This is a genomic window from Kitasatospora sp. NPDC041988, assembly GCF_055588525.1.
On sequence record NZ_JBVJCO010000013.1, the window covers coordinates 65,464 to 121,955 of the forward strand.

Sequence of the window (56,492 nt, forward strand, 5' to 3'; positions counted from 1 at the left end):
TTTTCTCTGTGTGCCCCCCCCCCCCCCCCCCCCCCCCCCCCCCCCCCCCTTTCCCCCCCCCCCCCCCCCCCCCCTCCCCCCTTCCCCCCCCCCCCCCCCCCACGCCCTTTGCAGGGAGAACAAGTTGGGATACGCCGAGAACCTCGGCAGCTACTGGCGCGGCCGGTACAAGGCCGCGCCCGGCAAGTACGCCACGGTGCGCGACGATAGCGGCGACGCCATCCGCTTCCGCACCAAGGCCGCCGCAAAGAAGGCCGCGGATGCCGAGGAGGCGAAGCTGCTGGCGGGGCTGAAGGCAGCGGCGCTGGGGACGGAACCGGAACGGATCACCTTCGGGGCCTACGCGAGCCGCTGGTACGAAGCGCAGGATCTGGCTGCCTCGACCATGCAAAACTACCGGCGGCACATCGAGGAGCACCTGCTCCCCGCCTTCGAGGACTTCGCCATCGCGGACATCCTGAAGACGGACATCGCGGCGTGGGAGAAGCGCGAACGCGCGGTCCCGTATGCGGCATCCAGCGTCAAGACGTGGCGGGCGACGCTGCACCTGATCCTTGCCGATGCCGTCGAGGAGGGGTTGCGCGACTCCAACCCGGCGACTAAGCGGCGCGGACGGGGAAAGCGAGCCGGCCGCTCCCGCAACCGCGGGCCGGAGAAGGCGGTCACCACAGCGCTCGGGATCCTGCTACTCGCAGAGCGGGCCGCCCTGTTGTCCGGCCGGGACGACGAGTTCGTCTCCCTCGTTCTCAAGGGCTACACGGGCATGCGCTGGGGTGAGATCGTCGGCTTGGAGACCGAGTTCGTCAGGGCCAAGAGCGTCCGGATCGAGTGGCAGCTGTACGAGCTCGACTCGGGGGAGCTGCATCGCTGCCCGCCCAAGGACGACTCCTACCGGGACATCGACAGCCCGGGGTTCCTCGGCGCACTGGTCGCAGGGCACATCACCCGCACCCGACCGAAGCCCTGCGAGTGCCACGGCCTGACCTACGTCTTCTGCGGCCACGGCGCCGCCAACGGGTCCGCCAGTCGCCCGGGGGCGAAGCTGGTCGACGTGGCCCGTCGTGCCGGTGTCTCCACCGGTACGGTCTCCAACGTGCTGAACCGCCCGCACGCCGTGGCGGACCCGACCCGGCTCAAGGTGCTGGCGGCCATCTCCGAACTCGGCTACATCCGCAACGCGGCGTCGGGGGAGCTGGCAGCTCACTGGCGGCGATCGGGCTTCGCCACGTGGTTGTTCCAGCCGGCGGCCACGGGCATGTACCCCAAGCGCGGCCAGCATGATGCCCACCCGGTGCCGCTGGTCTCCGACCCGTGGCCGGGCATTCCGGCCCGCGGGCGCGGAGCGGCCAGGCGCTCGGAGATGTGCTGGCTGCCGATCGCACCGGGGCTGACCCCGCACGGGCTGCGGCACACCCACAAGACCCTGATGCGCGAAGCGGGGACGCCGCCCAAGCTCATGGACGAGCGCATGGGACATGAGGACGGTTCGGTGCAGGCCCGCTACGACCACATCACTCCGGGGATGCGGAAGTCGCTCATGGCCGCGCTCACCGAGATGTGGGAGGAGGCGTTGGAGAAGCGCCAGGCGATGGGGTCCGGCTCGCCGGTGGCTGCCCTGGACACTCTGCTGAAGGCCCGCCAGTAGGGGCCGCCCTGGAGACGGATTCCAAGATCTTCTCCAGGATTTCTCCAGAGAGGGTCCTGAAAACCAGTCAGGGCCGGTGACCCTTGCGGGTCACCGGCCCTGAGCTGGTGTTACTGGGTCGGGGTGGCGGGATTTGAACCCACGGCCTCTTCGTCCCGAACGAAGCGCGCTACCAAGCTGCGCCACACCCCGGTCTTTCTGTTTGTCGCTCCGTCTCCTTCGCGACGAGTAGAACTCTACCGGACGCTCGCCGAGAGACGAAATCCGATTCCCGGCGGGCGTCCGGTGCAGGTCAGGGGGCGGGGGTGAGGGTGAGGAGGGTGGCCTCGGGGGGGCAGGCGAAGCGGACCGGGGTGTAGCGGTTGGTGCCGCAGCCGGCGGAGACGTGGAGGTAGGAGCGGCGGCCGCCGGCCTGGTGGGTGGAGAGGCCCTTGACGCGCTTGGCGTCGAGGTCGCAGTTGGTGACCAGGGCGCCGTAGAAGGGGACGCAGAGCTGGCCGCCGTGGGTGTGGCCGGCGAGGATCAGCGGGTAGCGGTCGGCGGTGAAGGCGTCGAGGACGCGGAGGTAGGGCGCGTGCACGACGGCGAGGGAGAGGTCGGCGTCGGGGGAGGGGCCGCCGGTGACGTCGCTGTAGCGGTCGCGGCGGATGTGCGGGTCGTCGAGGCCGGTGAATTCGAGGTCGAGGCCGCCGATGTTGAGCCGGCCCCGGGCGTTGGTGAGGTCGAGCCAGCCGGCCGCGTCGAAGCCGTCGCGCAGCTTCTCCCACGGGTTGTGGACGGCGCCGGTGATGCCACGCCGCGCGGTGCCGTCGGCGTTGTTCATGCCGTGGGTGCCGCTGCGCATCGCCTGGAGGTAGCGGGCGGGGTTCTTGCGGGCCGGTCCGTAGTAGTCGTTGGACCCGAAGACGTAGACGCCGGGGAACTCCATCAGCGGTCCGAGCGCGTCGAGCGTGGCGGGGACGCCGAGCGGGTCGGAGAGGTTGTCGCCGGTGTTGACCACCAGGTCGGGGCGCAGGCCGGCGAGGCTCTGCAGCCAGCGCTGCTTCTTGCCCTGTCCGCTCACCATGTGGATGTCGGAGACCTGCAGGACCCGGATGGGGCGGGCGCCCCGGGGCAGGACGGGGATGTCGACGCGGCGGAGCCGGAAGGAACGGACCTCGTACCCGACGGAGTAGGCGAGGCAGGCGGCGCCGGTGGCGGCGATTCCGAGGGGAACGGAGTACAGCGGTCGCATCGCTCCATGCTCTCAGACGGCGGATCAGCCGGTGAACGTCCGGGCGGTGCGGGGGGACACGCCGGCTTACTCCGTACGCCCTCGGTGCGGCGCCAGCTCGACGGCGACGGCGTCCAGCACGGCGCGCCAGTGTTCGCGCTGCCGGGCGCGTTCGGCGGGGTCGTCGAGTCTTTCCTGGTGGAACCGGAGTACGGTGCGCTCGCCGCTGGGGGTGACGGTCGCCTGCACGGTGGTGGCCGCGGCGCGGCCGGCGGGCTGCCAGGTGAGCCGGATCCGGGAGCCGGGGTGCAGGCTGCGCAGTTCGCCGCGGGAGCCGTCGGCGGCGGTGACCGGCCCGCCGACCTGTTGGGTGAGGCGGGCGCCGGGGCCGAGCCAGAGCGCGGCGCCCTCGGGCGAGGTCAGCAGGGACCAGACGGCCTGCGGGGGGTGCGGCAAGGTCCGGGAGACGCCGATCTGGAAGCCGGCGTCGCGGGTGAGCCCAACCGGGCGTTCCACGGTCATGCGGATCACTCCTCTGTCCGGTCTGTCCGCTCCGCGGCTGTCCGGTCCGCGCCTGTCCTGTAGTCGGCCGTCCGGTCGGCGGCGGTCCCGTCGTCGGCCCGGTCGCGTCGGGCCCGCAGTGCCCGGACCTTGTGGCGGTTGCCGCAGCGTTCCATCGAGCACCAGCGCCGTCGTCCGGGGCGCGAGGTGTCGACGAAGATCAGGTAGCAGTTGTCGGCGCCGCACTCGCGGACCCGGTCCGCGTAAGGGCCGGTGAACAGGGCGATCGCGTCGCGTGCGACGGTCGAGGCCAGCTGGTCCCCGTCGGCCGGCAGTGGTGGTGCCGCGGTGCCGTCCGGGCCGATCTGCGGGACCAGCGGCGGGTGGGCGGCGGCGCGGTTGAGCTCGGCGTAGTCCGCGGCCGCCCCCGTCTCGCCGTGTGCGCTCGCCACCGCGAGCCGCCAGAGTGCGTCCCGCAGGGTCCGTACGGCGGCCAGCTGCTCCGGGCTGATGCCGACGCCTGTGCCGGTGGGAAGCCGCAGCCGGGACTGCCCGAGCCATTCGGCGAGGTCCTGAGGCCGGTGCAGCACCTCGTACCGTGCGTACGCGCCGGGGCCGCCGGTGGTGAGCAGCTCCAGGCAGAGCGCCCCGGGGTCGAAGAGGTACCGCGTCCCTTCGGGGGAGTGCAGGACCAGCCCGGTGGTCGGCTCCTCGGCAGCAGTCATGTAACCACTATAAGTAGTTACGTACAGGTGGAGAAGTCCCGGTCCGGAAAAATGCCCCCTTGCGTTAATGCCGGGCAGCCGAACCCCGCAGGTGGGAGACTCGGGGCCATGACCACGCTCAAGGAGCAGCTGCAGGAGGACCTCACGGCTGCCATCAGGGACCGGGACGAGCTGCGCTCGTCCACCATTCGGCTCACGCTTTCCGCTGTCACCAGCGAGGAGGTGGCGGGCAAGGCGAAGCGGGAGCTCTCGGACGCCGAGGTGCTGAAGGTCCTCGCCCGTGAGGCGAAGAAGCGCCGGGAGGCCGCCGAGGCGTTCGACGGCGCCGGTCGGACCGCCCAGGCCGCCCGGGAGCGGGCCGAGGGCGAGGTGCTGGCCGGCTACCTGCCCAAGCAGCTCTCCGACGAGGAGCTGACGGCGATCGTGGCCGCCGCCGTCGCCGAGAGTGGCGCGACCGGGCCGCAGGGCATGGGCGCCGTGATGAAGCTGGTCAAGCCGAAGGTGGACGGCCTGGCCGAGGGCGGCCGGGTGGCCGCCGCCGTGAAGGCCGCGCTCACCGGCTGACGCCTGCACACCCGCACCCACGCGCACCCCGCACTCACGCGCACTGGACGCACCACCCGCACCGGCTGACGCCCGCACACCCGCCCGGCAGCGCGCACAGCAGCAGACACAGGGGCGCCCCCCGAGCAAATCGCTCGGAGGGCGCCCCTGTCACGCGTCGGCCTCGGCTAGTGCCGGCCGCCGTTGCCGTTCCCGTTGCCGTTTCCGTTCCCGCCGATGATCCCCGGCGGGAGGGTGAACCCGCCGCCGATCATCCCGCCGGGGTTGCCCCCCGGGGTCCCGCCCGGGTTGCCGCCCGCCGCGGCCGCGTCGCCGCTCGGCGGCGTGGCCGCGGCGGGCGGGGTGGCGTTCGGGTCCGGCTTGGGCGCCGGGTCCGGGATGTCGAGGGTGGGCAGCTTCTCCATGGGGGCGCCGCGCAGGGCCTGGTTCATCGCCAGCTGCCAGATCGGGCCCGGGCCGGTGGCGCCGAAGACGCCGTCGCTGCCGTAGTAGGTGTCACCGATCTTGATGTTCTTCATCTTCACGCCGCCGGCCGGGCCGCCGAGCCAGACGGAGGTGGCGACCTGCGGGGTGTAGCCGCTGAACCAGGCGGCCTTCTTCTCGTCGGTGGTACCGGTCTTGCCGGCGATCTGCCGACCGCCCTCCAGGCCGAGGGAGGCACCGGTGCCCTTCTCGGTCACGTTGAGCAGGACGGTGTTGAGGTTGTCCGCGGTGGTCTCGGAGTAGGCCTGGTTGCAGGTCGACTGCGGGACCTTGACGTCCTTGCCGTCCACGGTGGTGATCTTGTTGATGGCGATCGGGGTGCAGTACTTGCCGCGGGCGGCGAAGGTCGCGTAGACGTTCGCCATGGTCAGCGGGGACAGCTCCAGGGTGCCCAGGACCATCGAGGGCACCTCGACGAACGGGTCGCCCTTGGCCGTCTGGCTGATGCCGAGCTTGTTGGCCATCTGCTTCATCGCGCAGAGGCCGACCTGCTGCTCCATCTGCACGAAGTAGGTGTTGACCGAGAGCGCCATCGCCTGCTTCAGCTCGTACGGGCCGATCTCGTTGGGCGACTCGTTGCCGACGCTGCGGTCCTTGCCCTTGGCGGTGTTCTTCCACGTGCCCGAGCAGGTGGACATCGTGGGGTAGTCGATCCTGTTCTCGGACGGGAACGGCTGGGTGGGCGACATGCCCGACTCCAGCGCGGCCGCGGCCAGGACCGGCTTGAACGTCGAACCGGTCTGGAAGCCGTTGCCGCCGCCCATCGCCGCGTCGACGTTCAGGTTGACGACGGTCTGGTTCTTGTTCGGGTCCAGGCCGTACGGGCGGGTCTGGGCCATCGCCAGGATCTTGCCGCTGCCGGGCTCCATCATGGTGGCGGCGGCCGACACCGGGTCGGTGACCTTCACCTTGGAGGTCACCGCGTTCTGCGCGGCGGCCTGCTTGTCCGGGTCGAGGGTGGTGTAGATGTTCAGGCCGCCCTGGTCCCAGAACTTCTTCCGGTCGGCGGCGTTCTTGCCGAAGATCGGGTCCTGCTTGACCACGTGGCGGACGTAGTCGCAGAAGAAGCCCATGCCCGCCTGGGCGGTGATGCAGCCGTTCTGCGGGTCCTTGTACTTCAGGCCCAGCGGGGCGGCCTTGGCCTCCTTGGCCTGGTCCGCGGTGATGTGCTTGTTCTCGACCATCTTGTCGATCACGATGTTGCGGCGCTTGACCGTGTTCTCCGGGTAGCGCACCGGGTCGAACGACGAGGGATTCTGCACCATGCCGGCCAGGGTGGCGGCCTCGGCGACGGTGAGGTCCTTGTTGTTCTTGCTGAAGTACCGCTGGGAGGCGGCCTCGACCCCGTAGGCCTGGTGACCGTAGAAGGTGATGTTCAGGTAGTTGGTGAGGATCTGGTCCTTCGTCAGGTCCTCCTCCAGCTTGATCGCGACCTTCAGCTCCTGGATCTTGCGGCCCAGGGTCTTGCGCTGGGCCTCCAGGACGGCGGCCTGGTCGTCGCCGGCCTTCTCGACGTTGACGTTCTTCACGTACTGCTGGGTCAGCGTCGAGGCGCCCTGCGAGGCGGTGCCGCTCTCCGCGTTCTTGCCGACCGCGCGGAGGACGCCCTTGAGGTCGACGGCGCCGTGCTCGTAGAAGCGGGCGTCCTCGATGTCGACCTGCGCCTGCCGCATGAACGGCGACATCTGGTCGGCGGCGAGAACGGTACGGTCGCGCTCGTAGACCTTGGCGATCAGGCCGCCCTTGGCGTCGAAGATCTGGGTGGCCTGGGTCAGCGGCGGGGTCTTGAAGTCGTCCGGGATGTTCTCGAAGCTCTCCGCCGTGCTCTTGGCGGTCAGTCCGAGCGCGCCGACAGCGGGCAGGGCCATGCCGGCCAGCAGGACTCCTGAGAGCACGCTGACGCCCAGGAACTTCACTCCGTGTCCCGCGAAGTCGAGCGGTGACCCGCGGCGCCGGCCGCGCGGAGCTCCGGTGTTGCCTGGGGGCTGGGGTGCCTGGGGGCGCTTCGGTGCCATGGGGAGAACCCTACGTCGCCGATTCCCCTCCATCGGGGCAGGTGTTCGCCTAGGCTTGTCACAAGCTTGCGACAGCTTCGGTACGTCAACATCATTCACTCTTGTGAGTGATGAGCTTTGCCCGAATTGCCCCTCTGTGTAGTGGTTTTGAGGTAGCTGTCGCGCGTTGTACCCCCGTTTTTGGTGGCTCTCCGTGACCGCGCGCGTGGCGAGAGTGGCCCCGGTATTGCTGGCAAGGCTTGCGACCTGCAGTCACTCCAACGAGTGAGCTGACCGATACCCATAGTCCAATCGGGTCATGCGAGATTGAGCCCGAAGGGGCTGTTGCAAGCTGTCGTTCTTCCGTAACGTCCTCAACTGGCAACGGTGAATATGCCGTTGCCGCCGTGGGGGAGCCTCGATTCGGGAGAGGACGGCGCCGGCATGGGCTGGGTAGACGACTGGAGTGCGCAGGCCGCCTGCCGCACTAGTGATCCGGACGAACTGTTCGTCCAGGGGGCGGCGCAGAATCGCGCCAAGGCGGTGTGCAGTGGGTGCCCCGTTCGCACGGAGTGCCTGGCGGATGCGCTGGACAACCGGGTGGAGTTCGGGGTCTGGGGCGGTATGACGGAGCGCGAGCGCCGGGCGCTGCTGCGCCGTCGGCCGACGGTGATGTCGTGGCGGCGGCTGCTGGAGACGGCCCGTACCGAGTACGAGGAGTCCCTCGCCACCGGCGTGATACTGACGGACTACGCCCAGGCGGGCTGAGCACCGGGCCAGGCGGGCCGAGCGTCCGAGCGCCGAGTCAGGCGGGCTGAGCGCCCGAGCACGGGAAAGCCGGGCCAGGCGGGCCGAGCCACCACCCGCCCGGTGCGGCGGAACTACACGACACCGCTCAGGCGGTCGCCGATGGCCCGCAGCCCGTCCAGGTCGTGGACGTCCCCGGGCAGCGCGGCGACCTCGACGATCGGCACGTCCGGGTAGACCGAGACGAAGCGGTCGCGGGTGCGGCGCTCCCGCACCATGATGTGCATCCGCTCGGCGTGCAGCCGCAGCAGTCCGGCCGCGAGCAGCTCGGCCTCGGGGGAGGCGTGCTCCGCGCCGTTCTCCTCCAGTGCCTCGGCCGCCGCGAGCGCGCGTTCCGCGGTGAGCTGCGGGGCGCCCGTCTTGTGCACCCGGTTGAGCACCAGCCCGGCCAGTGGCATCCGGTCGGCGGCCAGCCGGTCGACGAAGTACGCCGCCTCGCGCAGTGCGTCCCGCTCCGGCGCGGCCACCACCAGGAACGCCGTGCCCGGCGCCTTGAGCAGCTGGTACGTCCGGTCGGCGCGTTCGCGGAAGCCGCCGAACATCGAGTCCATCGCACTGACGAAGGTCTGCACGTCGGTCAGCAGCTGGGCGCCGAAGATCTTGCCGAGGGTGCCGGTGAGCAGGCCCATCCCCACGTTGAGGAACTTCATCGCGCTGCGCCCGCCGACCTTGGCCGGCGCGGTCAGAATGCGGATCACCTTGCCGTCCAGGAAGGACCCGAGCCGGTTCGGCGCGTCCAGGAAGTCCAGCGCGGAGCGGGACGGCGGGGTGTCGACGACGATGAGGTCCCACTCCTCGGCCGCGCGGAGCTGGCCGAGCTTCTCCATCGCCATGTACTCCTGGGTGCCCGCGAAGCCGGCCGAGAGCGACTGGTAGAACGGGTTCTCCATGATCGCCTTGGCCCGTTCGGGCTCGGCGTGGGCCAGCACGACCTCGTCGAAGGTCCGCTTCATGTCGAGCATCATGGCCTGGAGCTCGCCGTCGCCGGTGACGCCCTTGACCACCCGCGGGGTGTTGTCCAGCTCGGTCAGGCCCATCGACTGGGCGAGCCGGCGGGCCGGGTCGATGGTGAGCACGACCACCTTGCGCCCGCGCTCGGCGGCCCGCAGCCCGAGCGCCGCCGCGGTGGTGGTCTTGCCGACGCCGCCTGAGCCGCAGCAGACGATGATCCTGGTCTTCGGATCGTCGATCAGCTCGTCCACGCCGAGCCGGCTGCCGCTCCCGCGGACCCCGTTGCTGCCGTCGCTCATACCGCCCCCGCTCACGCCGCCCCCTGACGTTTCAGTTCGGCCGCCAGCCGGTACAGCCCGCCGAGGTCCACACCCTCGCCCAGCAGCGGAAGTTCGTAGGTGGGGAGCTTCAGCTGCTGGAGGTCGGCGCGCTGTTCGCGCTCCAGCTCCACCCGCTCGGCGTGCTCCCGGGCCTGCTCCAGCAGCGGGTCGAGCAGCGGGTCCACGGCCGCCCGGACGGTGTCCGGCTTGCGGGAGCGGCCCCCGAGGCCCGCCTCGCCGAGGGCCAGCGCGACCTCCTCGCGGTGGTTCCCGTCCACCGCGGCCACCGCGGCCGCGTCCAGGACCGGCGGCCGGACCATGTTCACCATCACCCCGCCCACCGGGAGGGCGGCCTCGCGCAGCTCGGCGAAGCCGTCGACCGTCTCCTGCACCGGCATCTCCTCCAACAGGGTGACCAGGTGCACCGCGGTCTCCGGAGACTTCAGCACCCGCATCACGGCCTGGGCCTGAGTGTGGATCGGGCCTATCCGGGCCAGCCCGGCCACCTCCGAGTTCACGTTCAGGAAGCGGGTGAGCCGGCCGGTCGGCGGCGCGTCCATCACCACCGCGTCGTACGAGCGCCGCCCGTCCGGGCCCTTGCGCCGGGCCGCCTCGCAGGCCTTGCCGGTGAGCAGCACGTCCCGGACGCCGGGTGCGACGGTGGTGGCGAAGTCGACGAAGCCGACCTTCTGCAGGGCCTTGCCGGCGCGGCCGAGCTTGTAGAACATGTCGAGGTATTCGAGCAGTGCCTGCTCGGTGTCGATGGCCAGCGCGAAGACCTCGCCGCTGGTGGCCTCACCGCCCGCCCCGCCGGCGGGCAGGCCCAGCTGCGCGCGCGAGACCGAGGCGATCCGCCGCTCCTCGTAGGGCAGCGCGGCGATCCCGAACAGCTCGGCGATGCCCTGGCGGCCCTCCACCTCGATCAGCAGGGTCCGCTTGCCCTCGGCGGCGAGGGCCAGCGCCAGCGCCGCCGCCAGGGTGGTCTTCCCGGTGCCGCCCTTGCCGCTGACCACGTGCAGCCGGACGCCCTCCCAGTCGGGATCGCGCCGGGCCGCCTGGCCGGGGGTGCGTGCCACGCTCCGTCTCCGTCCGTCTCCGAGGGCCGGGGGCCTCCGCGGGCCGCCCACCGCTCGGGTGCCGTCCCACAGGTGCTCTCCCACAGGGGCCCTCCCACAGGGGCCCTCCCGCGAGAGTAACCAGGGACCGCGCCGGATGCCGGGAGCATCAGGGGGGCCAGGCCTGAATCATGCCCGGTTTGTGGGCCACCTCACACGCGCGCCCGCGGGCCGCGCGGCTCGCCGGGGCCGCTCGTCTAGAGTCTGGCCATGACCAAGTGGGAATACATGACGGCGCCCCTGCTCGTGCACGCGACCAAGCAGATTCTGGACAACTTCGGCGAGGACGGCTGGGAGCTCGTCCAGGTCGTGCCCGGCCCGAACCCGGAGCAGCTGGTGGCCTACTTCAAGCGGGAGAAGAACGCATGAGCAAGGTCGAGGAGAAGCTTGCCGAGCTGGGCCTGACCCTGCCGCCGGTGGCCGCACCGGTCGCCGCCTACGTGCCGGCCCTGCGTTCGGGCGAGTTCGTGTTCACCTCCGGCCAGCTGCCGATGGTGGGCGGCAAGCTGCCGAGCACCGGCAAGGTCGGCGCCGAGGTCACCCCGGAGGAGGCCAAGCAGCTCGCGCAGACCTGTGCGCTGAACGCGCTGGCCGCCATCAAGTCGGTGATCGGCGATCTGGACCAGATCGAGCGGGTCGTGAAGGTGGTGGGCTTCGTCGCCTCCGCCCCGGACTTCACCGGCCAGCCCGGCGTCATCAACGGCGCCAGCGAGCTGCTCGGCCAGGTGCTGGGCGAGGCGGGCGTGCACGCGCGCAGCGCGGTCGGCGTCACGGTGCTGCCGCTGGACGCGCCGGTCGAGGTCGAGCTGCAGGTCCGGGTCAAGGCCGGGGTCTGACGTACTGATCGGAAGAGGCGGGGTTGGGCCTGTCCAACCCCGCCTTCGTGCGCTTAGCATCCGGGCATGGACCATCGAGCAACGACGCTCCCGATGCCGCCCGGTTGGCCTGCCCGGATCCGGGCGGTCGAGTCCGGCGAGCTGACCCCGCCGGCGCCCAGGCCCGCCGCCACCGTGGTGCTGCTGCGGGACGCGGCCGCCGGGCCGGAGGCCTACCTGCTGCGCCGTCGCACCTCGATGGCCTTCGCCGGGGGCATGTACGCCTACCCGGGCGGCGGGGTGGACCCGCGCGACGCTGAGGCCGAGCTCGGCTGGGCCGGCCCGGGCCCGCAGGAGTGGGCGGAGCGGCTCGGCGTGGACGCCCGGACGGCGCAGGCGGTGGTCTGCGCCGCCGTCCGCGAGACCTTCGAGGAGGCCGGGGTCCTGCTGGCCGGCCCGGATGCCGACAGCGTCGCCGAGCCCCGGGACTGGAGCGCCGAGCGCGCCGCCCTGGAGGCCCACGAACTCTCCTTCGCCGACTTCCTCCGCAAGCAGGGCCTGCTGCTCCGCAGCGACCTGCTGGCCGGCTGGGCCCGCTGGGTCACCCCGGAGTTCGAGGAGCGCCGGTACGACACCTGGTTCTTCGTCGCCGTCCTGCCGTCGGGCCAGCGCGCCGCGCTGGAGGTCGGCGAGGCGGACAAGGTCACCTGGCTGACCCCGGCCGAGGCGGTCCGCGGCCACGAGGAGGGCCGCTTCGGCATGCTGCCGCCCACCGTCACGGTGCTGCGCGAGCTGCTGCCGGTGCGCAGCGCCGCCGAGGCGCTGGACGCCGCGGCGGGCCGGTCGCTGGACCCGGTCCTCGGCCGGGCCGAGGTCCGGGGCGATCGAATGACGGTTCGATGGCCGGGGTATGAAGAGCTGACCATCGACGGAGAATTTCCCGAAGCCCACTGACTCGCGAGGCTCACCGAGCCCCGAAGGCCCTTGAGTCCAGGCCCCTCGGAGGCCCCTCGGAGGCCCCTCGGAGGCCACCGGCTCCCGAAGCCCACCGACTCGCGAAGACCGCTGATTCCCGAAACCCACGGATTTCGGAGACCACCGAGTTTCCGAAGAGCACTGACCCCGCACTCGCCTCCAAGGAAGGACCGACGCCCGATGACCCACAACGACGTGGCTCGCCGGACGGCGCGCACGATGCCGGCCCGCAGCCTGACCGCCCGCACCCTCGCCTGTGACAGCGCCGTCTCCTTCCCGGAGATCGTGCAGCGCGCCCTCGTCCGGGCCGTTCCGTCACGCGTCCTGCATCGGGTCAGCGAGGGCGGCCGGTGAGCGGACTCCTCCCGGGTGACCCCGCCGCCGCCATCGGCGGCGAGGCCACCCCCCGGGCACTCTGTGTGCTGGCGCCGAACCCGTCCCCGATGACGCTGGACGGCACCAACACCTGGCTGCTCTCCGAGCCCGGCTCGGACCTCGCGGTGGTCGTCGACCCGGGCCCGCTCCACGAGGGCCACCTGCGCCGGGTGATCGAGACCGCCGAGCAGCAGGGCAAGCGCATCGCGCTCACCCTGCTCACCCACGGCCACGCCGACCACTCCGAGGGCGCCGCCCGGTTCGCCGAGCTGACCGGGACGGAGGTCCGCGCCCTGGACCCGGCGTACCGGCTCGCCTCCGAGGGCCTGACCAACGGGCAGCGGCTGGACGTCGGCGGCCTCGACCTGCGGGTGGTCGCCACCCCCGGCCACACCTCGGACTCGCTCACCTTCCACCTGCCGGCCGACGGCGCGATCCTCACCGGCGACACCGTCCTCGGGCGTGGCACCACGATGGTCGCCCACCCCGACGGCCGGCTCGGCGACTACCTGGACTCGCTGCGCCACCTGCACACCATGGCCTCCGAGCACGGCGTACGCACCGTGCTACCCGGTCACGGGCCGGTGCTCGCGGACGCGCTCGGCGCCGTCGACTACTACCTCGCGCACCGGGCCGGCCGGCTCGCCCAGGTGGAGACGGCGGTCGAGGCCGGCCTCCGGACGGCGCCCGAGGTGGTGGCCCGGGTCTACGCGGACGTGGACCCCTTGCTCTGGCCGGCCGCCGAGCTGTCGGTCCGGGCCCAGCTGCAGTACCTGGAGGACCACGGGCTGATCTGACCCGCCCGGGCGCGGGCTGCCCCGACCATGCCCGGGTGCGGGCCGGTCCGACCCGCCCGGGTGCGGGCTGACAAGCCCCGGCATGCGCGAGGGCCCGTACACCGCTCGGTGTACGGGCCCTCGGCGTCAGGCGGGCGCGCTCAGGTGATCAGCGCGAGCGGCGGGAGAGCCGCTCGACGTCCATCAGGACCACCGCGCGGGCCTCCAGCTTCAGCCAGCCGCGGCCGGCGAAGTCGGCGAGCGCCTTGTTGACCGTCTCTCGGGAGGCGCCGACCAGCTGGGCCAGCTCCTCCTGGGTGAGGTCGTGGGCGACGTGGATGCCTTCCTCGGACTGCACGCCGAAGCGGCGCGAGAGGTCCAGCAGGGCCTTGGCGACGCGCCCGGGCACGTCGGAGAAGACCAGGTCGGACATCACGTCGTTGGTCCGGCGGAGCCGGCGGGCGATGGCCCGCAGCAGCGCGATCGAGACCTCGGGGCGGGCGTGCAGCCAGGGCTGGAGGTCGCCGTGGCCGAGGCCGAGCAGCTTGACCTCGGTCAGCGCGCTCGCGGTGGCGGTGCGCGGGCCCGGGTCGAACAGCGACAGCTCGCCGATCATCTCGCTGGGGCCGAGGACGGCGAGCATGTTCTCGCGGCCGTCCGGCGAGGCGCGGTGCAGCTTGACCTTGCCCTCGGCGACGACGTACAGCCGGTCACCCGGGTCGCCCTCGTGGAACAGCGACTCACCGCGGGCGAGGGTCACCTCGGTCATGGAAGCGCGCAGCTCGCCGGCCTGTTCGTCGTCGAGTGCCGCGAAGAGTGCGGCGCGCCGCAGAACGTCGTCCACGTGCTTCCTCCTTCTCGGCCGTCCGGCTGTCAAGCCCGTCGGCGCAAGTTCGTACAGTGCTCTGCATCACCAAGCATGGCGCATGTCGCTCCGATCATATGAGGAGGGGGTGCGCCGAGGTGCGCTGCGCGGGGCCATTCGTACCGCCGGGTCGGCCTTTCTCCGCGTGAGGATTCGGTCTCAGCCGAATCAATTGAGCCGATGGCGTCCGGGCAACAGGATTCAGGTCGACAGCCCGACCGCACGAAAGACGGTGACCCCGCATGGCCCCCGACAGCCGCACCAGCACGTCCTCCGCGTCCTCCACGCCCCTCACGTCGCTCCGGGAGCGGGCCCTGCGGCTGCGGGCGCTGGTGGCCGACGGGGCGCCCGGTGCGGCGCTCGTCCTGCCGAACGCCTGGGACGCCGGCAGCGCCGCCGTGATCGCCTCGGCCGGTGCTGCCGCGATCGCCACCACCAGCGGCGGCGTCTCCTGGTCGCTGGGTCGCGGCGACGGCCAGCAGCTCGACCGGTCGGAGGCGGTCGAGGCGGCCCGCCGGATCGCCGCCGCCGTCGACCTGCCGGTCACCGTCGACGCCGAGGGCGGCTACGGCCCGAAGCCCGCCGACGTCGCCGACACCGTCCGGGCGCTGATCTCCGCGGGCGCGGCCGGCGTCAACCTGGAGGACTCGGCGGCTCCCGGCGGCCCGCTCTTCCCGGTGGCCGAGCAGGCCGCGCGGCTGCGGGCCGCCCGGGAGGCGGCCGCCGAGGCGGGCCTGCCGGAGCTGGTGGTCAACGCACGGACGGACGTCTTCCTGTTCGGGATCGGCCCGGCGGAGGGCCGATACGACGACGTGCTGGCCCGCGCGGCGGCGTACGCGGAGGCCGGCGCGGACGGTCTCTTCGTCCCCGGACTGCTCGACCTCGACGCGCTGGCCCGGCTCTGCGCCGCGTCCCCGCTCCCGGTGAACGCGATGGCGGTGGCGGGCGGGCCGACCGTGGCCGAACTCGCCGCCGCCGGAGTACGGCGGATCAGCGTCGGCACCGGCCTGGCCCAGCTCGCCTACACCGCCGCCCGCCGGGCCGCCGCGGAACTGCTCGGCGCGGGCACCCTGACCGAACCGGACGGTGCGCTGGGCTTCGGCGAGCTGGACGCGCTGTACCGGCGCTGAGCCCGGGCCGCTGCCTAGGGGCAGGGCCAGGGGACGGGGGACGGGGGTCGGGGAACGGGTGGGGGGGGGGGGGGGGGGGGGGGGGGGGGGGGGGGGGGGGGGGGGGGCGGCCCCCCCCCCCCCCCCCCCCCCCCCCCCCCCCCCCCCCCCCCCCCCCACCCGTCCGACGGCGTCAGAAGCCGCCCGGCTCCGGCAGTGCGGCCAGCTCGGGCCGCCCCTCGGGCGCGGCCGGCAGTCCGAGCAGGCGCCGCATCGCCCGCCGGGTGCGGTCGGCGGCAGCCCGGTCCCGGTAGAGCCGGCGGGCGTGGTTGAGCGCGAGCACCTGCCCGGTCAGCTCGAAGACGACCTGTTCGGCGTCCGGCTCGGCCGGCAGCCGGCCCGCGGCGATCGCCAGCCCGGCCTGGTGCCGCAGCTCGCGCTGCCAGACCGCGTTCTTGGCGGCCACCGCCGACCGGACCGGCCCGCTCTCCCGGTCGTCGAACTCGGTGGTCACGGCGGTGAAGAAGCAGCCGCCGGGCAGCAGGTCGCGCTCCAGGTAGGAGACCCACGCCTCGCACTGGACGAGCAGCCGGGGCAGTCCGGGCGCCGCGTCGGCGGCGGCCGCGCGCCGCACCACCTCGCGGACGAACAGCCCCACCGCCTCGTCGACGACGGCGAGCTGCAGGCTCTCCTTGGTGCCGAAGTGGCCGAGCACGCCGGACTTGCTCATCGACAGATCGGTGGCGAGCCGGCCGATGGTCAGGCCCTCCAGGCCTTCGACCGAGGCGAGGTCCAGGCCCCGGCGCAGGATCGCGGTGCGGGTCCGGCGGGCGTCGGCGACGGATCTCCTCGGGCTCACCGCGTCAGTGTAGCCAGCGGAAGCTCTTTAGCGTCCGACCGTTCGGGCGCTATCCGGTCGAACGCGGCGAGGCCCCCAGCGGTGCCCCCCCTCCTCCTCGGCTTCGGAGGAGGCCTCTCCTGGGGCCGGTCAGGTCGTCACCCGCCCCTGACCGGGCCCCGCGCAGGGGCCCCACGCCTGCCCGATCCGCCCGGGCGGTGATCAGTGGTCGCCGGAGGAGGCAGGGCTCACGGCCCTCTTGATCAGCTCGCCGATCCGCGCCTCGGTGGAGGCGGTCAGCTCCGCCAGGGCGTAGGTGGTCGGCCACATGGTGCCTTCGTCGAGCGTCGCCTGGTCGCTGAAGCCGAGCGTGGCGTACCGCGTGTTGAACTTCTGTGCGCTCTGGAAGAAGCAGACGACCTTGCCGCCCTTGGCATACGCGGGCATCCCGTACCAGAGCTTCGGTGTGAGGGCCGGCGCACTGGTCTTGATGATGGCGTGGAGCCGCTCGGCGATGACGCGGTCCGCCTGCTCCATCTCGGCGATCTTCGCGAGCACCTCGATCTCCGGGTCCGGCTTGGCCGCGCGCGATCCGCGCCGCGCGGACGCCTTCAGCTCCCGGGCGCGCTCCTTCATCGCGCCCCGCTCCTCATCCGTGAACCCGTCGTACTTCTCGTCGGCCGGGGCGGTGCTCTTGGCGGACGTCTGCGTGTTCTTCATGGCAGGTTCCTCTCGCTCAGGGCTAGCGGGGCTGGCGGGCCTTGCGGGGCTTGATCGGGACAATCCCAGGCTAGGGATCCGCCGCGGCGGCGGCTTCTCCGAAACTGATCGGTTGTCGGGACGAGACGCGTTCCCGGGGCGGCGGTCAGCCGAGCCAGCGGCCGTCGCGCATCAGGTCGCGTCCCGGCAGCTCGTTCGCCTCCCGCCAGGCCTGGATGCGCCGTGGCCGGATCAGGAAGTACTGGTAGGGCTCGTCGAGTTCGCGCGGGTCGAAACCGGTCCTGGCCGCGAACGCGTCGCCCGTCTCGGGGGCGAGGCCGGCGAGGTCCACCGGCTCGGCGGTGCCGTCGACGACGACGACGTCGCGCGTCGGTCCGAGGCCGAGCCGCACCCGGCCGTCGGCCAGCAGGTTGCGGCCGGTGACCGAGGCGCGCGGCGTCGAGATGAGGAACGCCGCACCGTCCCAGAGGTACGACAGCGGGATGAGGTGGACGCCCGGGGTGCCCGGCGTCGCGACCCAGAGGTCGACGTCGCTCTCCAGCCTCGCGCGGGTGTCCCGCAGCCTCTCCTTGAGCTCACGCGGCGGCGCGCCTGCCATGGTTCCTCCGGTCACATCGTGGAGAGCCCTTCCGCCGTGGAGGGCCCCGTCGGTCATAGGTCGGTCATGGGTCGGTCATGGGTCGGTTCGGCGAGGCCGCGGGATACGCGGGCCGGTCACGCCAGTTGAGGCTCGGGGGCCGGCACGTCCCGATTCCTGAGCGGTCTGGTCACCTGCTTCGCCACGCACGACGGCATCCCCGAGGCGGCGTCCGCCGCGCGGCGCTGGTAGGCGCTGGGCGGCATGCCGACCAACTCGGTGAAACGGGTGCTGAAGGTGCCCAGCGACGAGCAGCCGACCGTGAAGCAGACCTCGGTGACACTGAGGTCGCCACGGCGCAGCAGCGCCATCGCGCGCTCGATGCGACGCGTCATCAGATAGGCGTACGGCGCCTCGCCGTAGGCGAGCCGGAACTGGCGACTGAGGTGCCCGGCCGACAGGTTCACGCCTCGGGCGAGCGCTTCGACGTTCAGCGGCTGCGCGTACTCGCGGTCGATCCGGTCGCGGACGCGGCGCAGCCGCGCGAGGTCGTTCAGACGGTGCGCCGCGGTCAGTGCGCGCGCCCATGCGGGATGGCACATGAGAGAACTCCTTCCATCGATGTCCGCGAGCACCCGGGTGACTGCCGGGGCAGGCACGAGGTGCTCGCCGGTGAGTGCGGAGCGGGCGGCGGCCGGGGAACGCCGGCCGCCGCATGCCTCGCGATCGGCCGCGACGCCGGCGATCACGGCCGATCGACCGGCCGGACGGCTCAGCGCACCTCTTGGAAGCGGACCAGGTTGCCCGCGGGATCGCGGAAGGCGCAGTCGCGGACGCCGTACGGCTGGTCGGTCGGCTCCTGGACGACCTCGGCGTCGCCGGCCTGCAGCTTCTCGAAGGTGCCGTCGAGGTCCGGAGTGGCCAGCAGGATCCAGCCGTAGGTGCCCTTGGCCATCATCTCGACGATGGTGCGGCGCTCCTCCTCGGTGATGCCCGGGTCGGCGGCCGGCGGGGCGAGAAGGATGGACGTACCGGGCTGGCCGACGGGGCCGACCGTGATCCAGCGCATCTTGCCCTGCCCGACGTCGCTGCGGACCTCGAAGCCGAGGGTGTCCCGGTAGAAGACCAGGGCGGCGTCCGGGTCGTCGTGCGGGAGGAAGGTCGTGTGAATGGTGATGTCCATGGCCGTCACGCTAGCCGCGGCCCGGAGGCGGGCGCTTCTCGATTCCTGACCGGTCCGGCCCCTGGAGAAGACGGCCTCCGGCACGGCCTTCGGTTCGAACGCCCGCCGGTGGCCGGAGCGCCGGGGGATCCCCGTCGATCCGGTCCTCACGCCAGTACGGTCCGTTCGGCGCCCGGTAGTTCGATCGAGACGGCCGGGCGAGATCCCCCCTGAAGAGGACGCCCGTGGGCGTAGCCTTCGTGCATGGCAGAGAGCAAGGTCCGGAAGGCAGCCGCGCCCAAGGCGAAGCCCGCGGTGAAGCCGAGGAAACCGGAGTCGCACCTGGCGATGGTGCGGCGGGCGCGGAAGATCAACCGGGAGCTGGCGGAGCTGTATCCGTACGCGCACCCGGAGCTTGACTTCGACAACCCGTTCGAGCTGCTGGTGGCCACCGTGCTGTCGGCGCAGACCACCGACCTGCGGGTGAACCAGACGACACCCGCGCTGTTCGCGAAGTATCCGACGCCGGAGGACATGGCGGCGGCGGTGCCGGAGGAGCTGGAGGAGATCATCCGGCCGACCGGCTTCTTCCGCGCGAAGGCGAAGTCGCTGATCGGCCTCTCGATCGCGCTGCGGGACACCTTCGGCGGCGAGGTCCCCGGCCGGCTGGAAGACCTGGTCACGCTTCCGGGCGTCGGCCGGAAGACCGCCAACGTGGTGCTGGGCAACGCGTTCGGGGTCCCGGGGATCACCGTGGACACCCACTTCGGGCGGCTGGCGCGGCGGTTCGGGTGGACGGCGGAGGAGGACCCGGAGAAGGTCGAGGCGGCGGTCGCCGAGATCTTCCCGAAGTCGGAGTGGACGATGCTCTCGCACCGGGTGGTCTTCCACGGCCGGCGGATCTGCCACTCCCGCAAGCCGGCCTGCGGTGCCTGCCCGATCGCGCCGCTCTGCCCGTCGTACGGGGAGGGCGAGCTGGACCCGGAGAAGGCGAAGAAGCTGCTCAAGTACGAGATGGGCGGGCAGCCCGGCCAGCGGCTGCGACCGCCCGCCGACTTCCCGGGGGAGGCGGCGGCGCGGGCCGATGCCGCCGCGCACCACGGGCAGGTCGCGGACCTGGCGGTGGCCGAGTGACCGCGAGGATCGAGCGGGACGGGCTGCCGGGGTGGCTGGAGCCGGTCCGGGACGCCGCCGAGCGGGTACTGCCCGAGCAGCTGAGCCGCTTCCTGCCGCCCGCCGAGGGCGGACGAGCCGCGGCCGTCCTGGTGCTCTTCGGCGAGGGCGCGGCCGGGCCGGACCTGCTGCTGATCGAGCGGGCCCGGTCGCTGCGCTCGCACGCCGGCCAGCCGTCCTTCCCCGGCGGTGCACTGGACCCGGAGGACGGGGACCCGGCCGGGCCCGGCCCGGTCGCGGCGGCGCTGCGCGAGGCGTGGGAGGAGACCGGCCTGGACCCGGCGGGGGTGCAGGTCTTCGCGGCGCTGCCCGCCCTCTACATCCCGGTCAGCCGGTTCGTGGTGACCCCGGTGCTGGGCTGGTGGCGCACGGAGTCGCCGGTCCGGCCGGTGGACGCGGGCGAGACCGGTGCGGTGTTCCGGGTGCCGCTCACCGAGCTGACAGACCCGGCCAACCGGGTCCGGCTGCGCCACCCGTCCGGCCACCTCGGCCCGGCCTTCGCGGTCGGCGGCCGGCTGGTCTGGGGCTTCACCGCCGGGGTGATCGACCGGGTGCTGCACCACAGCGGCCTGGAGCTGCCCTGGGACACCTCCCGGACCGTCGACCTCTCGGAGGAGGCGATCGAACTGGTGCAGGGCGACCGCGACCGCTCCCGCGCGCTGCTGGGCGGCGACGCCAGGCAGACGTGACCGGCCCGCCCCACAGCGGTTCGTGCGGCGGTTCGTGCGGACGGCTGTGCGGTGGTCCGCACGGCCGTCCGCACAGCCGTGCGTGCGGCCGTCGGCACGATCGTCCGCACGGCTCTCGGCGCGGCCGCCCGGCCGGTCGTGGGAGGGTATCGGGGTGAACGTCCTGGATCTGCTGCTGATCGCCGCCGCCGTGGGATTCGCCGTGTCGGGCTACCGGCAGGGCTTCGTGGTCGGCATCATGTCGGTCCTCGGCTTCCTCGGCGGCGGCCTGGTCGCCGTCCAACTGCTGCCGCTGCTGCTCGACCACCTCAGCCCCGGCACCACCGCCTCGGTGATCGCCGTCGTGGTGGTCATCGTGCTGGCGGCGGTCGGCCAGGCGATCACCACCCACTTCGGCTGGAAGCTGCGCGGCCACATCGACCGGCGCCCGGCCAAGGCGCTGGACGCGGCCGGCGGCGCCGTGGTCAACGTGATCTCGATGCTGCTGGTGGCCTGGCTGATCGGTTCGGCGCTCGCCGGAACGTCTTTGCCGACCGTCTCCAAGCAGGTCCGCAGCTCGGCCGTGCTCGGCGGGGTCCAGGACGCCCTGCCCTCGGACGCGCCCAACTGGTTCTCCGACTTCTCCAAGGTGCTCGCCCGCAACGGCTTCCCGCAGGTCTTCAACCCCTTCGAGCACGAGCCGATCACCCAGGTCGACACCCCCGACCCGGCGCTGGCCGCCAGTCCGGCGGTGGCCAGGGCCAGGCAGAGCCTGGTCAAGGTGGTCGGCACCGCCACCTCCTGCGGCAAGACCCTGGAGGGCAGCGGTTTCGTCTACGCCCCGCACCGGGTGATGACCAACGCCCACGTGGTCGGCGGCGTCGACGAGCCCACCGTGCAGATCGGCGGCATCGGCCAGCTCTACGACGCGACCGTCGTCCGCTACGACTGGCAGCGCGACATCGCGATCCTGGACGTGCCCAAGCTGAACGCGCCCGTGCTCGCCTTCGCGGGCGAGGCGAAGACCAACGACAGCGCGATCGTGGCGGGCTTCCCCGAGAACGGCGCCTTCAACGTCCAGCCGGCCCGTATCCGTGGCCGGATCCAGGCCAACGGCCCGGACATCTACCACCGCGGACAGGTGGTCCGCGACGTCTACTCGGTGCGCTCGCTCGTCCGCCAGGGCAACAGCGGCGGCCCGCTGCTCACCCCGGACGGCCAGGTCTTCGGCGTGGTCTTCGCCAAGTCGCTGGACAGTGCGGACACCGGATACGTGCTGACCGCCGCCGAGGTGCGCGAGGACGCCGTCCAGGGCAGCACGGCGACCGGCAGGGTGGACACCCAGGGCTGCGCGCTCTGACCGCGCCCCGGGGGCCTGCCGGTCCGGCGGACCCACCCGCACCGGCGGCACCTGGGCAGGGGTCATCTTCCTGGGACGCAACTTCACCCTGGGGCTGACGTTCTTCCTGCTGGCGCTCGCGATCCGGGCCCTGCGGCTGCACCCGCCGGGGGACGGCCCGACGATGTGGATCACCGTCATCGGCCTGGCCGTGCTGGGCACCGCCGGGATCAACACCCGGATGCCGAACGCGCCGGGCTGGCTGCCGTACGCGGTGGCGCTGGGCACGCTGGCGCACCTGTTGGGCGACTGCCTGACGAAGAAGGGCGCGCCGCTGCTCCGGCCGCACGAGGAACGCTACGAGGTGGTGCTGATCAAGCGCAGCGGCAACGACACCGAGACCAGGGTGCTGGCGCCGATCATGTCGGTGGCGACCTTCGTGCTGCTCTGGTTCACGGCGCTGTCGCCGACGGTGGTGAACTGACCCGCCGGGTGGATCGACCCGTCTGTGGACTGGCCCGTCTGCTGGACCGACCGTCCGGTGAACCGACCCGCGGGGTGAACCGACCCGCGGGGTGAACCGACCCGCCTCGGGAACGGTCCGCGGGGTGAACCGACCCGCCTCGGGAACGGTCCGCTGTGAGCGGGATCCGCCTCGGGGGAGCGCGGCGCGAGGTCTCAGGTCTCGCGCCGCAGCCGTGCGCCCACCCAGCGGGCCCGGCGGCCGAGGATGCGCGGGATGCCGAGCTCCCGCTGCGCCGAGCGCTGACGGCGGTCCACGCCGTCGTATCCGAGGTCGTCCGCCCAGTCGGGGCGGTGGCCGGACCTCTGCGAGCTGTTGTGGCTTCGGCCGCGCGGAGCGCTGCCGCGATCGGGCATCCAGGTCATACCGCAATGGATGCCCCTGGGCCGGTCGGCGTAACCGCCCGCGCCGGAGGCAACTTGTCCTATGCGTTTGTCATATGAGCGCACTGTAACGGGAGTTGGGGCCTGAACCCCCGGGTAGGGGTCGGTCCCGCACTCATCCCGTCGGCGGCCAAGCCGCCCGGGCGGTCGAACCCGCGGTGACCGGGGTCTGCGGCGGCCGAGGCCTGCGGCGACCGAGGGCCTGCGGTCGTCGCGGGCCCTCGGTTTCCGGCCGTCGGCGGCTCAGTCCTTGTGGCGGCCGATCCAGTCCAGCAGCTCGGCGGTGAACTCCGCCGGTGCCTCCTCGTGCGGGAAGTGCCCGATCCCCGGCATCAGCCGCCAGCGGTACGGCGCGGCCACGTACTCGCCGCCGCCGAGCGCGGTGTGCGACAGCAGCACCGGGTCCGAGGCGCCCTGGACGTGCAAGGTGGGCGCGGTGACCGGCTTCTTCATCCGGCGGGCGAACTGGATGCCGTCCGGGCGGGCCATCGACCGCAACAGCCAGCGGTACGGCTCGATCGAGCAGTGCGCGGTGCTGGGGATCTGGATCGCCTGCCGGTACGCGGCCACCGCCGCCCGGTCCAGCTGGTCGGGGCCGGTCCAGGCGTCCAGGTAGCGGCCGATCAGCGCGGCGTCGTCGGCCACCAGGCGCCGTTCCGGTATCCACGGCCGCTGGAAGCCCAGGACGTGGTCGAAAGCGGCGATCTGGCGGCGGTCGGTCAGCAGCGCCCGGCGCAGGTCGCGCGGGTGCGCGGCGGAGACCACGGTGAGGCTCTGGATCACCGATGGCCGCATCACCGCCGCCACCCACGCCAGCGTGCCGCCGGAGGCGTGGCCCACCAGGTGGGCCCGGCGTTCGCCGAGCGAGCGGATCACACCGGTGATGTCCAGCGCGAGGTTGCCCGGGTCGTACCCGCGCGGGGTGCGGTCGCTGCCGCCGACGCCCCGCAGATCGAGAGCGACGGCCCGGTAGCCGGCCTCGGCGAGCGCGGTCAGCTGGTGGCGCCAGGCCCACCAGTACTCCGGCCAGCCGTGCACCAGCAGGACCAGCGGGCCCTTGCCCAGCTCGGCGATGTGGAACCTGGCGCCGTTGGCCGCGAGGTCGCGGTGCGTCCAGGGTCCCGTCTGCCGGACGTCCCAGGCGGACTCCGGCTTGGTCGCCGCGGTGCCGTCCTCGGCGACCGCGGTCGCGCTGTCGGCAGCCTCGTCAACGGCGTCCTGGCCGCCCGTGCGGTCGGGGCCGGAGTCGGCGGACGGCTGCGCGGGCACGGGCTTCTGGTCGAGCGGCATACCGAGAGCGTGTCACATCCGTACACCGGACACGCGCCCGGCACTCGGTCTCGGTGCGTCAGGCCACGGCAGGGCCGCCGTCCGACGCCCCGCCCCAACCTGTCGGCCGGCCCGGGCGACGGCCGCCCGTCCGGCCCGCCCGTGCGGCCCGTTGCCCGGGGCGCCGCCGTCCGGCCCGTCGTCCCGGGCGCCCCGGACGACAACGGCGCGTGCCGATGGGCGGGACCGGCGGGCGTACTGCGGGGCTTACGGGATGCGGCCCAGGGCCCGGTCGATCTCCTCCTGGGTGGCGGGGCGCGGGCGGGCGTTCTTCAGCACGTCGGCGGTCTTCTGGGCGCCCTCGATGGTGCGCTGGGGCTTCTGGATCCGCTTGAACGAGCGCAGCGCCAGCAGGCCGAGCAGCACCGCCAGCAGCAGGTACGCGCCGGCCACGATCAGGAACGACCAGCCGAGCGAGAGGCCCAGCGCGTGGATCCCGTAGGCCGCCGCGGCGCTGAGCATCGGCACGGAGGCCAGCGCCACCACGCCGGCGACCATCAGCGAGACCCCGCCGGAGACGCCGCGCTTGACGTCCGCGCGCAGCTCGGCCTTGGCGAGCGCGATCTCGTCGTGGACCAGGGCGGACAGGTCGGCGGTGGCCGCCGCGAACAGCTGCCCCACCGAACGCTCGCCCTCGTAGGGCGCCCGGCCGTTGCTGGACGGGTCTGCGGCTCCTGCGGGCATCAGCGGTTCTCCTCTGCGGCTGTGCGGCGTGACGCCGCCGTGCGGTGCGGTTCCGGGGGCCGGTGGGGGCCCGGAGGCGTCTGTGGACTGTCGACAGCTCAGAATCATGCCCCCAGCGGTCAGTCGCACACCACTCCGGGGCCCCGCCGGGGGGACGTGTCCCCCTGTATCCCCGTTGCTTTCCCCTTGCCTCCCGCGCGGTGGGGCCGGGCGTCTCAGCGGCGGGCGGCCGGTCCGGACGGGGCGTCACCGCCCGGACCACCCTCCGCAGGGCGGTCGGCCAGCTTCGCCGTCCGGGCCCGCCAGGCCGGATCGTCCTGCTGGTAGACGTCGGGGATACCGTCGTCGTCGATGTCGCGGTCCTCCTCCTCGCACAGCTCGCGGTAGTGCCGGTTGCGCAGCTTCAGCAGCACGGTGGCGACCAGCGCGCAGAGCAGCGAACCCACCAGGACGGCGGCCTTGGCCCGGTCGGCGAGCGCCGGGTCGTCCGCGAAGGCCAGTTCGCTGATCAGCAGCGAGACGGTGAAGCCGATGCCGGCCACCACCGCGACGGCGAACATGTCGGCCCACTTGAGCTGCGGGTTCAGCTCGGCGCGGGTGAAGCGGGCGACCAGCCAGGTGCCGCCGAAGATGCCGACGGTCTTGCCGACCAGCAGGCCGAGGATGATCCCGAGCGGGGTGGCCTGGGTGAACACCTCTCCCAGCGCCGGTCCGGTGATCGTGACCCCGGCGGCGAACAGGGCGAAGACGGGGACGGCGAACCCGGCCGAGACGGGGCGGACCAGGTGCTCGATGTGCTCGCCGGGGGATTGCTCCTCGTCGCCGATCCGGTGGCAGCGGAGGATCAGGCCCATCGCGACGCCCGCCACCGTGGCGTGCACGCCGCTCTCGTGCATCAGCGCCCAGATCACGAAGGCCAGCGGCACGTACAGGTACCAGCCGTGCACGCCTCGCCGGTGCAGGAACCAGAACAGCACCAGGCCGGCGAAGGCCAGCCCGAGCGCCCAGAACTTGATGCCGGAGCTGTAGAAGATCGCGATGATCAGGATCGCGATCAGGTCGTCCACCACGGCGAGGGTGAGCAGGAACGCCCGCAGCGCGGACGGCAGGTGGCTGCCGACCACGGCCAGCACACCGAGGGCGAAGGCGATGTCGGTCGCGGTCGGGATCGCCCAGCCGCTCGGGTGCCCGCCGCTGCCGGAGTTGACCACGGCGAAGAGGATCGCAGGCAGTGCGACGCCGCAGACCGCGGCTATGACGGGCAGCAGGGCGGCGCTCGGGCTGCGCAGTTCGCCGGCCACGAACTCGCGCTTGAGCTCGATGCCGGCCACGAAGAAGAAGATCGTCAGCAGGCCGTCCTTGGCCCAGGCGTCCAGGCTGAGATCCAGGTGGAGCGGGGTGGACGGCCCGATGGTGTAGTCGAGGACACTCTCGTACGCCTGCGGCCAGACATTGGCCCAGATCAGGGCCGTCACGGCGGCGACGAGGAGCAGGATGCCGCCGACCGTCTCGGTGCGCAGGGCGTCGGTGATGTACCTGCGCTCGGGGAAGGACAGCCTGCCGAGGAGCTGGCGGCGTCGGGTCGTCGGCTCGTTGACGGGCGGCTGGCTGGCCACGCGTGACCTCCTGGGGCGGGAACGGTGTACGGATGCACCTGTGGTGCAGTGCCGACCAGACTTCCCGGCGCGCCCTGTGACGCAGCGGATTTCCGTGGTGGATCCGGGAGGTCTTCCCTGGATGCTCCGACGGGGATCTTGATGCGTCTTTGACATTCTAGCCGGAAGCACAAGCGGGCATGCTTCTTGTCATATTTCAGGACTTAAGACCTGACGGCCTGTTCTGCTCGACGCGTGGCACCCCACGGCAGCCGATGACACCCGAATGGAGCCGGCCGCATGCAGACGGGTGAATGCCTCCCTATCGTCGATCGCAGGCGCTGCCCCGTCCGGGTGGCGCGATTCCCCGTTGCCACCGCTGCGCCGCCGAGGCGCAGCCGGGTACTGGAGGCACGACGATGCCCAGACCGCCCCTCTTACCGCTCACCCCGTCCTTACCGCTCACCCCGTCCTTACCGCTCACCCCGTCCGCGTGGCCGCCCCGGCGGAACGCGGACCTTCGGTGCAGCACGGAGAACCGCCGGAGTGCGGAGCTTCGGTGGAGCACCGAGATCCCCCGCAGTACGGACATTCGTCGGAGCGCGCGGATCCGCCGCAGTACGGGGCTTCAGTGGAGCGCGGACCGATGAACGGTTCGGCCCTTCGTCCTGTTGCCGACGCCCCGGCCACCGAGCCGGGCCCGGACCTCGACCACCTGCTCCGCCCGCTGTTCCACGCCGCCGCCCCGGGCGGAGGCGCCGCCGTCGTGGTGATCCGCGGCGACGAACGGACGGTCGCCTGCCGCGGCCACTCCGACTGCTCCCGTGAACGCCCCGTCCGCGCCGACACCAGGTTCGAGCTCGGCTCCGTCACCAAGACGTTCACCGGGCTCCTGCTCGCCGAGATGGCCGCCCGGGGCGAGGTCGGCTACGACGACCCGATCGACCGCTACCTGCCCGTCGACGCCGCCCCCGGCTACCCGCACGAGCGGCCGATCACCCTGCTCCACCTGGCCACCCACACCTCGGGACTGCCCCGGCTGCCGGTCGGCCTGCTGCCGGCGATGGCCCCGCGCTGGTTCACCAGCCCGTACGCCACCTTCGGCCCGGCCCACCTGCTCAGGGCCCTGCCCCGGACCCCCGTCCGCGGGACCCCGGGCGCGCAGGTGCGCTACTCCAACCTCGGCTGCGGGCTGCTCGGCCTGCTGCCGGCCAACGCGGCCGGCCAGCGCTACGACGACCTGCTGGAGGCCCGGGTCTGCGGGCCGCTCGGCCTGGTGGACACCTCCTGCGGCCCCGGCCGCGAGGACGCCGCCGGCTACCGTCGCGGCCGTCGCGTCCCGTCCTTTCGCCTGCCCGCCCTGCCCGGTGCGGCCGCGTTGCGTTCCACGGCGGACGACATGCTCCGCTACCTGCAGGCGCACCTGGCGCTGGACGCCATCCCGCTGCCCGAACGGGCCGACGCGGCGGCGCTGCGGACGGCGCTCGGCGAGGTCCGGCGCCCGCGGGCCGGCCGGCGGCGCGGCGGGACGCGGATCTGCCTGGGCTGGAACCACCGCTCCGTCCCGGGAGGGGCGGGAGCTGCAGCGGCCGCCTGGCAGGCTGATGACCAGCCCGACGACCAGTCCGCCGAGCCGCCTGAGGAGCGGGCGGACGAGGTCGTCTACCACGCGGGCGCCACCCGGGGGTTCACCACCTTCGTCGGCTTCAGCCCCCGCGCGCAGGTGGGGCTGGCGGTGATGGCGGGCACCCCGCCGCCGCGCAGCCGCGGCTTCGTACAGAGCGCGTACGACACGCTGCGCAGCCTGGTCGCGGAGCGCCGGGAGGCCGCGGAGGACTAGCGCGCATGCCGGCCTGGCCGTGTCGGCCTGGCACGTGTTGGCCCGGCACGTGTCGGTCCAACACGTAGCGGTCCAGCGTGTGTCGGCCTGGCGCCCGTCATGCCGGGGCAGGTGTGAACGGCGCGGGCAGGTGTGAACGGCGCTGCCCCGGACGGTCACGACCGTCCGGGGCACCGCCGTTCACGACGTGCGTCAGCCCTGGCTGCCCGCAGGCGGGAGCTGGGACTGGATCAGGTTCATCACCGTGCTGTCGGCCAGCGTGGTGGTGTCGCCGACCTCGCGGCCCTCGGCGATGTCGCGCAGCAGGCGGCGCATGATCTTGCCGGAGCGGGTCTTCGGCAGCTCGCCGACCACCTTGATCTGCTTCGGCTTGGCGATCGGGCCGAGCGTCCGGCCGACGTGCGCCCGCAGCTCCTCGACCAGCTCGGGGCTGTCGGTGGCGGTGCCGCGCAGGATGACGAAGGCGACGATCGCCTGGCCGGTGGTGGCGTCGGTGGCGCCGACCACGGCGGACTCGGCGACGGCCGGGTGGCCGACCAGGGCCGACTCGACCTCGGTGGTCGAGATGTTGTGGCCGGAGACCAGCATGACGTCGTCGACCCGGCCGAGCAGCCAGATGTCGCCGTCCTCGTCCTTCTTGGCGCCGTCACCGGCGAAGTAGCGGCCCGCGAAGCGCGACCAGTAGGTGTCGATGTAACGCTGGTCATCGCCCCAGATGGTGCGCAGCATGGACGGCCACGGCTCGGTGAGCACCAGGTAGCCGCCGGAGCCGTTCGGGACCTCGCGGGCCTCGTCGTCGACGACGGTGGCGGCGATGCCCGGCAGGGCGCGCTGGGCGGAGCCCGGCTTGGTCTCGGTGACGCCCGGCAGCGGGCTGATCATGATCGCGCCGGTCTCGGTCTGCCACCAGGTGTCCACGATCGGGGTCTTGCCGGCGCCGATGTGCTCGCGGTACCAGATCCACGCCTCGGGGTTGATCGGCTCGCCGACGCTGCCCAGCACCCGTAGCGAGGAGAGGTCGAACTTTGCGGGGATGTCGTCTCCCCACTTCATGAAGGTGCGGATCGCGGTGGGCGCGGTGTAGAGGATCGTGACGCCGTACTTCTGGACGACCTCCCAGAACCGGCCCTGGTGCGGGGTGTCCGGGGTGCCCTCGTAGATGACCTGGGTGGCGCCGTTGGAGAGCGGGCCGTAGACGATGTACGAGTGGCCGGTGACCCAGCCGATGTCGGCGGTGCACCAGTAGACGTCGGTCTCCGGCTTGAGGTCGAAGACGGCGTGGTGGGTGTAGCTGGCCTGGGTGAGGTAGCCGCCCGTGGTGTGCAGGATGCCCTTGGGCTTACCGGTGGTGCCGGAGGTGTAGAGGATGAAGAGCGGGTGCTCGGCCTCGTGCGCCTCGGGGGTGTGCTCGGTGGACTGACGCTCGGTGATCTCGTGCCACCAGACGTCGCGGCCCTCGGTCCAGGAGATCTCCTGGCCGGTGCGGCGGACGACCAGGACGTGCTCGACCCCGTCGGCCTTGGTCAACGCCTCGTCGATGGCGGGCTTGAGCGCGGACGGCTTGCCGCGGCGGTAGCCCCCGTCGGCGGTGATGACCAGCTTGGCCTGGGCGTCCTGGATGCGGGAGGCCACGGCGTCGGCGGAGAAGCCGCCGAAGACCACGGAGTGGGTGGCGCCGATCCGGGCGCAGGCGAGCATCGCGACGACCGCCTCGGCGATCATCGGCAGGTAGATCGCGACCCGGTCGCCCTTGGCGATACCGAGCTCCAGCAGCGCGTTGGCGGCCTGCGAGACGTCGTCCTTGAGCTGGGCGTAGGTGATCGAGCGGCTGTCGCCGGGCTCGCCCTCGAAGTGGATGGCGACGCGGTCGCCGTTGCCCGCCTCGACGTGGCGGTCGACGCAGTTGTACGCCACGTTGAGCTTGCCGTCGGCGAACCACTTGGCGAACGGCGGGTTGGACCAGTCCAGCGTCTCGGTGGGCTCGACGGCCCAGCTGAGGCGGCGGGCCTGCTCGGCCCAGAAGCCCAGGCGGTCCTCGGAGGCCTGCGCGTACGCGGCCGCGGTGACGTTGGCGGCTGCGGCGAGCTCTGCCGGCGGGGCGAATCGCCGTTCCTCCTTGAGCAGGTTGGCCAGGCTCTCGTTGCTCAACGCGCACTCCTCATCGAGTCATGATCGGGATCATTCCCGTGCGTGGGGATTGTCCCGTGTGTCCCAGCGCACAGCTCACCAGGCGAAGCGGTCAGTTGACAAGAGGCTCCGGGGAATTGGTGTAGACCTTTGACCGAGAGTCGAACGGGTTGGTCGAAGAAACGGTCGAACGATGAGGTGGGCCCGCACCCCTGCCCGCCAGGTCGGGCGCGGGCCCGGCTCTCAGGCGGCCAGCCCGGGATCGCCCCCGGCGACGGTCGTGCCGGCGGCCTGTAGGTCCGCCGCGGAGATCTGTTCGATTTCGTTCACCCGCTCGGGCGTGTCGCAGGGCGCCGACCCGATCGCACCGGCGTCGAGCGCCTCGACCGGGCTGAACCCGCCGCTCTCGTGGTCCAGCACGTAGGCCTGGGCGGTGGCGAAGTCGAAGTACATGCCGACCAGCCGTAGCGTGCCCTCGGCGACCCGGCGCTCCACCGCGGGGTTCGCCAGCAGCTGGTCCAGCTGCTGGACCACGTTGGTGATGCAGAGCTGCTCGACCAGATCGACCACTGGGCGGGCGGTGAACTCGGCGGGGGCGCGGCGCAGCCGGTCGAGCGCGCCGCGGCCGTTGCGCAGCCAGCGGGCCAGCGGGGTGGGCGGCCCCGGGCGCTCGTGCACGCCGTCCAGCAGGGCCTTCATCGCGCCGCAGCCGGAGTGCCCGCAGACCGTGATGGACCGCACCTCCAGCACCTCCACGGCGTACTGCACCGCGGCGGCCACCGAGTCGTCGGCGGCGCCCGGCTCGAACGGCGCGGGTACCAGGTTGCCGACGTTGCGCACGGTGAAGAGGTCGCCCGGGCCGCTGTTGGTGATCATGCTGGTGACCATCCGCGAGTCCGCGCAGGTGAGGAAGAGCTGGGAGGGCGTCTGCCCCTCCCGGGCCAGCCGGGCCAGCTCGGGGCGGACCAGCGGGGCGGTGTGCAGCTGGAACCCGCGGAGGCCGTCCAGCAGCCGGCCGTGCGGATCCTCCTGCTGCTCGATGCAGTGGTGGCCGACCCACGGCGTCCACGCCCGGCAGCGGTGCGGGCCGGGGGAGCTGCCCGTCCGGATCGTCCCGTCCGGGTCGAGGACTTCCTCGTCCTGGCGCCGCGTCATCATCGACACCCGGCCGCCGGCCGCCTGGTGGCCCGCCCGCCAGCTGTGCAGCGTCTCGTACGCCGCGTGGTCCAGGAAGGAGCCGTCGTGGACGACCGCGACGTCGGCGGTGGCGGGGATGCCGGCCAGCGCGCGGCTCAGCCGGGGCACCGCGGTGAAGGTGAGCGGGCCGTGCGTCTGCACCGTGACGGAGCCGTCCGGGCCGGACAGGACGTCCACGTGGGCGCGGGTCAGGCGGTAGAGCGCGAGCAGCACGGCCGTCGCCGTGCCCAGCGCCACACCCAGCAGGACGCCCAGCAACACCACACCGAGGACGGTGGCCAGGTAGACCGGGAACTCGCGGTGCCGGTGCACCTTGCGGATGTGCGCGAAGCTCACCATCTGCAGGCCGACGACCAGGACCAGGGCGGCGAGCGCGGAGAGCGGGATCTTGCGCAGCCCGCCGGTGAGTGCCAGGGCCGCGGCGAGTACCCAGACGCCGTGGAGGATCGAGGCCCAGCGGCTCTGCGCCCCGGCCCGGACGTTGGCCGTGCTGCGTACCGCGCCACCGGCGATCGGCAGCCCGCCGAGCAGGCCGCTGACCATGTTGGCGATGCCCTGGCCGCGCAGCTCGCGGTCGAGGTTCCCGGTGCGGTGCGACATCCGGTCGACCGCGACGGCGGAGAGCAGCGACTCGACGCTTGCCACGGCGGTGACGGTCAGTACGGCGGCCAGGACCGCGGCGAGCGGCCCGTGGGGCAGGTCGGGGACGAGATCGTGCGGCTGCCAGGCGGGCAGTTCGACCCGGGCGAGGTGCAGGCCGAGGGTCATGGAGAGCGCGGTGGCGGCGGCGACGGCCGCGAGCGGGCCCGGCACCTTGGCCAGCCGGCCGCCGAACTCCCCGGCCCTGCCCGGGAGTCGGCTGAGCCGGGGCCAGCTGAGCAGTACCGCCGCGGTGACCGTGCCGACGGCCAGTGCGGGCGGGTGCGGGCCCGCCAACTGGCCGGGCAGGGCGAGCAGATTGGCCAGCGCAGAGCTCTGCGGGGAGCCGCCGAGGACGACGTGCAGCTGCGCGATGGCGATGGTCAGGCCGACGCCGGCCAGCATGCCGTGGACGATGGCGGGCGAGACGGCGAGCGCGGTGCGGGCGACCCGCCGGACGCCGAGCAGGAGTTGGAGCAGCCCGGCGGCGAGCGTGATGGCGCAGGTGGCCTGCCAGCCGTACTGGGTGATCAGCCCGGCGGTGATCACGGTCAGTGCGGCGGAGGGGCCGCTGACCTGGAGGGGGGTGCCGCCGAAGAGGCCGACCACGATGCCGCCGACGGCTGCCGCGGCGAGGCCGGCGGTGAGCGGGGCGCCGGTGGCCAGGGCGATGCCGAGGGAGAACGGCACCGCGATCAGGAAGACCACCAGGGAGGCGGAGAGGTCCTGCGCCCAGCGGGTGCGGGAGTTCGGGCCCGGCGGGGCGTGGTCGTTGGTGTCGGAGGCGATGGGTGCGCTGGAGATGTCGAGGGTCATTGTCTTCCCGTCTTTTCCGGGGGAACGAACGCAGTCAGGTCCGGTGGTGAGTCCGGTTGGGGCTCGGGGGAGCCGGATCGGCTGTCGTGGGTCGCGACGGTGTGGCGGGATGGCGTGGGCGCGGCGGGGAGTGCGGGTGTCACCGGCCGGGCCGTGGACCATCAGTGGGCCTCGGAAGGCATTGGACGGCCATGCCTCTGAGAGGACCATCAAGACTCGGTAAACCGAGGGTAATGAAAGCTTTGCACAGCGTCACCTCGGGCGGTAGCGCTGAACCCATGGATTCACCCCATTGGGTGGTAGTCGAACTGACGGGAATCTGCTGACGCCCGGACTGGGCGGTCGGGGTCCGGTCGGGGTGCGCGAAAACGGGCTACGGCCTCCCTCCGGGTGGAGGAAGGCCGCAGCCCGTTCGGTGCCCCGCTCGCCGTCCTTCTGGTGTGTGTGGTCAGGCCACGCGCGTCGTCAGGCGGTGCGTGCTGTCGGTGGGACGGGTCAGTGCGCACCGGCCGTGGCGGGCTGCTCGCCACCGAGCACGAATCCGTGGTCCACCTGGGTGCCGAGGTCGATGCCGACCTTGGCGTTGGCCCAGCTCTCGGCGTTGCGGAGGTGGAAGAGGACGGCCTGCTCGGTGTAGCGGAGGGCGTCCCGCCGGTCGTGGGCGGCATCGGCCTCGCTGCGAAGCAGCTCCAGCACCGCGCGGTTGCCCGGTTCCAGTGCCCGCAGCGGCGGCTCGGCGCCCTGCTCCAGCCGGCGCACCCAGTCGGAGTGGCCGAAGGTGGTCAGCAGGTCCTCGCCGACCTCGCGGTGGAGGAACTCCAGGTCGTCGGGGCCCTGCACCTTGTTGCCGATCACCCGGAGCTCCACGCCGAAGTCGCGCGCGTAGTCCTTGTACTGGCGGTACACCGAGACGCCCTTGCGGGTCGGCTCGGCGACCAGGAAGGTCACGTCGAACCGGGTGAACAGCCCGGAGGCGAAGGAGTCGGAGCCCGCCGTCATGTCGGTGACGACGTACTCGTCCCGGCCGTCGACCAGGTGGTTGAGCAGCAACTCGACCGCGCCGACCTTGGAGTGGTAGCAGGCGACGCCGAGGTCCTCCTCGGTGAAGGCGCCGGTGGCCAGCAGGCGGACCGACCCCTCGTCCAGCGCGATCGGCCGGGCGCAGGCCGCGTACACCGGGTTCTCCTCGACGATCCGGAGCAGGCGCGAACCGCGGCCGGGCGGCGTGGTCTTGATCATCTCCTCGGAGGACCGGATCAGCGGGTTGCTGCCGCGCAGGTACTCCTTGATCTCGGGCAGCTGGGCGCCGAGCGAGGGCAGCTGCGCGGCCTGGGCATCCGTCAGGCCCAGGGCGGGGCCGAGGTGCTGGTTGATGTCGGCGTCGACGGCGATGACCGGGCGGCCCGCGGCGGCCAGGTGGCGGATGAACAGTGCGGACAGCGTGGTCTTGCCGCTGCCACCCTTGCCGACGAAGGCGATCTTCATCTGGGACTCCGGCTCTCGCTCTGGGGCCCATGCGCGGGGCCGCTTGCTCGATGCCTCGTCGCGCTGCTTCCGCGTCGCCCTTCCGTGCCGCTTCCGCCCTGCGCCGAGGCCGACGATTTCCAGAGTTGGAAATCGTTATCGTCTCCGATAGTGCTTATGCTATCCGGGGTTTCGGGCTCCCTGCCGGAGGGGAGTGAGGATTGCCTCTAACGGGTGATTCGGGGTTGCTGTTCCGGGAGGGGCCCCTCTTTCATTACCCTCGGGTAGGTGAGCACTGGAACAGATCCCCTCGCCCCGCTGGCCCAGCTCCCCGGGGTGCCCGACGCGGTGGCCGAGGTGCGCAAGGCCGTCGACCGCCTCTACGGGCACCGGGTGATGCGCCGCCGCGCGGCCGAGGTCACCTCCGAATCCGCGTTGCGCGGCGCCCGCGCGTCCGCGGCGCTGGCCGGGGCGGACTGGCCGCTGGAGGAGGTCCGGCGCCGCAGCGACTTCAGCGCCGACCACGAGTCGCGCACGGTCGGCGCCGCGCTGCGGATCGCCGCCGAATCCGGCCAGCTGCTGAGCGTCTGGCGGCACTCGCCGCTCCAGGTGCTGGCCCGGCTGCACCTGCTGGCGGTCGGTGACGCCGACGCCGTCGCGGGGCGGCCGCGGCAGGCCGGTGAGGCCGTCGAGGAGCTGTTCCCGCTGGAGCTCAAGCCGGTGGAGAGCGTCGAGGCCGACCCCGCGGCCGGCGAGCCGGTGCCCGCCCTGCCGCCGGCCCCAGGGGCAGAGGAGGTCGCCGCCCGGCTCGACCAGCTCTCCCGGCTGCTGGTCGCCCGCGCCGAGGGCCAGGGCGTGGGGACGCCGGCCCTGGTGGTGGCTTCGGTGGTGCACGGGGAGCTGCTCGCGCTGCGGCCGTTCGGCTCGTACAACGGCGTGATCGCGCGGGCCGCGCAGCGGATCGTGCTGCTCGCGGAGGGGCTCGACCCGAAGTCGATCTGCCCGGCCGAGGTCGGGCTCGCGGAGCTAGGAACGGACGCCTACCGGCGGGCGCTGGCCGGCTACCTGGCGGGGACGGAGGAGGGCCTGGCGGCCTGGATCGGGTACTGCGGCCGGGCGCTGCGGCTCGGCGTGCGGGAGAGCACGGCCGTCTGCGAGGCGATGCAGCGCGGCATGGTCTGACCGGAGCTCCGCAGGCCAGGTCCTGGCGTGCTCGCCGGGGCCTGGCCTCCGGACCGTGCTGCTGGCCGGGCCCGAACAGCGAGATGCGGCGGCACCTGATCCTGCCGGGTGCCGCCGCTGGTACAGGTACCGGGTGACCAAGCATGCACCGGAAGTGCCCATCAGACGGGGATCCTGCCCGTTCGTCTGGTGCGGCGGCCCGACAGCGGGTCGGCTGCATGTGGGTGCTCGGTTATCTGTACGCGGTCCGTGGGGCCTGAACTGCGTTGTCGGTTTGACCTCTTCGGGTCCTGACCGGGTCTCGCGGGCCGTGCTTCATTTGTATCGCGTTTCGGGCGAAAGGGGAACCCGAAACGAGAAGTCTTCGGCTTTTGCCCGTTTTGTACCAAACCGCACTGGTTGGGGTTGTTGTGCGCAGGGGCCCTGGGGTCGGGCCAGGAGGCCCCTCAGGCTCCTCGGGCAGCCGGGGCGGAGGCCGCCCGGGCGGGGCGAGCGGTCGGTCAGGCGGACGGGCGGCGGCGCCGCGCCGCGTACCAGATCACCCCGGCGGTCAGCACCGCCGTACCGATCGCCACCGCGGTCAGCACCGACCGGCTCGGCGCGGAGAACTCCGGGAGCCGCCGCCGCAGTTCCACCGGGCGGTCGAAGACCAGCACCGGCCACTCGCGCGCCACCGCCTCCTTGCGCAGGGCGCGGTCCGGGTTGACGGCGGACGGGTGGCCCACCGCCTCCAGCAGCGGCAGGTCGGTGGACGAGTCGCTGTAGGCGTAGCACTCGGCGAGGTCGTAGCCCTCGGACTCGGCCAACTCCCGGATGGCAGCTGCCTTGTTCTCGGCATAGGCGTAGTACTCGATCTCGCCGGTGTAGCAGCCGTCCTCGATCTTCAGCCGGGTGGCGATCACATGGTCCGCGCCGAGCAGCGCGCCGATCGGCTCGACCACCTCGGAGCCGGAGCTGCTGACGATCACCACGTCGCGGCCGGCCGCATGGTGCTGCTCGATCAGCGAAGCGGCCTCGTCGTAGATGATCGGGTCGATCAGGTTGTGCAGGGTCTCGGCGACGATCTCGCGGACCTGCTGGACGTTCCAGCCCCGGGTGAGCGCGGAGAGGTACTCGCGCATCTTCTCCATCTGGTCGTGGTCCGCACCGCCGACCAGGAAGACGAACTGGGCGTAGGCGCTGCGCAGTACGGCCCGACGGTTGATCAGACCGCCCTGGTAGAAGGGCCGGCTGAAGGCGAGGGCGCTCGACTTGGCGATGATGGTCTTGTCGAGATCGAAAAAGGCCGCCGTCCGGGGGCCGGCCGGGCGCGGGCGGGCGGCCGGGGGCGTCGGGGCGGCGCTCTCGGCCGGCTCGGCGGGCTCGGCGGTGGAGTCCGGGGACTTGTCGGCGTACTCGTCGGCGTTCTCGGTGGTGTCCACGGGAACCGAGGATAGAGGGCACCACAAAACAGCCCGCCATTCGGCGTACTCGTGGGCGTGCGGGTTTGTGTTTCTGGCCGCTCGGGTACACCATGGAAGTCACGGATCGTTCGCGACCGTGCTAACCCGGTCCGGCTCCTCCCCCCCGAGTCGGGCTGTGGATAGACGACCCCCGCTCTCCCCCCCGGCGGGGGTCGTCGCACGTCCGGGGCCATTTTCAGGGCTTGAACGGCTTCTGCGGAGGATTCCGCACCCGGCCCGCCGGACGTCTACAGGGGGTGTCGGGGCGCGGCCCCACCCGTCCACTTTCGTCACTCTGTGTTGCCGGTTGCTCATCGCTGCCCGGGGTCCGCGCGAGGGTCCGAAGAGGCCGGTAAGAACCCTCGGAGAGATCCCGAAGAGATCCTTCGAGTGACTCCGGAGAGAGGGCGGGGATGGCCCGGGGAGCATCCTTGCGGGCCCTGTCGAGAGCCGGCCGTGCCCCGTGCGGGCCGTGCCTGTTTCTTCTCAGTGAGGCCGTTTCGTCAATTCTTTGCTCAATAGCCCCCCGTCCGGGTGAACGTAGTTATCCACAGGCCCGAGTTGTCCACAGGGATTCGGAACCGGGCTGACGGAATCAGGATCACCCCCCACCGTGATGGACGGCAGCGGTTGCCGGGCCCCGCAAGCGGGGCGCTCCCGGTCGGCCGCCTGCCGGACCCATCCGGACGTGTGCCCGTACCGCCCTGCGCGGACGGGCGCCGCACAGGGGAGACCGCTATGTCGACACCGATCACCGGCCATGCCGCCACCCACGGGCCGGAGGCCGCCGGCCCGCTCGTCGTCACCGAGGACGAGAGCCTGGCCGAGCACCTGCTGCGGCTCTGCGCGGCGGCCGGGACGGAACCCCGGCTGATCCGGGGCGCCCCGCCGCCGCGTGGGCTCTGGGAGGGCTCGTCGCTCGTGCTGGTCGGGGACGACCAGGCCGAGCGGTGCGCCGGGCTCCCCCGGCGCACCGGGGTGCTGCTGCTCGGGCTGGACCTCGACGATCCCGGGGTCTGGGTCAGAGCCGTCCAACTCGGCGCCGAGCACGTGCTGTTCCTGCCTGACGCCGAGGCCTGGCTGCTCGACCGGATCGCCGACGCCGCGGAGGGCGTCGGCACACCGGCGCTCACCGTCGCGGTGCTCGGCGGCCGTGGCGGGGCAGGCGCCTCCACCCTGGCCTGCGCGCTCGCGGTCACGGCAGCGCGCACGGGCCGGCGGACCATACTCGTCGACGGCGATCCGCTGGGCGGCGGGCTCGACATCCTGCTCGGCGGCGAGACGGCCGGCGGCCTGCGCTGGCCCGACCTGGCCGGCTCGCGCGGCCGGGTCAGTGGTGCCGAGCTGGCCAGGGCGCTGCCGGTGCTGAAACGGCTGACCGCGCTGTCCTGCCTGTCCTGGGACCGCGGCGACACGCTCGCCGTGCCACCCGAGGCCATGCGCAGCGTGCTGGCCGCCGCCCGTCGGCGCGGTGGCCTGGTCGTGGTCGACGTGCCGCGCCACCTCGACCCGGCGGCCGGGCAGGCACTGGAGCAGTCCGACACCGCGCTCCTGGTGGTGCCGGCCGAGCTGAGAGCGGTGGCCGCCGCCGACCGGGTCGCGGCGTCCGTCCGGATGCGGCTCGACGACGTCCGGATGGTGGCGCGCCCGTCGCGGCCGTTCGGGCTCCCGGCCCATCGGATCGCGCGCGGGCTGCGGCTCCGGCTCGCCGGAGAGCTCGAGGCGGAGCCCGGGCTGGCCGCCGACGTCGAGCAGGGCGTGCCGCCCGGGATCCGTGAGAACGGCCCGCTGGCGCGCTTCTGCGAAACCTTCCTTGACGAGGTGCTGCCGCCGGTTCCGGCGGTCGGAGGAGGTGTCTACTGATGGTCCGTCTGCGCAGAACAGGCAATGCGGCCGGGGGCGGTCAAGGTGCCGGTGCCGGTGTCCGGGGCAGCGGTGCGCGGGAGCACCGGCTGCTCAGGAGCGTCACGGCGACCGGCGGGCCCCCGGAGACGGGCTCGCGGCCGGAGCCGCCCCCGTACGGTCGGACGGCCCGGGAGGAGCGCACCGCGGCGCTGGTCGACGCCGTACGGCTCAGGCTGGCCGAGTCCGGGGCGGCGCCGACGGCCGGGTCCGTCGCCGCGGTGCTGCGGGCCACCCGGCCGCCGCTCGGCGGCGACGAAGTCCTCGACACCGTGCGATCGCTGCGCGCCGAGCTGGTGGGTGCGGGCCCGCTGGACCGGCTGCTGGCGGCGCCGGATGTCACGGACGTGCTGGTCAACGGCCCGGACGAGGTCTGGGTCGACCGGGGCGGCGGGCTGCGGCGGGCCGTCGGCGTCCGATTCACCGACGCCGAGGCGGTCCGGCGGCTGGCCCACCGGCTCGCGACCGCGGCCGGGCGGCGGCTGGACGACGCCCGCCCCTGGGTGGACGCCCGACTGCCCGACGGCACCCGGCTGCACGCGGTGCTGCCGCCGATCGCCACCGGCTGTACCCACATCTCCCTGCGGGTCTGCCGGCCGCGCCCGTTCACGCTCGACGAGCTGGTGGCCGGCGGGGCCCTGCCCGCGGCCGGTGCCGAACTGCTGGCGGGCATCCTGCGGGCCCGGCTGTCCCTGTTGATCAGTGGCGGGACGGGGACGGGAAAGACAACCCTCTTGGCGGCGTTGCTCGGGCTGGCCGGGCCGGACGAGCGGATCGTCGTCGTGGAGGATTCGGCCGAGCTGCAACCGGCCCACCCGCACGTGGTCCGGCTGCAGAGCCGCCCGCCCAACCAGGAGGGGCTCGGCGAGCTCACCCTGCGCGACCTCGTCCGGCAGGCCCTTCGGATGCGCCCCGACCGGCTGGTCGTCGGTGAGGTCCGGGGCGCCGAAGTCTCGGACCTGCTGGCCGCGTTGAACACCGGCCACGAGGGTGGTTGCGGCACCGTGCACGCGAACACCGCGGCGGACGTGCCGGTCCGGCTGGAGGCGCTCGGGTCACTCGCCGGGCTGGACCGGCCGGCCCTGCACAGCCAACTCCGGGCCGCGCTCGACCTGGTGGTGCACCTGGTGCGGGAGCCGGCCTCCGGACGGCGCCGGGTCGCCGAGATCCACACGCTGGCCGGCGATCGCGAGGGCCTGGCCGTCACCACCTCGGCGGTGACCTTCGCGGCGGACGGCACAGCCCTCCCCGGCGAGGGCTGGGAGCGGCTGCTCCGGCTGCTGGCGGCGCGCGGAGTGACGCTCGCGGGCGGGCTGCCGTGACGGCGGTACGGGCCACGGAGGTGCTGTTCGTCCTGCTGCTGTGCGGGTGTGCGGTGGGTGCGTTGGCACTGCTCGGGCCATGGCGAAGGAAGGCCGGGGAGAAGGGTGGTCACTGACATGACGGAAGCTCAGTTGGTGCTGTGCTGGGCGATGGTGCTCTGCGTCGCGGCGTCGGCCGGGTGGTACGCCCTGCAGCGGGCGGTGGCGGGCACTCGCCGACACATGCTCCTGCCGGCCGGTGGCGGCCGTGGGGGAGGTGGCGGCAGCGGGGAGGTGGCCGCGCGCCGGGGCCCGGCGGTGGGTGGTGCCTGGCGGAGGCCGCTCCGCAGGCCCGACTGGCTGGTGCCTGAACTGCTGCTGGTCCCGGCAGGGTTGGCGGCGTGGCCGGGGACCGGATCGCCCGTCCCGGTACTGGCGGCCTCACTGGCCTGCCTTCCGCTGCGCCGCTGGCGGCAGCGGCGCAGCGTGACGGCGGAGGCCCGGCAGCGGGCGTCGGCGATCGTCGAGCTCTGTGCCGGGCTGGCAGGGGAGTTGCGGAGTGGCGCGACACCCGAACAAGCGCTGCATGTGGTGACGACGCGCATTGCCGCAGACCGCGAGACGCTGCGCCGGATCGGCGAGGAGCCGGTGGCCCGTCTGGCGGCCGGCCGCTACGGCGGGGATGTCCCGCTGGCGTTCCAGCTGCTCGCGGAGCTGCCGGGCGGCAGCGGGGCGACTGCGATCGCCGCCTGCTGGCGGGTCACTGCCGACGGGGGTTCGGGTCTGGCGGCCGGGCTGGACGGGGTCGCCGAGGCGCTGCGCGCGGAGCAGGCGCTGGCCGAGGAGATCACCGCGGAGCTGGCGGCGCCGCGGACCACGATCGCCGTCCTGGCGGCGCTCCCCGCCGCCGGGCTGCTGCTCGGGGTGGCGCTCGGGGCTCGGCCGGTGGCCGTCCTGCTCCACACCCCCGCCGGGCTGGCCTGCCTGGCGGGCGGGGCGGCCCTGGAGGGACTGGGCCTGGCGTGGACGGCGCGGATCGTCCGGGCGGCGGCGCGAGGGGCCGTGGAGGCGCCCAGCAGCGGTGAACGGGAGGAGCATGCGGCCGGGGCCGGGGCCGGCGATGACTATGGCGGGTGGCGGTGCGGCATCTCGCGTGCGAAGACGCGGTTGGGGCGCCCGAGCGGGTCGTTTCGGGCCGAGGTGATGTCGACGTGAAGCCGGGGGCCGGCTGGGCCGTCCTGGTCCCGGCGGTGCCGATGGCGGCAGCGGGAGCATTGGTCCTGCGGCGAGGGGTGGTGCGGTGGACGGGGCGTCGGAGGTCGGCCTGGATCCGTGCCCGGGGCCGGCCCCTTGGTCGGGCCGCTCGGCGGCGGGTCGGGCCGGTGCGGGGCAGGTGGGCTGCGCGGCTCCCGGCGCCGGGGACCGGCGCCGCGGGGCGCGCCAGGAGGGCGGCCTTGGCGGCCGCTGGCGGACTCGGTGCGACCGTGGCGCTGGGCGGCAGTGCCGGACTGGCGGTCGGCGTCCTGTTGGCCGCCGCGCTGTACCGGTGGCTGCCCAGGGCGAGGTCCCCGGACGAACGGCGGGCCGCCCTGGAGGAGGAGCAGCTCACCCGGCAGCTCCCGCTCACGGCGGAGCTGCTGGCGGCCTGCCTCGGTTCGGCGGCCTCGCCGGCCGTGGCGGTGGCGGCGGTCGGCCGGAGCGTCGGCGCCCCGATGGGGCCCCGGCTGGTGGCGATCGCGGCCGAACTGGCCCTGGGGGCGCCGCCGGAGGTCTGCTGGACCCGCCTGGGCGAGGAGCACCCGGCGTTGGCAGCGCTGGCCCGCTGCCTGGCTCGGACGAGCCTCAGCGGGGCTCCGGCGGCCGGGCCGCTGATCGGTCTGGCTCATGGCCGGCGGACGGCGGCCGCCCGTACGGCGCACGCCCGCGTCCGCCGCGCAGGGGTCCTCGCGACGGCGCCGTTGGGGCTCTGCTTCCTCCCGGCGTTCGTGCTGATCAGCGTCGTCCCGGTGGTCATCGGGCTCACCGCCCGTTTCGCCCAGGAGATGTGAGGCGGCGCCAGAAGAGTGCGGGCGGGGCAACGCCCCTGCGTGGCAATCGACACCAAGCATCAATCACCGGAGGAGAGATCCATGGCTGTAGTGATCACACCGAAGCTCGTCGACGGGCGTCCCGGCCGCCGCCTGTACGAGATGTGCCGGCGCCGGGGCCGGTGGGTGGCCGGGCGGGTCCGGCGGTCGGTCCGGGTCAGGGGGAGGTCGGACGCCGGGATGACCACGGCCGAGTACGCGGTCGGCACGCTCGGGGCGTGTGCCCTGGCGGCAGGGCTGTACAAGGTGGTGACCAGCCCGACGATGATCAGCGGGCTGACCGAGCTCCTGGACCGGGCGCTCCATGCGACGTGACGGTCCGCCGGCGGCGCGGCCGCAGTCGATCCGTCGGCACTCCGGTTACTGCCGTGTTCGGGATCGCTTTTGGGCCCGCGTTCGGGGTTGGGGCCGCGTTCGGCGCCGGGGCCTGCGTCGGGGCGATGCAGGCTTCGTCACGGCCGAGACGGCGGTCGCCCTGCCGGCCCTGGTGCTGCTCGCCGTGATGCTGATCTGGGGCGTGCTCGCGGCGGGCGCACAGATCCGCTGTGTGGACGCGGCGCGCGTGGGAGCCAGGGCGGCCGCGCGCGGGGAGGCGGACGCCGCCGCGATCGCCCGTTCGGCGGCCCCGGCTGGGGCGGACGTGCGGATCGCGGTGGCGGCGGACACCGTCCGGGTCACGGTGGACGCGCCGTCGTCGCCGCCGGGCCGGCTCGGCTCGCTGCTCTCGGTGCGGCTGGGCGCGGCCGCCGTGGCGGCACGGGAGGACACCCTGGCGGGTGGCGGAGGAGGTGGTGGCCCGTGGCCGCCCTGAGGCCGGTTGCGGTCGTGCTTGCCGCGGCGGCACTGGCACGGAGGGTGGTGCGGGCCCGCGCCACCCGGGCGGCGGCGGGGCGCGGGGTCGACGCCGGGTCCGCGACGGTGTGGCTGGTCGCGTTCGCCGTGCTCGGGTGTGCGGCGTTCACGGCCACGCTCGCGGTGGGCGCGGTGGTCGGCGCCCGGCACCGGGCGGAGTCCGCCGCCGACCTGGCGGCCCTCGCGGCTGCGGACCGCCTGCTGCTGGACGTGGACGGCGGGTGCGGGCGGGCGGCCGGGATCGCCGCCGCGCAGGCGGCCACCGTGGTGTCCTGCACGGTGGACCGGGAGGCGGACGCCGTCGAGGTGGTGGCCGAAGTCCCGGTCGGCGGGCTGCCCGTGCGGCTGCCGGTCGGACCGGCCCGCGCACGGTCCCGTGCCGGTCCGGTCCGCGCGACGGCCGCCGCAGCACCCGCCACGGCAGGCGCCGAGGCGGCCGACGGCCTCAGCGCTACGCCGGGTGGCTCATGAGTCCTCCGTGGGCTCGGCAGAGGAGCCGGCCTCCGCAGCCTCGGCTGCCTCCCTGTGCGGCGAGTCCCCGTGCGGCGAGTCCCCATGGGGCGAGTCCCCGGCACCGGTATCGGCACCCACGCCGGTACCGGTACCAGCACCGTTACCGGCTCCGCTCGGCGCCGTCGGGGCGCCGGCGAGCAGGATGTCCAGGAGCCGGACGGCGGCCGCCTTGTCCAACGGGTCGTTCCCGTTGCCGCACTTGGGCGACTGCACGCACGAGGGGCAGCCGCGCTCGCACTCGCACGCGGCGATCGCCTCCCGGGTGGCCGTCAGCCACTGGACGGCCCGCCGGAAGCCGCGTTCGGCGAAGCCGGCCCCGCCGGGGTGGCCGTCGTAGACGAACACGGTGGGCAGCTCGGTATCGGGGTGCAGCGGCACCGAGACGCCCCCGATGTCCCAGCGGTCGCAGGTGGCGAAGAGCGGCAACAGGCCGATGGAGGCGTGCTCGGCGGCGTGGGCGGCTCCGGGCAGCTGGTCGGGCGGGATGTCCGCGTCGAGCAGCTGGTCCTCGGTGACGGACCACCAGACCGCCCGGGTGCGGAGGGTGCGGGGCGGTAGGTCGAGTTTGGTCTCGCCCATGATCTCCCCGGTGGAGATCCGCTTGCGGAGGTAGCCGACCACCTGGTTGACCACCTCCACCGAGCCGAAACTGAGCCGCCCCTCGCCCCAGTCGACAGAGGTGTCGGTGGAGAGCACGGAGATGGAGGTGATGTCCCGGGCGGCCGTCGTGTACGGCGGATCGGCCGGCTCGACCAGCGCGACGGAGGTCTCCAGGTCGAGTTCCCGGACGAGGTAGCTGCGCCCCTGGTGGAGGTGGACTGCCCCGGTGTGGACGGTGGTGTGGGCGGCGGAGGCGTCCACCGTGCCGAGCAGCCGCCCGGTCGGCGCCTCGACGATCTGGACCGGGCTGCCGCCGCTGCCGCGCAGGTCGACGGCGTCGGCGGCCCGTTCGCGGCGGGTCCAGTACCAGGCCTCGCCGCGGCGGCGGAGCAGTCCGCGGCGTTCCAGGACGGTCAGCAGCGGGCCGGCGGAGGGGCCGAACAGCTCCAGGTCGGCATCGGTGAGCGGCAGTTCGGCGGCGGCCGCGCACAGGTGCGGCGCGAGCACGTGCGGGTTGTCGGGGTCGAGCACGGTGGCCTCGACGGGTGTGGCGAACAGGGCCTCCGGGTGGTGCACCAGGTAGGTGTCCAGCGGGTCGTCGCGGGCGATCAGGATGGCGAGCGCGCCCTGGGCCTCGCGCCCGGCCCGCCCGGCCTGCTGCCAGAGCGAGGCCCGGGTGCCGGGGTAGCCGGCCATCAGGACGGCGTCGAGGCCGGAGATGTCGACGCCGAGTTCGAGGGCGGAGGTGGAGGCGAGGCCGAGGAGCCGACCGGTGTGCAGGTCGCGTTCGAGGGCCCGGCGTTCGTCGGCGAGGTAGCCGCCGCGGTAGGCGGCCACCCGGTCGGCGAGCGGTCGGCCGAGCTGGTCCTGGGCCTGCAGTGCGACGAGTTCGGCGGCGCGGCGGGAGCGGACGAAGACGACGGTGCGGGTCTGCCGCTCGACCAGGTCGGTCAGCAGGTGGGCGGCCTCGGCGGTGGCCGTCCGGCGGACGGGTGCGCCGTGCTCGCCGACGTTCTCGGTGAGCGGAGGCTCCCAGAGGCCGAAGACCATCGGGCCGCGCGGCGAGGCGTCCTCGGTGACCGCCTCGGCCGGTACCCCGGTGAGCCGGTGGGCGGTGGCGGCCGGGTCGGCGGTGGTGGCCGAGGCGAGCAGGAAGGTGGGCGAGGAGCCGTACCGGGCACAGATCCGGCGCAGCCGCCGCAGCACCTGGGCGACGTGCGAGCCGAAGACGCCCCGGTAGCTGTGGCACTCGTCCACCACCACGTAGCGCAGGGTCTTGAGGAAGGAGGACCAGCGGGCATGGGCGGGCAGGATGCCGCGGTGCAGCATGTCCGGGTTGGTGAGCACGTACGAGGCGTACTGGCGAACCCACTCGCGCTCCTCGGGCGGGGTGTCGCCGTCGTAGAGGGCGGCCCGGACCCTGGGCGGGGCGAGTTCGGCGGCCCGCCGGCGCTGGTCGGCGGCGAGCGCCTTGGTCGGGGCCAGGTACAGCGCGGTCGCGCCGCGGCCGTTGCGGGCCTCGGTGCCGTCCAGCAGGTCGCTGAGCACCGGGGCCAGGTAGCCGAGCGACTTGCCCGAGGCGGTGCCTGTGGCGATCACCACAGAATGGCCGCTTTTGGCCAGATTCATCGCTTCTGCCTGGTGGGCCCAGGGCAGTTCCACGCCGAGCTCCCGGGCGGCGGCCACGATCTCGGGCCGGATCGAGTCGGGCCATGGCGAATAACGGGCAGCTCGGGCGGGAAGGTGCTCCGTATGGGTGAGCCGGTCCGACCGCCCCCGGGTGGTGGACAGGGTCGTGAGCAGTGCCTCGGGCAGGCTGTGACGGGGCGGCATGAGGACCCAGTGTGTCACCGGCGTGACGGAGAATCGTTGTAAGCCATCGTGCGGGCATGGTCGCAGGTGGTTGAATGTGGCCGTGACGGCCGTACGGCCGGGGGTCGCAGCGCTGAGGCTTGCCACGCGTTGGCTGGGCGTGCCCGGGGCTCGCGACCATGCGGTGGCGGCCGTCCGGCCGAAGATCGCAATGACGTAGCAAGGCAAGGTGCTGGAGGTTCCGTGGACCTGTCCCTGTCGACCCGTACAGTCGGCGATCGCACGGTCGTCGAGGTTGGCGGCGAGATCGATGTGTACACCGCCCCGAAGCTGCGTGAGCAGTTGGTCGAGCTCGTCAACGACGGCAACTACCACCTCGTCGTCGACATGGAGGGCGTGGACTTCCTCGACTCGACCGGTCTGGGCGTGCTGGTGGGCGGTCTGAAGCGAGTGCGGGCCCACGAGGGCTCGCTGCGCCTGGTGTGCAACCAGGAGCGCATCCTGAAGATCTTCCGCATCACCGGCCTGACCAAGGTCTTCCCGATCCACACCTCGGTGGACGACGCGGTCAACTCGACCGACTGACGCGGCCGGGCCGGCCCCAGGGCTGGTCCGCCCGATCCATGCGTCCGGCGCGCCGGGGCCCTCGTGGCCCCGGCTGCCCCGGCCGCCTCAGGGCCGGTGAGACCGGCCCGCGGGGCCGCATGCCCGGCCCCGGTCGGACACCCCGAGGGGGAGAAGATGGCAACCGTCGAACTTCGATTCAGTGCGCTTCCCGAGCATGTGCGTACGGCCCGGCTGGTCGCCGCGGCAGTCGCGAGACGAGCGGGGGTCGACGAGTCGGTGCTCGACGAGGTGCGGCTCGCCGTGGGTGAGGCGTGCTCCCGTGCCGTCGGCCTGCACCAGCGCGGTGGTATCACCGGCGCGGTCCGGGTCGCCCTCACGGATCAGGAGAAGCGTTTCCTCATCGAGGTTGAGGATGAGGCGGGCCCCGCCACGGTCCCGGGCCCTGGCGCGGCCGAAGGGGCCGACCCGGACGAGGACACCCTGGGCCTCGCGGTCATCACCGGACTGGTCGAGGACCTGGAGGTCACCAGCGGCGCAGGCGGTGGCCTGATCCGGATGAGCTGGCCGGTCTCGGTCGACGCGGTGGCGGTCTGACACCGGGGTCTCCGTTTCCTCTGGCCCCTGAGGTCGTTCGTTTCCCCGCTCCGGGGGTTCCGGGCGGTCCAGGTCCCGGGCATGCTTTGACAAATTGTTGAATCTGGCGGTTCGCTGCTCTCGGCACGACCGGGTCCGATCGGTGATCGGACCTGTCGTAGAAGAGGGAACCCATGCGGATACGCATTCTGTGGCCGGCCGGTCAGGTGACCGCCACGCTGGCGACCACGCCCACCTCCGAGGTGCTCTGGGCCGCGCTGCCGATCAGTTCGTCGGCGAACACCTGGGGCGAGGAGGTCTATTTCGACACCCCGGTCAGCGTGCCGCGGGAGCACGACGCCCAGCAGGTCGTCGAGCCCGGCACGGTGGCGTTCTGGACGGACGGCGACAGCCTCGCGCTCCCGTACGGTCCGACGCCGATCTCGCGGGACGGGGAGTGCCGGCTGGCCAGCCCGTGCAACATCCTCGGCGAGTTGGACGGCGATGCCCAGGTGTTGTGTACCGGCCGGGCGATCCGATCCGGGTCGAGCGGGCCTGATCCGCGCTTGAACCGGGGCCACACCGCGTTTGAACCGGGTCCGCACCGGGGCGGGGCGCCGTCCGGAAGCAGCCCGGGTACGGTCCGGGGCCCGGATGGGGGAACCGGGGGTGGGTCGGCGGCCGTGTAGGTTCGCAGTTCGACGACCGAAGACGACCGAAACCGAAAGGCTTCTCCCGGTGAACAAGCGACTGCTGGCCGTACCCGCGCTCGGCGCGCTGCTTGCGTTCGGCGCCGTCGGCTGCGGCGACGACAACAGCAAGCAGCTGGAGTCCTGGGCGACGAGTGTCTGCGGCGCGGCCAAGGACCCGATCGCCCAGTCGCAGACCGCGCTCGCGGACACCGGGCAGGTGAAGACCGGCGAGGCCCCGGCGGACCTGCAGAAGCGTCTCTCCGCGGACATCGGGCGGCTGGCCAAGACCAACCAGGACATCGCCGCGGCCATCGACTCGGCCGGCGCGCCCAAGGTGGACGACGGCGCGACCCTGCAGAAGGACACCGTCACCGAGCTGAACAAGGCGGCCGACGGTTACCTGGACGTCCAGAAGAAGCTGGACGGGCTGCCCAACGCCGATCAGGCGAAGTTCGCGGACGGTCTGCGCAGTGTCGCCGATCAGGTGCAGCAGCTGGCCTCGCTCTCCACCCAGGCGCAGGCCAAGCTCCAGCGCGGCGATCTCGGTGCCGCAATGGCCAAGCAGCAGGGCTGCAAGCCGGGCGCGGCCGCCGCAGCCCCGACTGCCGGTGACGCGACCGGCGCGCCCGCCTCGGGTGCGCCCGCGCCGGGCTCGACGGACCCGGCTAGCCCGGCCGCCGGTGCAACGCCCACGGACGCCGGTGGCACGTCGGCCCCGTCCGCCTCGGCCACCCCGTCCCCGGCTCCCTCGGCGAGCTGACGCGGGCGCTGCACGCCACGCTCCGGACACCACGCCTGAGCTGTGGGGGACGAGTGGCGGGGACGAGTGGCGGGGGACGGGCGCTGGGGGACGAGCAGCGGCGCCCGCGGCGGACCAGTGCCCGTGCCCGGCGGATCGGGGACGGCGTCGGGCGGCCGGGCGGGCGGGCCCCGTGGACCGGGGGACAATGGCGGGGTGATCAGTAGCCCCGTTCTCGACCCGACCCGCCTCGCCAAGCTGCGCGAGGCGCTGCTCGCCGCCTCGTTCACCGCCGACGGCTGCCTCGACCTGCTCGGGCCCACCGGGTACGCGGCGCTGGCCCGCAGCGAGGCGGTGCCGGCACTGCGTGCGACCCGCGGGGGCAGCCCGCTGGAGACGCTGGTACGGCTGTTCCTGCTCCAGCAGCCCGTGCCGTACCGCGCGGCCGCCGCCGCACTGCCGGTCGAGGACTGCCTGGCCGACGGCTGGCTGCGCCCGGACGGCGATCTGGTGCGGGCCACCGTGGACGTCCGCCCGTACGCCAACGAGGTGGCCGGGCTGCCCAGTTCGGACGCGTGGGTGGTCTCCGACCTGGGCTGCGCGGTGGGTGGCGCGGGCGGGATCGGCTCCGGCGAGACCGCGCACGGCGTGGCCCGCAAGGACCTCGTGCTCGGGGTGGGCGGCGCGTCCACCACGCTGGCCAACATCACCGTCCGCAGGCCCGTCCGGGCCGCCCTGGACCTCGGTTCGGGCTCCGGTGTGCAGGCGCTGCACGCCGCCCGGCACGCCCAGCGGGTCACCGCCACCGACCTCAACGCGCGCGCGCTCCGGTTCACCGAACTGACCCTCGCGCTCTCCGGGTTCGAGAACACCGACACCGCGGCCGGCAGCCTCTTCGAGCCGGTCGGTGAGCGAAAGTTCGACCTGATCGTCTCCAACCCGCCGTTCGTGATCTCGCCCTCGGGCCGGTTCACCTACCGCGACGGCGGGATGGCCGGCGACGACCTCTGCCGCAGCCTGGTCCGCTCCGCCGCCGCGCATCTGGAGCCTGGTGGCTACTGCCAGTTGCTCGCCAACTGGCAGCACGTCAAGGGCGAGGACTGGCACGAGCGGCTGGCCGGCTGGGTGGCCGGCACCGGCCTGGACGCCTGGATCGTCCAGCGGGAGGTCCAGGACGTCGCCCAGTACGCCGAGTTGTGGCTGCGCGACGGCGGAGACCACCGGGGCCCCGGCGGCGACTACCAGGCCCGCTACGGGGAGTGGCTGGACGCGTTCGAGGCGGGCCGGGTCGAGGGCATCGGCTTCGGCTGGATCACGCTGCGGGCGGGCGGCGCCGAGCGGCCGACCGTCCGGGTGGAGGAGTGGCCGCACCCGGTGGAGCAGCCGCTCGGCCCGCACATCGAGGAGTGGTTCGCCCGGCAGGACTTCCTGCGCACGCACGACGACGCGGGGCTGCTCGCGGCCCGGTACGTGCTGGCCGACGAGGTGGTGCAGGAGCAGGTCGGCGCGCCCGGCGCGGAGGACCCGGAGCACGTGATCCTGCGGCACAACCGGGGCATGCGCCGGGCCACCAAGGTCGACACGGTGGGCGCCGGGTTCGCCGGGGTCTGCGACGGGACGCTCTCGGCGGGCGAGATCGTGGACGCCATCGCGCAACTGCTCGGCGAGGACCGGGTGGTGCTGCGGGACCGGGTGCCGGAGTCGCTGCGGCTGCTCACCGAGCAGGGGTTCATCCAGCCGGCCGGCTGAGCACCCGGGCCCCGGCGGGCCGCTCGATCCGGCCCCGGTCGGCCGAACACCAGGGCCGGCCGAGCCCGATGGCCGGGCGCGGCCGGCTCAACAGCCGCGCCCGGCAACCCGGCAACCCGGCAACCCCGGCAACCAGGCCCGGTCGGCCCGGCAACCGGGTCCGGCCGAGCTCGACAACCGGGCCGGGCCCGAGAACTGCCGGAGGCCCGGTTCATTCCCCCGTACCCCCTGGTTCGCCTGCCGGTCGCCGAACCGCTGTCCCCCGTTGGCCCCCGGCTGTGAGGCTCTGTCCACAGGCTGTGGACAGAGCTGGGGGCCGAGGGGTGGAGACGACGACGGCGACGGTGGGCGGCGCGGTACTCGCGCTGTTCGGCAGCGCGCTGCTGCTCTGGTGCGCCGCCGAAGTACGCCTTCGCCACGGTGTGCGCCGCCGGGGCGTACCGGCGGTGGCCACCGTGGTCGCCGAGACCGACACCCACGGCGAACTCGACAGCGCGCCGCTGCTCACTTTCTCCGCGCCGGCCGCGATCGACGGCCCCGGCGCGGCCCGCAGGGCCGAGGTGGTGCTCACCCGGCCGCGCGGCCACACCCCGTTGCGCCGCCCGCCGCGCTTCTCGCCGGGCACCTCCGTCCGTATCTCCTACGACGCGCGCCGGCCGACCCGGGTGGTGCTGGCGGCGGCGGAGACCGGCCGGGTCGTGGTGTCGGATCTGCTGTGGACGGCGCTGGGCGCCGGCTGCCTGGCCGCGGGAACCGCCCTGCTGACCGCGGTCGCCGCCGCCCACTGACGGAGCCCCGGACCGGTCGCAGAGGCCGGTGTCCCGAACCGGCCACAGCGACCGAATCCGGCCACCCGGTCCGACCGCCCGGTCCTGCCACCCGATCCCGCCTCGGGCCGGTCCCGGCCCGGCCCAGGGCCATCCCCGCGTTGCCCCCGGACCACTCGAGAGCTGCCCCGAACCTCTCTCGGCAGCCCCCGGACCACGCGCGAACTGCCCTCGAACCGCCCCGGGCGCTCCCTGTCACCAGCCCCGTCGCCGAGCGTCGATTTTCCGTTGACAGATTTTGAAATCCGTCATTCCATCCTTCGAAACCCGCCGAAGCCCCCCTCCACGGGGCGCGATCCTCCATCATCGGGTTACCGTTCGAGTGGCGTCGGTCGGCCTTGCCGGTGAAAAAGCAGGATCCGTCCGTTTGACAAGGGTGGCCGGGGTACGGTCACACTCCGCTGGTGGGGTCGTCGTACAGCGGCAGCCCCGGGACGGTGGAGGGGTCGGGCGGAGCGCAGCCCGTGCTGCCAGCGCCGACCAGCTCACGTAACGACCGGGAGAGAAGAGCGAAGGTGTCCCCGAGCAGCGAGACCGCGCACGGACAGCGACTCGTCATTGTCGAGTCGCCGGCCAAGGCGAAGACGATCAAGGGCTACCTTGGCCCCGGCTACATCGTCGAGGCGAGCGTCGGGCACATCCGCGACCTGCCCAGCACGGCGGCCGAGGTCCCGGACAAGTACACCGGCGAGGTGCGCCGCCTCGGCGTGGACGTCGACCACGACTTCGCCCCCATCTACGTGGTCAACGCGGACAAGAAGTCCCAGGTCAGCAAGTTGAAGTCGCTCCTCGCGGAGTCCGACGAGCTCTTCCTCGCGACCGATGAGGACCGCGAGGGCGAGGCCATCGCGTGGCACCTCCAGCAGGTGCTCAAGCCCAAGGTGCCGGTGCACCGGATGGTGTTCCACGAGATCACCAAGTCGGCGATCCAGGAGGCCGTGGCCAACCCGCGCGAGCTGAACCAGCGACTGGTCGACGCCCAGGAGACCCGCCGCATCCTCGACCGCCTCTACGGCTTCGAGGTCTCGCCGGTGCTGTGGAAGAAGGTCATGCCGAAGCTGTCGGCGGGCCGCGTGCAGTCCGTCGCGACCCGGCTGGTGGTCGAGCGCGAGCGCGAGCGGATGGCGTTCCGCAGTGCCTCGTACTGGGACCTGGTCGGCACCTTCGGCACCGGCCGCACCCCGGCCGACGCCGCCAACCCGGAGACCTTCGGCGCGCGACTGTCCGCCGTGGACGGCAAGCGGATCGCCAGCGGCCGCGACTTCGGTTCGGACGGCCGGCTGAAGGCGGGCAGCACCAACACCCTGCACCTGGACGAGCAGGCCGCCCGCGCGCTGGCCGCCGCCCTGGAGCAGACCGCGTTCAGCGTCCGCAGCGTCGAGTCCAAGCCCTACCGCCGCTCGCCGTACGCGCCGTTCCGCACCACCACGCTCCAGCAGGAGGCCAGCCGCAAGCTGGGCTTCGGCGCCAAGCGGACCATGCAGGTGGCCCAGAAGCTGTACGAGAACGGCTTCATCACCTATATGCGTACCGACTCGACGACGCTCTCGGAGACGGCGATCGCCGCCGCTCGCGCGCAGGTCACCCAGCTCTACGGGGCCGACTACCTGCCGGACGCGCCGCGCACGTACGCCAGCAAGGTCAAGAACGCGCAGGAGGCCCACGAGGCCGTCCGCCCGTCCGGCGACCGCTTCCGCACCCCCGCCGAGACCGGCCTGAGCGGCGACGACTTCCGGCTGTACGAGCTGATCTGGATGCGTACCGTCGCCTCCCAGATGAAGGACGCCGTCGGCCAGTCGGTCACCGTCAAGGTCGGCGGCCGCGCCGCGGACGGCCGGGACGCCGAGTTCTCGGCCTCCGGCAAGATCATCACCTTCCACGGCTTCCTGAAGGCCTACGTCGAGGGCGCCGACGACCCGAACGCCGAGCTGGACGACCGTGAGCGCCGGCTGCCGCAGGTCGCCGAGGGCGACCCGCTGGCCGCCGATCAGCTCACCCCCGAGGGTCACGCCACCAAGCCGCCGGCCCGCTACACCGAGGCCTCGCTGGTCAAGGAGCTGGAGGACCGGGAGATCGGCCGCCCCTCCACCTACGCCTCGATCATCGACACCATCATCGGCCGCCGCTACGTCTTCAAGAAGGGGACGGCGCTGGTGCCGTCGTTCCTCTCCTTCGCCGTGGTCAACCTGCTGGAGAAGCACTTCGGCCGGCTGGTCGACTACGACTTCACCGCGAAGATGGAGGACGACCTCGACCGGATCGCGGCCGGCGAGGCGAAGTCCGTGCCGTGGCTGAAGCGCTTCTACTTCGGTGAGGGCGAGGGCCACGCGGCCGGCGGCGCCGCCGAGGCCGGCAACGGCGACGGCGACCACCTGGGCGGCCTGAAGGAGCTGGTCACCGACCTCGGCGCGATCGACGCCCGGGAGATCAGCTCGTTCCGGATCAGCGACGACATCACCCTGCGGGTCGGCCGCTACGGCCCGTACGTCGAGCGCGCCTCCGCCGTCGAGGGCGAGCCCGGCCAGCGCGCCGACATCCCCGACGAGCTGCCGCCGGACGAGCTCACCGTCGAGCTGGCCGAGGAGCTGCTGGCCAAGCCCAGCGGTGACTTCGAGCTCGGCCAGGACCCGGTCAGCGGCAACCTGCTGGTCGCCAAGGACGGCCGGTACGGCCCGTACGTCACCGAGATCCTGCCCGAGGGCACGCCGAAGACCGGCAAGAACGCCGTCAAGCCGCGCACCGCGTCGCTGCTGAAGTCGATGGCGCTGGACACCGTCACCCTGGACGACGCGCTGAAGCTGCTGTCGCTGCCGCGCGTGGTCGGGACGGACCCGGAGGGCGTGGAGATCACCGCGCAGAACGGCCGCTACGGCCCGTACCTCAAGAAGGGCACCGACTCGCGCTCGCTCACCAGCGAGGAGCAGATGTTCACGGTCACCCTGGAGGAGGCCCTGGCCATCTACGCGCAGCCGAAGCAGCGCGGCCGGGCCGCCGCCGCGCCGCCGCTCAAGGAGCTGGGCACCGACCCGGTCAGCGAGCGCCCGGTGGTGGTGAAGGACGGCCGCTTCGGTCCGTACGTCACCGACGGCGAGACCAACGCGACGCTGCGCAAGGACGATGAGGTCGAGACCATCACGCCCGAGCGCGGCTACGAGCTGCTCGCCGAGAAGCGGGCGCGCGGGCCGGTGAAGAAGACGGCGAAGAAGGCCCCGGCGAAGAAGACCACCGCGGCCAAGAAGACGGCGACCAAGACCGCGGCGAAGAAGACCGCCACCGCCAAGACCGCCGCCAAGAAGACGACGACGGCCAAGACGGCGACCGCCAAGAAGACGGCGGCGAAGAAGACGGCCGCGAGCAAGACCACCGCCACCGACGAGGGCTGACCCCTCGCCGGTGGCACCGGGCCCGCGTCTCCCCTCCGGAGGCGCGGGCCCGCGGTCTTCGAGGAGAGCGCCCGCAGTGTCGAAGGAGAGGCCCGCCGTCTTCGTCGGAGCGGTCAAGGAGCTGTGCGGGGTGCGTCACAACCCTGCAATGACAACGAACCGGAGGGCCGCTCACCCTTTTGCGGCAACCGTCGACCGCTACGCTGACCGTATGACGAGCGAGGAGCAGCCCACCCCCAGCGCCGCCGCGGCCGCCAGAGCCGGCACGCCCGACCTGCCCGAGGTCGCGCCCGCCGGCACCCCCGGCGAGCGGGCCCGCGCGCTGCTGCGGCTGCGCCCCTACCGCCGGCTCTGGACCACCCAGCTGATCGGCGGCACCGCCGACCGGCTCGGCCTGCTGGTGCTGCTCGCGCTCACCGTGATCGCCGCCGCGCTCGGCGGGCAGTTCGGCGACCTGCCGCGCAGCCTCGCCTTCGCGGTCGCCGCCGTCCTGGCCGTCCGGCTGGCCGCCACCGTGCTGGTCGGCGCAGCCCTGCTCGGCCCGGTGCACGGGCTGCTCAGCGGGAAGCTCGACCGGCGCTGGACGCTGTTCGGCGCCGATGTGCTGCGGGCCGTGCTGATCGGCGTCGCGCCGTGGTGGATCGTCTGGCTGGGCTCCGGCGCCAAGCCCTCCGGCGCCGCGACCTACCTGCTGCTCGGCACCGTCTTCGTGACCGGCGCCGCCGAGCGGGTCTGGGCGATCGCCAAGGCCGCCGCCGCCCCCGCGCTGCTGCCGTCGGCGAACCCCTTCGCGCCCGCCGCCGAGCAGCGGCCGTCCGCTGCCAACCTGGACACCGTCCGGACGCTGGACCGGCGCACCGGCTGGGCCACCGTGCCGCTCGGGGCGGCCGCGCTCGTCGCGCTCACGCTGCTCAACAACATCTTCGCGGCGGCCGGCTCGGACTGGCTGCGCGCCCACCAGACCACCTTCGCCGCGCTCGGTGCGGCCGCGCTGTTCGCGGTCTCGGCCGTCCGGGTCTACCAGCACGAGCTGCCCGGCGGTCCGGTCTCCGCCCCTCCGCACTCCCCGCTGCAGGGCCTGCGCGCCCCGACCGACGCGGCCCCCGGGCCCGCGCTGAGCAAGGGCCGCACCGGCTCCGCCCCGTACTTCACCTTCTCGGTCGCCGCGGCCTACGCCTCGATGGCCGGGGTCGCCGCGCTCGCGCTGCTGACCGCCGCCGAGCACCGGGCCGGGCCGATCGGCTACGGCCTGCTGGTCCTCGCCGCGGCCGGTGCGCCCGCGCTCGGCGCCCGGCTCACCCGGGCCACCCTGCCCTCGCTCTCCCGCCGCCGGCTGCTCGCGCTCGCCCTGCTGGCCGAGGGCGTCGCGCTGATCCTGGCCGGCCTGGTGCTGGACTTCGTCCTGGTCCTGCTGCTGACCGTGCTGGCCGGCCTGGCCGCCGGCATCGTGATCTCGGCCGGCCGCACCCTGCTCGCCCAGGAGGTCGAGGAGGCCCGGCTCCCGAAGGTCACCGAGCACCTGTACGCGGTGCTGCGGGTCGTCGTGGGCGCCGCGCTGGTCGTCGTCCCGCTGATCGCCGCCGCCTACGGGGACGTCCAGTACGGCACCGTCGAGCCCGGCTCGTTCACCTTCATCCACGGCGGCGCGGCCCTCGCGGTCGCCACCGCCGGCCTGCTGACCCTGGTGCTCGCCGCCGTGGTGCTGCTCAGGACCGACGACCGGCGGGGCACCGCCCCGTTCGCCCGCGACCTGGTGGACGCCGTCCGCGGCGCTGCCGGGCCGGCCCCGCACCGCACCACCGGCACAGGTTTCTTCATCGCCCTGGAGGGCGGCGACGGCGCCGGCAAGTCCACCCAGGCCCAGGCGCTCGCCGAGTGGATCCGGGGCAAGGGCCACGAGGTGGTGCTCACCCGCGAGCCCGGCGGCAGCCCGGTCGGCCAGCGGCTGCGCGGCCTCGTCCTGG

At 73.2% G+C, this 56,492-nt stretch carries 51 protein-coding genes and 1 tRNA gene (1 of these 52 running past the window's edge); 30 read left to right on the forward strand and 22 right to left on the reverse strand.

Annotated features, from left to right (window positions below):
• The first annotated feature begins 124 nt into the window (after positions 1-124).
• Positions 125-1,645 carry a LacI family DNA-binding transcriptional regulator gene (locus ACZ6NC_RS15590; protein WP_465732888.1) on the forward strand — a complete coding sequence of 507 codons (1,521 nt, stop codon included), beginning with the start codon at positions 125-127 and terminating at the stop codon, positions 1,643-1,645.
• Between the two features lie 118 nt (positions 1,646-1,763).
• Here ACZ6NC_RS15590 and ACZ6NC_RS15595 read toward each other — a convergent pair.
• The 4 genes from ACZ6NC_RS15595 to ACZ6NC_RS15610 form a co-directional block, all read right to left on the reverse strand.
• Positions 1,764-1,837, reverse strand: a tRNA-Pro gene (locus ACZ6NC_RS15595).
• A 100-nt stretch (positions 1,838-1,937) separates the two neighbouring features.
• On the reverse strand, positions 1,938-2,879 hold the full coding sequence (locus ACZ6NC_RS15600; protein WP_465732890.1) for a metallophosphoesterase: 942 nt from the start codon (positions 2,877-2,879) through the stop codon (positions 1,938-1,940).
• A gap of 66 nt (positions 2,880-2,945) precedes the next feature.
• A complete protein-coding gene (locus ACZ6NC_RS15605; protein ID WP_465732892.1) occupies positions 2,946-3,380 on the reverse strand; it encodes an SRPBCC family protein in 435 nt (144 codons plus the stop codon).
• Positions 3,381-3,385: 5 nt separating this feature from the next.
• A complete protein-coding gene (locus tag ACZ6NC_RS15610) occupies positions 3,386-4,084 on the reverse strand; it encodes a CGNR zinc finger domain-containing protein (RefSeq protein ID WP_465732894.1) in 699 nt (232 codons plus the stop codon).
• 108 nt (positions 4,085-4,192) lie between these two features.
• Between ACZ6NC_RS15610 and ACZ6NC_RS15615 the strand changes: the two genes are divergently transcribed.
• Positions 4,193-4,648 (forward strand): GatB/YqeY domain-containing protein, encoded by a 456-nt coding sequence (locus ACZ6NC_RS15615; RefSeq protein ID WP_465732896.1) that lies wholly within the window; start codon positions 4,193-4,195, stop codon positions 4,646-4,648.
• Positions 4,649-4,815: 167 nt separating this feature from the next.
• On the opposite strand, the gene ACZ6NC_RS15620 is transcribed toward ACZ6NC_RS15615, so the two are convergent.
• Complete coding sequence (locus tag ACZ6NC_RS15620) at positions 4,816-7,146, reverse strand: transglycosylase domain-containing protein (RefSeq protein WP_465732898.1); 2,331 nt, start codon at positions 7,144-7,146, stop codon at positions 4,816-4,818.
• A gap of 423 nt (positions 7,147-7,569) precedes the next feature.
• On the opposite strand from ACZ6NC_RS15620, the gene ACZ6NC_RS15625 reads away from it, so the two are divergent.
• On the forward strand, positions 7,570-7,893 hold the full coding sequence (locus ACZ6NC_RS15625) for a WhiB family transcriptional regulator (protein WP_033333275.1): 324 nt from the start codon (positions 7,570-7,572) through the stop codon (positions 7,891-7,893).
• 113 nt (positions 7,894-8,006) lie between these two features.
• Here ACZ6NC_RS15625 and bagB read toward each other — a convergent pair whose 3' ends face one another.
• Both bagB and bagA read right to left on the reverse strand, forming a co-directional pair.
• Positions 8,007-9,182: an ATPase BagB gene (gene bagB, locus ACZ6NC_RS15630; protein WP_465732900.1), complete on the reverse strand. Its 1,176-nt coding sequence runs from the start codon at positions 9,180-9,182 to the stop codon at positions 8,007-8,009.
• 11 nt (positions 9,183-9,193) lie between these two features.
• The gene (bagA, locus tag ACZ6NC_RS15635) at positions 9,194-10,279 is read right to left on the reverse strand and encodes an ATPase BagA (RefSeq protein ID WP_465732902.1); all 1,086 of its coding nucleotides are present in this window, start codon (positions 10,277-10,279) and stop codon (positions 9,194-9,196) included.
• A gap of 249 nt (positions 10,280-10,528) precedes the next feature.
• On the opposite strand from bagA, the gene ACZ6NC_RS15640 reads away from it, so the two are divergent.
• From ACZ6NC_RS15640 to ACZ6NC_RS15660, 5 genes are all read left to right on the forward strand, one after another.
• Positions 10,529-10,687: a DUF4177 domain-containing protein gene (locus ACZ6NC_RS15640; RefSeq protein WP_094743074.1), complete on the forward strand. Its 159-nt coding sequence runs from the start codon at positions 10,529-10,531 to the stop codon at positions 10,685-10,687.
• Positions 10,684-11,154: a RidA family protein gene (locus ACZ6NC_RS15645; protein WP_465732904.1), complete on the forward strand. Its 471-nt coding sequence runs from the start codon at positions 10,684-10,686 to the stop codon at positions 11,152-11,154. The genes ACZ6NC_RS15640 and ACZ6NC_RS15645 overlap by 4 nt, the downstream gene beginning before the upstream one ends.
• A 66-nt stretch (positions 11,155-11,220) precedes the next feature.
• Positions 11,221-12,087 carry an NUDIX hydrolase gene (locus ACZ6NC_RS15650; protein ID WP_465732906.1) on the forward strand — a complete coding sequence of 289 codons (867 nt, stop codon included), beginning with the start codon at positions 11,221-11,223 and terminating at the stop codon, positions 12,085-12,087.
• 201 nt (positions 12,088-12,288) lie between these two features.
• Positions 12,289-12,462 (forward strand): hypothetical protein, encoded by a 174-nt coding sequence (locus tag ACZ6NC_RS15655; protein WP_465732908.1) that lies wholly within the window; start codon positions 12,289-12,291, stop codon positions 12,460-12,462.
• Entirely contained in the window at positions 12,459-13,280 is an 822-nt protein-coding gene (locus tag ACZ6NC_RS15660) for an MBL fold metallo-hydrolase (RefSeq protein WP_465732909.1), read from the forward strand. Before ACZ6NC_RS15655 ends, ACZ6NC_RS15660 begins: the two co-directional genes overlap by 4 nt.
• A gap of 148 nt (positions 13,281-13,428) precedes the next feature.
• On the opposite strand, the gene ACZ6NC_RS15665 is transcribed toward ACZ6NC_RS15660, so the two are convergent.
• Complete coding sequence (locus tag ACZ6NC_RS15665; RefSeq protein WP_030240972.1) at positions 13,429-14,103, reverse strand: Crp/Fnr family transcriptional regulator; 675 nt, start codon at positions 14,101-14,103, stop codon at positions 13,429-13,431.
• A 263-nt stretch (positions 14,104-14,366) separates the two neighbouring features.
• Here ACZ6NC_RS15665 and ACZ6NC_RS15670 point away from each other — a divergent pair, with 263 nt between their 5' ends.
• On the forward strand, positions 14,367-15,254 hold the full coding sequence (locus ACZ6NC_RS15670; protein ID WP_465732911.1) for an isocitrate lyase/PEP mutase family protein: 888 nt from the start codon (positions 14,367-14,369) through the stop codon (positions 15,252-15,254).
• Between the two features lie 172 nt (positions 15,255-15,426).
• Here the strand turns inward: ACZ6NC_RS15670 and ACZ6NC_RS15675 are convergent, their stop codons facing one another.
• From ACZ6NC_RS15675 to ACZ6NC_RS15695, 5 genes are all read right to left on the reverse strand, one after another.
• Positions 15,427-16,092, reverse strand: coding sequence for a TetR/AcrR family transcriptional regulator (locus ACZ6NC_RS15675; RefSeq protein WP_465732913.1), 666 nt, complete (start codon positions 16,090-16,092; stop codon positions 15,427-15,429).
• Positions 16,093-16,293: 201 nt separating this feature from the next.
• Positions 16,294-16,791, reverse strand: coding sequence for an iron chaperone (locus tag ACZ6NC_RS15680; RefSeq protein ID WP_465732915.1), 498 nt, complete (start codon positions 16,789-16,791; stop codon positions 16,294-16,296).
• Positions 16,792-16,936: 145 nt separating this feature from the next.
• Complete coding sequence (locus ACZ6NC_RS15685; RefSeq protein WP_465732917.1) at positions 16,937-17,389, reverse strand: pyridoxamine 5'-phosphate oxidase family protein; 453 nt, start codon at positions 17,387-17,389, stop codon at positions 16,937-16,939.
• Positions 17,390-17,505: 116 nt separating this feature from the next.
• On the reverse strand, positions 17,506-17,970 hold the full coding sequence (locus tag ACZ6NC_RS15690) for a helix-turn-helix transcriptional regulator (RefSeq protein ID WP_465732919.1): 465 nt from the start codon (positions 17,968-17,970) through the stop codon (positions 17,506-17,508).
• 170 nt (positions 17,971-18,140) lie between these two features.
• Entirely contained in the window at positions 18,141-18,551 is a 411-nt protein-coding gene (locus tag ACZ6NC_RS15695) for a VOC family protein (protein WP_465732921.1), read from the reverse strand.
• A gap of 243 nt (positions 18,552-18,794) precedes the next feature.
• On the opposite strand from ACZ6NC_RS15695, the gene nth reads away from it, so the two are divergent.
• The 4 genes from nth (at position 18,795) to ACZ6NC_RS15715 (ending at position 22,194) form a co-directional block, all read left to right on the forward strand.
• Complete coding sequence (gene nth / locus ACZ6NC_RS15700; protein WP_465732923.1) at positions 18,795-19,664, forward strand: endonuclease III; 870 nt, start codon at positions 18,795-18,797, stop codon at positions 19,662-19,664.
• Positions 19,661-20,392 (forward strand): NUDIX hydrolase, encoded by a 732-nt coding sequence (locus ACZ6NC_RS15705; RefSeq protein ID WP_465732925.1) that lies wholly within the window; start codon positions 19,661-19,663, stop codon positions 20,390-20,392. The genes nth and ACZ6NC_RS15705 overlap by 4 nt, the downstream gene beginning before the upstream one ends.
• A 154-nt stretch (positions 20,393-20,546) precedes the next feature.
• Positions 20,547-21,731, forward strand: coding sequence for a MarP family serine protease (locus tag ACZ6NC_RS15710; protein WP_465732927.1), 1,185 nt, complete (start codon positions 20,547-20,549; stop codon positions 21,729-21,731).
• A gap of 163 nt (positions 21,732-21,894) precedes the next feature.
• Entirely contained in the window at positions 21,895-22,194 is a 300-nt protein-coding gene (locus ACZ6NC_RS15715) for a metal-dependent hydrolase (protein WP_465732929.1), read from the forward strand.
• 194 nt (positions 22,195-22,388) lie between these two features.
• On the opposite strand, the gene ACZ6NC_RS15720 is transcribed toward ACZ6NC_RS15715, so the two are convergent.
• From ACZ6NC_RS15720 to nhaA, 4 genes are all read right to left on the reverse strand, one after another.
• Entirely contained in the window at positions 22,389-22,598 is a 210-nt protein-coding gene (locus ACZ6NC_RS15720) for a hypothetical protein (RefSeq protein WP_465732931.1), read from the reverse strand.
• Positions 22,599-22,859: 261 nt separating this feature from the next.
• Positions 22,860-23,906, reverse strand: a complete 1,047-nt coding sequence (locus tag ACZ6NC_RS15725) for an alpha/beta fold hydrolase (RefSeq protein WP_465732933.1) — start codon at positions 23,904-23,906, stop codon at positions 22,860-22,862.
• Between the two features lie 246 nt (positions 23,907-24,152).
• Positions 24,153-24,629 carry a phage holin family protein gene (locus ACZ6NC_RS15730; protein WP_465732935.1) on the reverse strand — a complete coding sequence of 159 codons (477 nt, stop codon included), beginning with the start codon at positions 24,627-24,629 and terminating at the stop codon, positions 24,153-24,155.
• Between the two features lie 215 nt (positions 24,630-24,844).
• Complete coding sequence (gene nhaA, locus ACZ6NC_RS15735; protein WP_465732937.1) at positions 24,845-26,245, reverse strand: Na+/H+ antiporter NhaA; 1,401 nt, start codon at positions 26,243-26,245, stop codon at positions 24,845-24,847.
• A 625-nt stretch (positions 26,246-26,870) separates the two neighbouring features.
• Between nhaA and ACZ6NC_RS15740 the strand changes: the two genes are divergently transcribed.
• Positions 26,871-28,064, forward strand: coding sequence for a serine hydrolase domain-containing protein (locus ACZ6NC_RS15740; RefSeq protein WP_465732939.1), 1,194 nt, complete (start codon positions 26,871-26,873; stop codon positions 28,062-28,064).
• Positions 28,065-28,256: 192 nt separating this feature from the next.
• Here ACZ6NC_RS15740 and acs read toward each other — a convergent pair whose 3' ends face one another.
• The 3 genes from acs to ACZ6NC_RS15755 all read right to left on the reverse strand — a co-directional run bounded on the left by acs (position 28,257) and on the right by ACZ6NC_RS15755 (position 34,328).
• A complete protein-coding gene (acs, locus tag ACZ6NC_RS15745; protein WP_465732941.1) occupies positions 28,257-30,212 on the reverse strand; it encodes an acetate--CoA ligase in 1,956 nt (651 codons plus the stop codon).
• A 222-nt stretch (positions 30,213-30,434) separates the two neighbouring features.
• Complete coding sequence (locus ACZ6NC_RS15750) at positions 30,435-32,843, reverse strand: SulP family inorganic anion transporter (protein WP_465732943.1); 2,409 nt, start codon at positions 32,841-32,843, stop codon at positions 30,435-30,437.
• Positions 32,844-33,338: 495 nt separating this feature from the next.
• Positions 33,339-34,328, reverse strand: coding sequence for an ATP-binding protein (locus ACZ6NC_RS15755; RefSeq protein WP_465732945.1), 990 nt, complete (start codon positions 34,326-34,328; stop codon positions 33,339-33,341).
• Positions 34,329-34,595: 267 nt separating this feature from the next.
• Between ACZ6NC_RS15755 and ACZ6NC_RS15760 the strand changes: the two genes are divergently transcribed.
• On the forward strand, positions 34,596-35,489 hold the full coding sequence (locus ACZ6NC_RS15760; protein ID WP_465732947.1) for a Fic family protein: 894 nt from the start codon (positions 34,596-34,598) through the stop codon (positions 35,487-35,489).
• Between the two features lie 500 nt (positions 35,490-35,989).
• Here the strand turns inward: ACZ6NC_RS15760 and ACZ6NC_RS15765 are convergent, their stop codons facing one another.
• The gene (locus ACZ6NC_RS15765; protein WP_465733088.1) at positions 35,990-36,751 is read right to left on the reverse strand and encodes an HAD family hydrolase; all 762 of its coding nucleotides are present in this window, start codon (positions 36,749-36,751) and stop codon (positions 35,990-35,992) included.
• A 918-nt stretch (positions 36,752-37,669) separates the two neighbouring features.
• Here ACZ6NC_RS15765 and ssd point away from each other — a divergent pair.
• The 7 genes from ssd to ACZ6NC_RS15800 all read left to right on the forward strand — a co-directional run bounded on the left by ssd (position 37,670) and on the right by ACZ6NC_RS15800 (position 43,544).
• Complete coding sequence (gene ssd / locus ACZ6NC_RS15770; RefSeq protein WP_465732949.1) at positions 37,670-38,794, forward strand: septum site-determining protein Ssd; 1,125 nt, start codon at positions 37,670-37,672, stop codon at positions 38,792-38,794.
• Entirely contained in the window at positions 38,794-40,155 is a 1,362-nt protein-coding gene (locus ACZ6NC_RS15775) for a TadA family conjugal transfer-associated ATPase (RefSeq protein WP_465732951.1), read from the forward strand. Before ssd ends, ACZ6NC_RS15775 begins: the two co-directional genes overlap by 1 nt.
• Positions 40,156-40,272: 117 nt before the next feature.
• Complete coding sequence (locus tag ACZ6NC_RS15780) at positions 40,273-41,349, forward strand: type II secretion system F family protein (RefSeq protein WP_465732953.1); 1,077 nt, start codon at positions 40,273-40,275, stop codon at positions 41,347-41,349.
• 239 nt (positions 41,350-41,588) lie between these two features.
• Complete coding sequence (locus ACZ6NC_RS15785) at positions 41,589-42,182, forward strand: type II secretion system F family protein (RefSeq protein ID WP_465732955.1); 594 nt, start codon at positions 41,589-41,591, stop codon at positions 42,180-42,182.
• 81 nt (positions 42,183-42,263) lie between these two features.
• Entirely contained in the window at positions 42,264-42,536 is a 273-nt protein-coding gene (locus ACZ6NC_RS15790) for a DUF4244 domain-containing protein (RefSeq protein WP_465732957.1), read from the forward strand.
• Between the two features lie 112 nt (positions 42,537-42,648).
• The gene (locus tag ACZ6NC_RS15795; RefSeq protein WP_465733090.1) at positions 42,649-43,032 is read left to right on the forward strand and encodes a TadE family type IV pilus minor pilin; all 384 of its coding nucleotides are present in this window, start codon (positions 42,649-42,651) and stop codon (positions 43,030-43,032) included.
• A complete protein-coding gene (locus ACZ6NC_RS15800) occupies positions 43,020-43,544 on the forward strand; it encodes an Rv3654c family TadE-like protein (RefSeq protein ID WP_465732959.1) in 525 nt (174 codons plus the stop codon). Before ACZ6NC_RS15795 ends, ACZ6NC_RS15800 begins: the two co-directional genes overlap by 13 nt.
• On the opposite strand, the gene ACZ6NC_RS15805 is transcribed toward ACZ6NC_RS15800, so the two are convergent.
• The gene (locus ACZ6NC_RS15805; RefSeq protein WP_465732961.1) at positions 43,539-46,019 is read right to left on the reverse strand and encodes a DEAD/DEAH box helicase; all 2,481 of its coding nucleotides are present in this window, start codon (positions 46,017-46,019) and stop codon (positions 43,539-43,541) included. The genes ACZ6NC_RS15800 and ACZ6NC_RS15805 overlap by 6 nt on opposite strands.
• A 222-nt stretch (positions 46,020-46,241) precedes the next feature.
• Between ACZ6NC_RS15805 and bldG the strand changes: the two genes are divergently transcribed.
• The 8 genes from bldG to tmk form a co-directional block, all read left to right on the forward strand.
• Positions 46,242-46,583 (forward strand): anti-sigma factor antagonist BldG, encoded by a 342-nt coding sequence (gene bldG, locus ACZ6NC_RS15810; protein ID WP_148644090.1) that lies wholly within the window; start codon positions 46,242-46,244, stop codon positions 46,581-46,583.
• A gap of 156 nt (positions 46,584-46,739) precedes the next feature.
• Positions 46,740-47,159 carry an ATP-binding protein gene (locus ACZ6NC_RS15815; RefSeq protein ID WP_465732963.1) on the forward strand — a complete coding sequence of 140 codons (420 nt, stop codon included), beginning with the start codon at positions 46,740-46,742 and terminating at the stop codon, positions 47,157-47,159.
• Positions 47,160-47,332: 173 nt separating this feature from the next.
• Complete coding sequence (locus ACZ6NC_RS15820) at positions 47,333-47,827, forward strand: cyclophilin-like fold protein (RefSeq protein WP_465732965.1); 495 nt, start codon at positions 47,333-47,335, stop codon at positions 47,825-47,827.
• Between the two features lie 49 nt (positions 47,828-47,876).
• Entirely contained in the window at positions 47,877-48,590 is a 714-nt protein-coding gene (locus ACZ6NC_RS15825; RefSeq protein WP_465732967.1) for a small secreted protein, read from the forward strand.
• A gap of 195 nt (positions 48,591-48,785) precedes the next feature.
• Entirely contained in the window at positions 48,786-50,318 is a 1,533-nt protein-coding gene (locus tag ACZ6NC_RS15830; RefSeq protein WP_465732969.1) for a DUF7059 domain-containing protein, read from the forward strand.
• 323 nt (positions 50,319-50,641) lie between these two features.
• Positions 50,642-51,106, forward strand: a complete 465-nt coding sequence (locus ACZ6NC_RS15835) for a hypothetical protein (protein WP_465732971.1) — start codon at positions 50,642-50,644, stop codon at positions 51,104-51,106.
• A 554-nt stretch (positions 51,107-51,660) separates the two neighbouring features.
• Entirely contained in the window at positions 51,661-54,528 is a 2,868-nt protein-coding gene (gene topA / locus ACZ6NC_RS15840) for a type I DNA topoisomerase (protein WP_465732973.1), read from the forward strand.
• A gap of 211 nt (positions 54,529-54,739) precedes the next feature.
• Positions 54,740-56,492: the 5' portion of a dTMP kinase gene (gene tmk / locus ACZ6NC_RS15845; RefSeq protein ID WP_465732975.1), read on the forward strand. The gene runs 1,688 nt beyond the window's last position; only the first 1,753 of its 3,441 coding nucleotides appear in the window; it begins with the start codon at positions 54,740-54,742; the stop codon falls past the right edge of the window.

Coding starts and splice junctions, on each gene's coding strand:
- ACZ6NC_RS15725 (WP_465732933.1), bottom strand. CDS start 23,906: ATGCCGCTCGACCAGAAGCCCGTGCCCGCGCAGCCGTCCGCCGACTCC.
- bagB (WP_465732900.1), bottom strand. CDS start 9,182: ATGAGCGACGGCAGCAACGGGGTCCGCGGGAGCGGCAGCCGGCTCGGC.
- ACZ6NC_RS15790 (WP_465732957.1), top strand. CDS start 42,264: ATGGCTGTAGTGATCACACCGAAGCTCGTCGACGGGCGTCCCGGCCGC.
- ACZ6NC_RS15605 (WP_465732892.1), bottom strand. CDS start 3,380: ATGACCGTGGAACGCCCGGTTGGGCTCACCCGCGACGCCGGCTTCCAG.
- ACZ6NC_RS15650 (WP_465732906.1), top strand. CDS start 11,221: ATGGACCATCGAGCAACGACGCTCCCGATGCCGCCCGGTTGGCCTGCC.
- ACZ6NC_RS15820 (WP_465732965.1), top strand. CDS start 47,333: ATGCGGATACGCATTCTGTGGCCGGCCGGTCAGGTGACCGCCACGCTG.
- ACZ6NC_RS15670 (WP_465732911.1), top strand. CDS start 14,367: ATGGCCCCCGACAGCCGCACCAGCACGTCCTCCGCGTCCTCCACGCCC.
- ACZ6NC_RS15780 (WP_465732953.1), top strand. CDS start 40,273: ATGACGGAAGCTCAGTTGGTGCTGTGCTGGGCGATGGTGCTCTGCGTC.
- ACZ6NC_RS15750 (WP_465732943.1), bottom strand. CDS start 32,843: ATGACCCTCGACATCTCCAGCGCACCCATCGCCTCCGACACCAACGAC.
- ACZ6NC_RS15695 (WP_465732921.1), bottom strand. CDS start 18,551: ATGGACATCACCATTCACACGACCTTCCTCCCGCACGACGACCCGGAC.
- ACZ6NC_RS15715 (WP_465732929.1), top strand. CDS start 21,895: ATGTGGATCACCGTCATCGGCCTGGCCGTGCTGGGCACCGCCGGGATC.
- ACZ6NC_RS15655 (WP_465732908.1), top strand. CDS start 12,289: ATGACCCACAACGACGTGGCTCGCCGGACGGCGCGCACGATGCCGGCC.
- ACZ6NC_RS15720 (WP_465732931.1), bottom strand. CDS start 22,598: ATGACCTGGATGCCCGATCGCGGCAGCGCTCCGCGCGGCCGAAGCCAC.
- ACZ6NC_RS15680 (WP_465732915.1), bottom strand. CDS start 16,791: ATGAAGAACACGCAGACGTCCGCCAAGAGCACCGCCCCGGCCGACGAG.
- ACZ6NC_RS15730 (WP_465732935.1), bottom strand. CDS start 24,629: ATGCCCGCAGGAGCCGCAGACCCGTCCAGCAACGGCCGGGCGCCCTAC.
- ACZ6NC_RS15645 (WP_465732904.1), top strand. CDS start 10,684: ATGAGCAAGGTCGAGGAGAAGCTTGCCGAGCTGGGCCTGACCCTGCCG.
- ACZ6NC_RS15600 (WP_465732890.1), bottom strand. CDS start 2,879: ATGCGACCGCTGTACTCCGTTCCCCTCGGAATCGCCGCCACCGGCGCC.
- ACZ6NC_RS15740 (WP_465732939.1), top strand. CDS start 26,871: ATGAACGGTTCGGCCCTTCGTCCTGTTGCCGACGCCCCGGCCACCGAG.
- ACZ6NC_RS15775 (WP_465732951.1), top strand. CDS start 38,794: ATGGTCCGTCTGCGCAGAACAGGCAATGCGGCCGGGGGCGGTCAAGGT.
- ACZ6NC_RS15755 (WP_465732945.1), bottom strand. CDS start 34,328: ATGAAGATCGCCTTCGTCGGCAAGGGTGGCAGCGGCAAGACCACGCTG.
- ACZ6NC_RS15685 (WP_465732917.1), bottom strand. CDS start 17,389: ATGGCAGGCGCGCCGCCGCGTGAGCTCAAGGAGAGGCTGCGGGACACC.
- ACZ6NC_RS15815 (WP_465732963.1), top strand. CDS start 46,740: ATGGCAACCGTCGAACTTCGATTCAGTGCGCTTCCCGAGCATGTGCGT.
- ACZ6NC_RS15610 (WP_465732894.1), bottom strand. CDS start 4,084: ATGACTGCTGCCGAGGAGCCGACCACCGGGCTGGTCCTGCACTCCCCC.
- nth (WP_465732923.1), top strand. CDS start 18,795: ATGGCAGAGAGCAAGGTCCGGAAGGCAGCCGCGCCCAAGGCGAAGCCC.
- ACZ6NC_RS15615 (WP_465732896.1), top strand. CDS start 4,193: ATGACCACGCTCAAGGAGCAGCTGCAGGAGGACCTCACGGCTGCCATC.
- ACZ6NC_RS15620 (WP_465732898.1), bottom strand. CDS start 7,146: ATGGCACCGAAGCGCCCCCAGGCACCCCAGCCCCCAGGCAACACCGGA.
- ACZ6NC_RS15690 (WP_465732919.1), bottom strand. CDS start 17,970: ATGTGCCATCCCGCATGGGCGCGCGCACTGACCGCGGCGCACCGTCTG.
- ssd (WP_465732949.1), top strand. CDS start 37,670: ATGTCGACACCGATCACCGGCCATGCCGCCACCCACGGGCCGGAGGCC.
- ACZ6NC_RS15805 (WP_465732961.1), bottom strand. CDS start 46,019: ATGCCGCCCCGTCACAGCCTGCCCGAGGCACTGCTCACGACCCTGTCC.
- ACZ6NC_RS15640 (WP_094743074.1), top strand. CDS start 10,529: ATGACCAAGTGGGAATACATGACGGCGCCCCTGCTCGTGCACGCGACC.
- ACZ6NC_RS15625 (WP_033333275.1), top strand. CDS start 7,570: ATGGGCTGGGTAGACGACTGGAGTGCGCAGGCCGCCTGCCGCACTAGT.